Origin of the sequence: Caballeronia telluris (genome assembly GCF_001544495.1) — a bacterium.
Lineage (GTDB): Bacteria > Pseudomonadota > Gammaproteobacteria > Burkholderiales > Burkholderiaceae > Caballeronia > Caballeronia telluris.
This window is the reverse complement of sequence record NZ_FCNZ02000027.1, coordinates 1-57671: the sequence shown is the minus strand read 5'-3', so window position 1 is coordinate 57671 and position 57671 is coordinate 1. Positions and strand designations below refer to the sequence as shown.

At 65.4% G+C, this 57671-nt stretch carries 47 protein-coding genes and 3 pseudogenes (1 of these 50 running past the window's edge); 21 read left to right on the top strand and 29 right to left on the bottom strand.

What is annotated here, in order from left to right:
- Nucleotides 1-161: the end of a YceI family protein gene (locus tag AWB66_RS26535; RefSeq protein ID WP_087633056.1), read on the top strand. 418 nt of this gene lie to the left of the window's left edge; 161 of the gene's 579 nt are visible here — the last part of the coding sequence; the start codon falls outside the window, past its left edge; its stop codon occupies nt 159-161.
- A 72-nt stretch (nt 162-233) separates the two neighbouring features.
- Here AWB66_RS26535 and secF read toward each other — a convergent pair whose 3' ends face one another.
- The 6 genes and pseudogenes from secF to queA all read right to left on the bottom strand — a co-directional run bounded on the left by secF (nt 234) and on the right by queA (nt 6167).
- A complete protein-coding gene (gene secF / locus AWB66_RS26530; RefSeq protein WP_087633055.1) occupies nt 234-1184 on the bottom strand; it encodes a protein translocase subunit SecF in 951 nt (316 codons plus the stop codon).
- Between the two features lie 17 nt (nt 1185-1201).
- Nucleotides 1202-3274, bottom strand: coding sequence for a protein translocase subunit SecD (gene secD / locus AWB66_RS26525; RefSeq protein WP_087633054.1), 2073 nt, complete (start codon nt 3272-3274; stop codon nt 1202-1204).
- Between the two features lie 132 nt (nt 3275-3406).
- Nucleotides 3407-3736: a preprotein translocase subunit YajC gene (gene yajC, locus AWB66_RS26520; RefSeq protein WP_087633053.1), complete on the bottom strand. Its 330-nt coding sequence runs from the start codon at nt 3734-3736 to the stop codon at nt 3407-3409.
- Nucleotides 3737-3827: 91 nt separating this feature from the next.
- Complete coding sequence (locus AWB66_RS35130) at nt 3828-4079, bottom strand: hypothetical protein (protein ID WP_407642329.1); 252 nt, start codon at nt 4077-4079, stop codon at nt 3828-3830.
- Nucleotides 3980-5065: pseudogene (gene tgt, locus AWB66_RS26515) on the bottom strand (tRNA guanosine(34) transglycosylase Tgt); the annotation flags it as partial. The gene AWB66_RS35130 and the pseudogene tgt, both read right to left, overlap by 100 nt.
- A 52-nt stretch (nt 5066-5117) precedes the next feature.
- On the bottom strand, nt 5118-6167 hold the full coding sequence (queA, locus tag AWB66_RS26510) for a tRNA preQ1(34) S-adenosylmethionine ribosyltransferase-isomerase QueA (RefSeq protein ID WP_087633051.1): 1050 nt from the start codon (nt 6165-6167) through the stop codon (nt 5118-5120).
- Between the two features lie 133 nt (nt 6168-6300).
- Between queA and recG the strand changes: the two genes are divergently transcribed.
- The 6 genes from recG (at nt 6301) to AWB66_RS26485 (ending at nt 12087) form a co-directional block, all read left to right on the top strand.
- A complete protein-coding gene (gene recG / locus AWB66_RS26505; protein WP_087633050.1) occupies nt 6301-8508 on the top strand; it encodes an ATP-dependent DNA helicase RecG in 2208 nt (735 codons plus the stop codon).
- Between the two features lie 133 nt (nt 8509-8641).
- A complete protein-coding gene (locus AWB66_RS26500; RefSeq protein WP_087633049.1) occupies nt 8642-9601 on the top strand; it encodes a hydrogen peroxide-inducible genes activator in 960 nt (319 codons plus the stop codon).
- Nucleotides 9602-9765: 164 nt separating this feature from the next.
- Entirely contained in the window at nt 9766-9936 is a 171-nt protein-coding gene (locus AWB66_RS33780; protein WP_159462944.1) for a hypothetical protein, read from the top strand.
- Between the two features lie 194 nt (nt 9937-10130).
- Nucleotides 10131-10619, top strand: a complete 489-nt coding sequence (locus AWB66_RS26495) for a Dps family protein (protein WP_087633048.1) — start codon at nt 10131-10133, stop codon at nt 10617-10619.
- A gap of 122 nt (nt 10620-10741) precedes the next feature.
- The gene (gene ubiA / locus AWB66_RS26490; protein WP_087633072.1) at nt 10742-11602 is read left to right on the top strand and encodes a 4-hydroxybenzoate octaprenyltransferase; all 861 of its coding nucleotides are present in this window, start codon (nt 10742-10744) and stop codon (nt 11600-11602) included.
- A 149-nt stretch (nt 11603-11751) separates the two neighbouring features.
- A complete protein-coding gene (locus AWB66_RS26485; protein ID WP_087633047.1) occupies nt 11752-12087 on the top strand; it encodes a hypothetical protein in 336 nt (111 codons plus the stop codon).
- A gap of 107 nt (nt 12088-12194) precedes the next feature.
- Here AWB66_RS26485 and proC read toward each other — a convergent pair whose 3' ends face one another.
- The 6 genes from proC to AWB66_RS26455 all read right to left on the bottom strand — a co-directional run bounded on the left by proC (nt 12195) and on the right by AWB66_RS26455 (nt 19221).
- Entirely contained in the window at nt 12195-13007 is an 813-nt protein-coding gene (gene proC / locus AWB66_RS26480; protein ID WP_087633046.1) for a pyrroline-5-carboxylate reductase, read from the bottom strand.
- Between the two features lie 18 nt (nt 13008-13025).
- Nucleotides 13026-13724 (bottom strand): YggS family pyridoxal phosphate-dependent enzyme, encoded by a 699-nt coding sequence (locus AWB66_RS26475; RefSeq protein ID WP_087633071.1) that lies wholly within the window; start codon nt 13722-13724, stop codon nt 13026-13028.
- A gap of 61 nt (nt 13725-13785) precedes the next feature.
- Nucleotides 13786-15012 carry a glycolate oxidase subunit GlcF gene (gene glcF, locus AWB66_RS26470; protein WP_087633045.1) on the bottom strand — a complete coding sequence of 409 codons (1227 nt, stop codon included), beginning with the start codon at nt 15010-15012 and terminating at the stop codon, nt 13786-13788.
- 17 nt (nt 15013-15029) lie between these two features.
- Nucleotides 15030-16118, bottom strand: coding sequence for a glycolate oxidase subunit GlcE (gene glcE, locus AWB66_RS26465; RefSeq protein ID WP_087633044.1), 1089 nt, complete (start codon nt 16116-16118; stop codon nt 15030-15032).
- Nucleotides 16119-16209: 91 nt separating this feature from the next.
- Nucleotides 16210-17703, bottom strand: coding sequence for an FAD-linked oxidase C-terminal domain-containing protein (locus AWB66_RS26460; protein ID WP_087633043.1), 1494 nt, complete (start codon nt 17701-17703; stop codon nt 16210-16212).
- Between the two features lie 102 nt (nt 17704-17805).
- Nucleotides 17806-19221, bottom strand: coding sequence for an FAD-binding oxidoreductase (locus AWB66_RS26455; protein WP_087633042.1), 1416 nt, complete (start codon nt 19219-19221; stop codon nt 17806-17808).
- A 216-nt stretch (nt 19222-19437) separates the two neighbouring features.
- Between AWB66_RS26455 and AWB66_RS26450 the strand changes: the two genes are divergently transcribed.
- Nucleotides 19438-19989, top strand: a complete 552-nt coding sequence (locus AWB66_RS26450) for a cob(I)yrinic acid a,c-diamide adenosyltransferase (protein WP_087633041.1) — start codon at nt 19438-19440, stop codon at nt 19987-19989.
- 100 nt (nt 19990-20089) lie between these two features.
- Nucleotides 20090-21292 (top strand): NO-inducible flavohemoprotein, encoded by a 1203-nt coding sequence (gene hmpA, locus AWB66_RS26445; protein WP_087633040.1) that lies wholly within the window; start codon nt 20090-20092, stop codon nt 21290-21292.
- 65 nt (nt 21293-21357) lie between these two features.
- Here the strand turns inward: hmpA and aroG are convergent, their stop codons facing one another.
- The 4 genes from aroG to AWB66_RS26425 all read right to left on the bottom strand — a co-directional run bounded on the left by aroG (nt 21358) and on the right by AWB66_RS26425 (nt 29492).
- Nucleotides 21358-22431, bottom strand: a complete 1074-nt coding sequence (gene aroG, locus AWB66_RS26440) for a 3-deoxy-7-phosphoheptulonate synthase AroG (protein ID WP_087633039.1) — start codon at nt 22429-22431, stop codon at nt 21358-21360.
- Nucleotides 22432-22789: 358 nt separating this feature from the next.
- Complete coding sequence (gene tldD / locus AWB66_RS26435) at nt 22790-24256, bottom strand: metalloprotease TldD (protein WP_087633038.1); 1467 nt, start codon at nt 24254-24256, stop codon at nt 22790-22792.
- A 133-nt stretch (nt 24257-24389) separates the two neighbouring features.
- A complete protein-coding gene (locus tag AWB66_RS26430; protein WP_087633037.1) occupies nt 24390-25223 on the bottom strand; it encodes a carbon-nitrogen hydrolase family protein in 834 nt (277 codons plus the stop codon).
- 66 nt (nt 25224-25289) lie between these two features.
- Nucleotides 25290-29492: a YhdP family phospholipid transporter gene (locus AWB66_RS26425; RefSeq protein ID WP_087633036.1), complete on the bottom strand. Its 4203-nt coding sequence runs from the start codon at nt 29490-29492 to the stop codon at nt 25290-25292.
- A gap of 203 nt (nt 29493-29695) precedes the next feature.
- On the opposite strand from AWB66_RS26425, the pseudogene glnE reads away from it, so the two are divergent.
- Nucleotides 29696-32518, top strand: a pseudogene (glnE, locus tag AWB66_RS26420) (bifunctional [glutamate--ammonia ligase]-adenylyl-L-tyrosine phosphorylase/[glutamate--ammonia-ligase] adenylyltransferase); the annotation flags it as partial.
- 22 nt (nt 32519-32540) lie between these two features.
- On the opposite strand, the gene AWB66_RS26415 reads toward glnE, so the two are convergent.
- Nucleotides 32541-33455, bottom strand: a complete 915-nt coding sequence (locus AWB66_RS26415) for a LysR family transcriptional regulator (RefSeq protein ID WP_087633034.1) — start codon at nt 33453-33455, stop codon at nt 32541-32543.
- Nucleotides 33456-33539: 84 nt separating this feature from the next.
- On the opposite strand from AWB66_RS26415, the gene AWB66_RS26410 reads away from it, so the two are divergent.
- Entirely contained in the window at nt 33540-33935 is a 396-nt protein-coding gene (locus tag AWB66_RS26410; protein WP_087633033.1) for a carboxymuconolactone decarboxylase family protein, read from the top strand.
- A 97-nt stretch (nt 33936-34032) separates the two neighbouring features.
- On the opposite strand, the gene recN is transcribed toward AWB66_RS26410, so the two are convergent.
- Nucleotides 34033-35688: a DNA repair protein RecN gene (gene recN, locus AWB66_RS26405; RefSeq protein ID WP_087633032.1), complete on the bottom strand. Its 1656-nt coding sequence runs from the start codon at nt 35686-35688 to the stop codon at nt 34033-34035.
- Nucleotides 35689-35709: 21 nt separating this feature from the next.
- Nucleotides 35710-36603: an NAD kinase gene (locus AWB66_RS26400; RefSeq protein ID WP_087633031.1), complete on the bottom strand. Its 894-nt coding sequence runs from the start codon at nt 36601-36603 to the stop codon at nt 35710-35712.
- A 186-nt stretch (nt 36604-36789) separates the two neighbouring features.
- On the opposite strand from AWB66_RS26400, the gene hrcA reads away from it, so the two are divergent.
- The 3 genes from hrcA to AWB66_RS26385 all read left to right on the top strand — a co-directional run bounded on the left by hrcA (nt 36790) and on the right by AWB66_RS26385 (nt 39433).
- Nucleotides 36790-37806: a heat-inducible transcriptional repressor HrcA gene (gene hrcA, locus AWB66_RS26395; RefSeq protein WP_062632727.1), complete on the top strand. Its 1017-nt coding sequence runs from the start codon at nt 36790-36792 to the stop codon at nt 37804-37806.
- Nucleotides 37807-37941: 135 nt separating this feature from the next.
- Complete coding sequence (gene hemH, locus AWB66_RS26390) at nt 37942-39009, top strand: ferrochelatase (RefSeq protein ID WP_087633030.1); 1068 nt, start codon at nt 37942-37944, stop codon at nt 39007-39009.
- Between the two features lie 16 nt (nt 39010-39025).
- A complete protein-coding gene (locus AWB66_RS26385) occupies nt 39026-39433 on the top strand; it encodes an RNA-binding S4 domain-containing protein (RefSeq protein WP_087633029.1) in 408 nt (135 codons plus the stop codon).
- On the opposite strand, the gene AWB66_RS34090 is transcribed toward AWB66_RS26385, so the two are convergent.
- Nucleotides 39405-39566 (bottom strand): hypothetical protein, encoded by a 162-nt coding sequence (locus AWB66_RS34090; RefSeq protein ID WP_167306342.1) that lies wholly within the window; start codon nt 39564-39566, stop codon nt 39405-39407. The genes AWB66_RS26385 and AWB66_RS34090 overlap by 29 nt on opposite strands.
- A gap of 370 nt (nt 39567-39936) precedes the next feature.
- On the opposite strand from AWB66_RS34090, the gene grpE reads away from it, so the two are divergent.
- The 5 genes and pseudogenes from grpE (at nt 39937) to pabB (ending at nt 46214) form a co-directional block, all read left to right on the top strand.
- On the top strand, nt 39937-40533 hold the full coding sequence (gene grpE, locus AWB66_RS26380; protein WP_087633070.1) for a nucleotide exchange factor GrpE: 597 nt from the start codon (nt 39937-39939) through the stop codon (nt 40531-40533).
- Nucleotides 40534-40674: 141 nt separating this feature from the next.
- Nucleotides 40675-40776, top strand: a pseudogene (locus AWB66_RS34525) (thioredoxin family protein); the annotation flags it as partial.
- Between the two features lie 195 nt (nt 40777-40971).
- Nucleotides 40972-42930 (top strand): molecular chaperone DnaK, encoded by a 1959-nt coding sequence (gene dnaK / locus AWB66_RS26370; RefSeq protein WP_087633028.1) that lies wholly within the window; start codon nt 40972-40974, stop codon nt 42928-42930.
- 278 nt (nt 42931-43208) lie between these two features.
- Nucleotides 43209-44345: a molecular chaperone DnaJ gene (dnaJ, locus tag AWB66_RS26365; protein ID WP_087633027.1), complete on the top strand. Its 1137-nt coding sequence runs from the start codon at nt 43209-43211 to the stop codon at nt 44343-44345.
- 69 nt (nt 44346-44414) lie between these two features.
- Complete coding sequence (gene pabB, locus AWB66_RS26360; protein ID WP_235021244.1) at nt 44415-46214, top strand: aminodeoxychorismate synthase component I; 1800 nt, start codon at nt 44415-44417, stop codon at nt 46212-46214.
- A gap of 18 nt (nt 46215-46232) precedes the next feature.
- Here pabB and panB read toward each other — a convergent pair whose 3' ends face one another.
- From panB to hda, 6 genes are read right to left on the bottom strand one after another with little or no spacing between them, the layout of a single operon-like run.
- Nucleotides 46233-47048, bottom strand: a complete 816-nt coding sequence (gene panB / locus AWB66_RS26355) for a 3-methyl-2-oxobutanoate hydroxymethyltransferase (RefSeq protein ID WP_087633025.1) — start codon at nt 47046-47048, stop codon at nt 46233-46235.
- 43 nt (nt 47049-47091) lie between these two features.
- The gene (locus tag AWB66_RS26350; protein ID WP_087633024.1) at nt 47092-47775 is read right to left on the bottom strand and encodes a deoxynucleoside kinase; all 684 of its coding nucleotides are present in this window, start codon (nt 47773-47775) and stop codon (nt 47092-47094) included.
- Complete coding sequence (gene folK, locus AWB66_RS26345; protein ID WP_087633023.1) at nt 47772-48329, bottom strand: 2-amino-4-hydroxy-6-hydroxymethyldihydropteridine diphosphokinase; 558 nt, start codon at nt 48327-48329, stop codon at nt 47772-47774. Before folK ends, AWB66_RS26350 begins: the two co-directional genes overlap by 4 nt.
- A 59-nt stretch (nt 48330-48388) precedes the next feature.
- Nucleotides 48389-50041 carry a polynucleotide adenylyltransferase PcnB gene (gene pcnB, locus AWB66_RS26340; protein WP_235021243.1) on the bottom strand — a complete coding sequence of 551 codons (1653 nt, stop codon included), beginning with the start codon at nt 50039-50041 and terminating at the stop codon, nt 48389-48391.
- A complete protein-coding gene (locus AWB66_RS26335; protein WP_087633022.1) occupies nt 50038-50721 on the bottom strand; it encodes a histidinol-phosphatase in 684 nt (227 codons plus the stop codon). Before AWB66_RS26335 ends, pcnB begins: the two co-directional genes overlap by 4 nt.
- A gap of 11 nt (nt 50722-50732) precedes the next feature.
- Nucleotides 50733-51557 (bottom strand): DnaA regulatory inactivator Hda, encoded by an 825-nt coding sequence (gene hda, locus AWB66_RS26330; protein WP_200819069.1) that lies wholly within the window; start codon nt 51555-51557, stop codon nt 50733-50735.
- A gap of 210 nt (nt 51558-51767) precedes the next feature.
- Here hda and purM point away from each other — a divergent pair, with 210 nt between their 5' ends.
- Complete coding sequence (gene purM, locus AWB66_RS26325) at nt 51768-52823, top strand: phosphoribosylformylglycinamidine cyclo-ligase (protein ID WP_087633020.1); 1056 nt, start codon at nt 51768-51770, stop codon at nt 52821-52823.
- A gap of 47 nt (nt 52824-52870) precedes the next feature.
- On the opposite strand, the gene miaA is transcribed toward purM, so the two are convergent.
- Complete coding sequence (gene miaA, locus AWB66_RS26320; RefSeq protein ID WP_087633019.1) at nt 52871-53818, bottom strand: tRNA (adenosine(37)-N6)-dimethylallyltransferase MiaA; 948 nt, start codon at nt 53816-53818, stop codon at nt 52871-52873.
- Nucleotides 53815-55737: a DNA mismatch repair endonuclease MutL gene (gene mutL / locus AWB66_RS26315; RefSeq protein WP_087633069.1), complete on the bottom strand. Its 1923-nt coding sequence runs from the start codon at nt 55735-55737 to the stop codon at nt 53815-53817. Before mutL ends, miaA begins: the two co-directional genes overlap by 4 nt.
- A 202-nt stretch (nt 55738-55939) precedes the next feature.
- Here mutL and AWB66_RS26310 point away from each other — a divergent pair, with 202 nt between their 5' ends.
- Nucleotides 55940-56602, top strand: a complete 663-nt coding sequence (locus AWB66_RS26310; RefSeq protein WP_087633018.1) for a VTT domain-containing protein — start codon at nt 55940-55942, stop codon at nt 56600-56602.
- 75 nt (nt 56603-56677) lie between these two features.
- Here the strand turns inward: AWB66_RS26310 and AWB66_RS26305 are convergent, their stop codons facing one another.
- Nucleotides 56678-56929, bottom strand: coding sequence for a GlsB/YeaQ/YmgE family stress response membrane protein (locus tag AWB66_RS26305; protein WP_087633068.1), 252 nt, complete (start codon nt 56927-56929; stop codon nt 56678-56680).
- Nucleotides 56930-57671: the final 742 nt, after the last annotated feature.

The following is a 57671-nucleotide window of genomic DNA, read 5'->3' as shown; positions in this document are numbered from 1 at the left end:
CGTTCAAGTGCTTCCAGAACCCGATGCTGAAGAAGGAAGTGTGCGGCACGGAAGCGACGGCGACGTTCGATCGCGGCGACTTCGGCATGGACTACGGCAAGACCTACGGTTTCAGCCTGAAGACCGTGCTGCACATCCAGGCGGAAGGCATCAAGCAGTAAGCTTCAGCGCCTGAAAAAGCAAAAGGCCGGTTCATCGCGAACCGGCCTTTTGTTCATTTTGCGGCAGGAAAATCAGACTTCCGCGCCCGCGTTCGGATCGTTCGGATCGTACTTCGTCTTCTTTTCCTTCACGAGATCTTCACGCTTCACGCCGAGCCACATCGCGATGGCCGCCGCCACGAACACCGACGAATAGATACCGAACAGGATACCGACCGTCAGCGCGAGCGCGAAGTAGTGCAGCGTCGGGCCGCCGAAGAAGAACATCGAGAGCACCATCATTTCCGTACAGCCGTGGGTGATGATGGTTCGCGACATCGTGCTCGTGATCGCGTGGTTGATCACTTCGATCACGCTCATCTTGCGCTGCTTGCGGAAGGTTTCGCGAATCCGGTCGAAGATCACGACCGATTCGTTCACCGAGTAGCCGAGCACCGCGAGAATCGCCGCGAGCACCGAGAGCGAGAACTCCCACTGAAAGAACGCGAAGAAGCCGAGGATGATGATGACGTCGTGCAGGTTGGCGATCACGCCCGCCACGGCGTATTTCCACTCGAAGCGGAACGACAGGTACACGATGATGCCGATCACCACGCACGCGAGCGCGAGCAGGCCGTTCGTCACGAGTTCGCGGCCAACCTGCGGCCCGACGAACTCGACGCGCTGCAACTGCGCCTGCGCATCCTGGCCCTTCAGCGCCGTCATCACCTGCTCGCTCTGCTGCGCGGACGTGAGCCCTTGCTTCAGCGGCAGGCGGATCAGCACGTCGCGCGAGGTGCCGAAGTTCTGCACCTGCGCGTCGGCGTAACCGAGCTTCGCCATCGTGTCACGCACGGGTTCGAGCGGCACGGCCTGCGGATATTGCACTTCGACGACCGTCCCGCCGGTGAATTCCACCGACAGATGCAGCCCGCGATGCACGAGGAAAAACACGGCCGCGAGAAAAGTGATGAGCGAGATTGCGTTGAAGATCAACGCGCGCTGCATCAGCGGCAGGTCACGACGAATGCGGAAAAATTCCATGATTTATGCTCCGGGACTCAGCGGGACGAACCCGGTTTCTTTTGATCGACGCCCGGGCCCGAGCGGCGGCGCGCGACCGGCTTGCCGGTGCGCGCAGGCGCCGCGGCCTGGCTCGCCGCACGCGCGGGGACCGGCGCTTTCGCGCGGGCCTTCGCGGGCTGGACGATTTCGTCGACGGGGGAGTCGTCGCCGCGCTGCATTGCCAGATAGTGGGCAGTCGCGGCGGCGGTGTCGCCGCCTTCCGGACGCCACACCTGACCGATCGCGAGCGTCTGCAATTTTTTCTTGCCGCCGTACCAGAGGTTCACGAGACCGCGCGAGAAGAACACGGCCGAGAACATCGACGTGAGAATGCCGATGCAGTGCACGACCGCGAAGCCGCGCACCGGACCCGAGCCGAACGCGAGCAGCGCGAGACCGGCGATGAGCGTCGTCACGTTCGAGTCGAGAATCGTCGCCCAGGCGTGCGAGAAGCCGTTCTGGATAGCCAGTTGCGGCGGTGCGCCGTTGCGCAGTTCCTCGCGGATACGCTCGTTGATCAGCACGTTCGCGTCGATCGCCATGCCGAGCGCGAGCGCGATAGCGGCGATGCCCGGCAATGTGAGCGTGGCCTGCAGCATCGAGAGGATCGCGACGAGCAGCAGCAGATTCACCGACAACGACAACATGGAGATCAGGCCGAACAGCATGTAGTACGCGATCATGAAGACGGCGATCGCGGCAAAGCCGTACACGACCGAATCGAAGCCCTTCTTGATGTTGTCGGCGCCGAGGCTCGGGCCGATCGTGCGTTCCTCGATGATGTCCATGGGAGCCGCGAGCGAACCGGCGCGCAACAGCAGCGCGAGATCGGTGGCGGCTTGCGGCGTCGGCTGGCCGGTGATCTGGAAGCGGTCGCCGAGTTCGGACTGGATCGTCGCGACCGTCAGCACTTCGCCCTTGCCCTTTTCGAACAGCACCATCGCCATCGGCTTGCCGATGTTGTCGCGCGACACGCTGCTCACCGCGCGCCCGCCCGCTGCATCGAGGCGAATGCTCACGGAAGGACGCTGGTGCTCGTCGAAGCTCGCCGACGCGTCGATGATGCGGTCGCCGGTGAAGATCACCTGCTTGCGCAAAAGAACCGGCGTCGAGTTGCCTTGCGTGAAGAGTTCGTCGCCCGGCGGCACCGGGTCGTTCGGATTCGGATGCGTGTTGGTCGGGTCGGCGAGACGCGCTTCGAGCGTCGCCGTGCGGCCGATGATGTCCTTCGCCTTCGCCGTGTCCTGCACGCCCGGCAGTTCGACCACGATGCGGTCGGCGCCTTGCTGCTGGATCACCGGCTCCGCGACGCCGAGTTCGTTCACGCGGTTATGCAGCGTCGTGATGTTCTGCTTGAGCGCGCCGTCCTCGACGAGCTTCTGCGCCGCCGGCGCGAACGTCCCGACGAGCTGATAGCCGTCGCCGCTCTGACGCGTCGCCCATTGCAGTTCGCTCACGCCGTTCGTGAGCACCTGGCGCGCGTTGTCCGCGACGGCCTGATCGGAGAAATTGACGACGACGGACTGCGACACGCGATTCACGCCGCCATCGCGGATGTTCTTGTCGCGCAGGAGCGCGCGCGCGTCGGCGGCGTCGGAATCGAGCTTCTTGTTCAGCGCGCCGGCCATGTCGACTTGCAGCAGGAAGTGCACGCCGCCGCGCAGATCGAGGCCGAGATACATCGGCAGCGCGTGCAGCGCGGTCAGCCAGCGGGGCGACGCGGCCTGCAAATTGAGCGCGACGATGTAGGTCGGGTCGGACGGATCGGGGTTCAGCGACTTCTGCAGGACGTCCTTCACGCGCAACTGCGTGTCGGTGTCTTTCAGGCGCACGCGGATGTTCGCGTTGGCCGACGTGTTGTCGAACGTCACTTCGTCGGGCTTCACCTGATTGGCGGCGAGCGCGCTCTCGACCTTGTCGAGCGTGGACGAATCGAGCTTGACCGTTGCCTTGCCGCTCGACACCTGCACCGCCGGCGCTTCGCCGAAGAAATTGGGCAGCGTGTACACGAGGCCGATGACGAGCGCCACCAGCATCACGACATATTTCCAAAGGGGGTAACGATTCATGGGGATGGCCGAACGGGAAAGTTGGCTTGAGAAGAGCGGGGTGCGTCCGGCGTTGAGCGCGACGAGCCGGCAGACGTGGCTGACAGCGGCCCGTGAGGGGCGAGGCCGCGCCGGACGCGGGAGAAACTGGCCTTACAGCGACTTGATCGTGCCCTTCGGGAGAATCGTCGTGACGGATGCCTTCTGGACCGTGATCTCGGTGCCCTCGGAGATCTCCACGCCCACGTACGCTTCGCCGACCTTCGTGACCTTGCCGACGATGCCGCCGTTCGTCACCACTTCGTCGCCCTTCGCCATGGCGGCGAGCATGTTGCGATGTTCCTTCTGACGCTTCATTTGCGGGCGGATCATGATGAAGTACAGCACCGCGAACATGAGGATCAGCGGCAGGAACTGCATGACGCTCGATTCGATGCCACCCGTTGATGTGCCCTGTGCAAACGCATTGGAAATAAACGACACGTTGGTCTCTCCGTTATGACGACTGATTCAGAAAATTAGCCCGGTATTCTACACCGGGCAAGGGCGCGACAGCACCGGAAGTGCTTTGCGATCAAGCTGTTAACGCATTGCGCGCGGCCGCTTCAGGCCATTCGGCGCCCGCTGATTGTAAAGGTTTTGTAGGCTTTCCTACTCGATGCCGCGCGCGCGGTTTTCGTGAAACTGCTTCCTGAACGTGTCGAACGTGTGATTTTCGATCGATTCGCGCACTTCGGCCATCAATTGCAGGTAGTAGTGCAGGTTGTGGATGGTGTTCAACTGCGCGCCGAGAATCTCGCCGACGCGATGCAGGTGATGCAGATATCCGCGCGTGAAATTGGCGCAGGTGTAGCAGCCGCAGGTTTCGTCGAGCGGTTTCAGCGAGCTCTTATGCGTCGCGTTGCGAATCTTCACGTCGCCGAAGCGGGTGAAGAGCCAGCCGTTGCGCGCGTTGCGCGTCGGCATCACGCAGTCGAACATGTCGACGCCCGCGGCCACGCCCGCCACCAGATCTTCCGGCGTGCCGACGCCCATCAGGTAATGCGGCTTGTCGGCGGGAAGCTTGGGGCCGATGTGGTTCAGCACGCGCATCATGTCTTCCTTCGGCTCGCCGACCGACAGCCCGCCGATCGCGAGCCCGTGAAAACCGATGTCCGCGAGGCCCGCGAGCGATTCGTCGCGCAGATCCTCGAACATGCCGCCCTGCACGATGCCGAAGAGCGCGTTCGGATTGCCGAGGCGCCCGAATTCGTCGATGGAACGCTTCGCCCAGCGCATCGACATGCGCATCGAATCGGCGGCGTCCTGGTGCGAGGTCGGCACGCCGTTGGTCGCGTAGGGCGTGCATTCGTCGAACTGCATCACGACGTCGGAGTTCAGCACCTTTTGAATCTGCATCGAGATCTCGGGCGAGAGGAACAGCTTGTCGCCGTTGATCGGCGAGGCGAACGTGACGCCGTCCTCGGTGATCTTGCGCAAGTCGCCGAGTGAGAAGACCTGGAAACCGCCGGAATCGGTGAGGATCGGGCGCTTCCAGTTCATGAACTGATGCAGGCCGCCGTGCGCGCCGATGGTTTCCAGCCCGGGACGCAACCACAGGTGAAACGTGTTGCCGAGGATGATCTGCGCGCGGATTTCTTCGAGTTCGCGCGGCTGGATCGCCTTGACCGTGCCGTAAGTGCCGACCGGCATGAAGATCGGCGTCTCGACGACGCCGTGATTGAGCGTCAGGCGGCCGCGGCGCGCCTGGCCGTCGGTTGTGAGAAGGTCGAACTTGAGGCCGTTTTCGGGCGGATGATGACCGTCGGTCATGGAGAAAGCTCCTGTGCCACCGGAAAACAGTCCGGCGCAAGTGGGTTGGAAATCAGCGTGGCTGGCGGGTGAGCAGCATCGCGTCGCCGTAACTGAAGAAGCGGTAGCGTTGCTCGATTGCGTGCCGGTAAGCGTCGCGGATCGTCTCCATGCCCGCGAACGCGGACACGAGCATCAAAAGCGTCGACTTCGGCAGATGGAAATTCGTCACCAGCCGGTCGACGACGCGAAACTCATAGCCCGGCGTGATGAAGATGTCGGTTTCCGCGACGGCCGCCGCGAGCGGACGGTTTTCGTTCGCGGCATCGCGGGCGGCGGCTTCGAGCGCGCGCATCGAGGTCGTGCCGACCGCGATCACGCGGTTTCCTCGCGCTTTCGTCGCCGCGATCTTGTCGACGAGCGATTGCGGCAACTGATACCACTCGCTGTGCATCTTGTGCTCGTCGATCTTCTCGACGCGCACCGGCTGGAACGTGCCCGCGCCGACGTGCAGCGTAAGCGTCGCGCGCTCGACGCCGCGTGCGTCGAGGCGGTCGAACAGCGCGGCGTCGAAGTGCAGGCCGGCCGTGGGCGCCGCGACCGCGCCCGGATTGGCCGCATAGACGGTCTGGTAACGCGTTTCGTCGATGGCGTCGGGATCGTGCTCGATGTACGGCGGCAGCGGCAGCCGGCCGTACTGCTCAATCAGCGTCAGGCACTCGGCGGGAAAATGCAGCGTGTAGAACGGCTCGACGCGCTCGCCGACGGTCACGTCGAATGCGTCCGCGAGCGTCAGCACCGTGCCCGGCGCCGGACTCTTGCTCGCGCGGATTTGCGCGAGCGCGGTGGTCGGGCCGGTCAGGCGTTCGACCAGCACTTCGATGCGCCCGCCGCTGGCCTTTTTGCCGAGGAAACGCGCCTTCAGGACTTTGGTATCGTTGAAGACGAGCAGGTCGCCGGGCTCGATCAGAGTCGGCAATTCGGCGAACTGGCGATCGGTGAGCGCGGCGGGCGTCGTGTGGTTGTCGACGTCGAGCAGACGGCTCGCGCTGCGCTCGGTGAGCGCGGTCTGCGCGATCAGCTCGGGCGGCAGATTAAAATCGAAATCGGAAAGCGTGAACATGGGATGCGGGTTGGAGCGCGGTGCAAACGCGCGGTTGCAGCCGGCACGAGTCGCGCCGGACCGCTTTGAGAAGCGCCACGCAGCGAACCGAAGCCTGAGAATAAGCCCGATATTGTACTTGCGAAGAGATCAGATGCCCTTGTCCGACCGCCGCCTGGCCTCCGTACCCGACGCTCCCGACCCAGCCGACGATCCCGGCACGCCGGTCGCGAGGCCGCGCGGGCGGACGAAAACGGGCGGCGTCGAACCGGCTGAAGCGCTCAAAAAGCCGGCGTCGCCGTCGAAACCCGCCGACAAGCTCGCGAAACTCGGCCTCAAATCCGACATCGATCTCGTGCTGCACCTGCCGATGCGCTACGAGGACGAAACCACGCTCACGCCCATCGGCGAACTGATTCCCGGCGACAACACGCAAACCGAAGGCGTCGTCTTCGAGAACGAGATCGCGTACCGGCCGCGCCGCCAGTTGCTCGTGAAAATCCAGGACGACGCCGGCGATCAGCTCACGCTGCGTTTCCTCAATTTCTACGGCTCGCAGGTCAAGCAGATGGCGATCGGCGTGCGTCTGCGCGTGCGCGGCGACGTGCGCGGCGGATTCTTCGGGCTGGAGATGGTGCATCCGGCGCTGCGTCCCGTCGACGATGACACGCCGCTGCCGCAAGCGCTCACGCCGGTTTATCCGAGCACGGCGGGCGTCTCGCAGGCGTATCTGAGAAAGGCGATCGACAGCGCGCTCAAGCGCGTCGCGCTGCCGGAACTGCTGCCGGAGACGATCGCGCGCGCGTACTTGCAGCCGCTCGGCGTGCCGGAATTGCTCGATGCGGTGAAAACGCTGCATCACCCGCGCGCCGATTCCGACGAAACCGCGCTCGTCGACGGCACGCATCCGGCGTGGACGCGCATCAAGTTCGAGGAACTGCTCGCGCAGCAGTTGTCGCTCAAGCGCGCGCACGAGGAGCGCCGCACGCGCGCCGCGCCCGCGATGCCGCGTCGCTCGCTCGACGAGCCGGAGTCGCTGTCGGCGCGCTTTTTGAAAGCGCTGCCGTTCGCGCTGACCGGCGCGCAGCAGCGCGTGTGCGCGGAAATCGCCGGCGAACTGACGCTGCCGCATCCGATGCAGCGTCTTCTGCAAGGCGACGTCGGCAGCGGCAAGACCATCGTCGCGGCGCTCGCGGCGGCGCAGGCGATCGACGCCGGGTATCAGGCCGCGCTGATGGCGCCGACCGAAATTCTCGCCGAGCAGCACGCGCGCAAGCTGCGCGGCTGGCTCGAACCGCTCGGCGTGACGGTCGCGTGGCTCGCGGGCAGTCTCAAGGCGAAGGAAAAGCGCGAGGCGCTGGCCGCGGCGGCCTCGGGCGGCGCGCAACTCGTGATCGGCACGCACGCGATCATCCAGGACGCGGTGGAATTCGCGCGCCTCGGGCTCGTGATCGTCGACGAGCAGCATCGCTTCGGCGTCGCGCAGCGGCTCGCGCTGCGCGCGAAGGCGCAGAACGCCGCCGACGGCCAGCGCGATTTCCAGCCGCATCAACTGATGATGTCCGCGACGCCGATCCCGCGCACGCTCGCGATGACCTATTACGCCGATCTCGACGTCTCCACCATCGACGAACTGCCGCCCGGCCGCACGCCGATCCTGACGAAGCTCGTCTCCGACGCCCGCCGCGACGAAGTCATCGGCCGCGTGCGCGAGGCTGCGCTGACCGGGCGCCAGGTGTACTGGGTGTGTCCGCTGATCGAGGAGAGCGAGACGCTGCAATTGCAGACGGCCGTCGAAACCTACGAGACGCTTTCCGCCGCGCTGCCGGAGTTGCGCGTCGGGCTGGTTCACGGGCGGCTCGCGCCGGCCGAAAAAGCCGCCGTCATGGACGCCTTCACGCGCAACGAGGTGCAACTGCTCGTCGCGACGACGGTGATCGAAGTGGGCGTGGACGTGCCGAACGCGTCGCTGATGGTGATCGAGCACGCCGAGCGCTTCGGGCTCGCGCAGTTGCATCAGTTGCGCGGGCGGGTCGGGCGGGGGACCGCCGCGTCCGTGTGCGTGCTGATGTACGCGGGGCCGCTCTCGCAGACCGCCCGCGCCCGCCTGCAGACGATGCGCGAAACCACGGACGGCTTTGAAATCGCCCGGCGCGACCTCGAAATTCGCGGTCCCGGCGAATTTCTCGGCGCCCGGCAATCCGGCGAGGCGATGCTGCGTTTCGCAAGCCTGGAGAACGACGGCTGGCTGATCGACCCGGCGCGTGCGGCGGCGGATCACATGCTCAAAGAGTTCCCCGAGGCCGTCACGCGCCATCTGACCCGCTGGCTCGGCGCGCGCGAACAGTACCTGAAGGCATAGGCGTTGAACTCGGCGCGCGCGTGTCGGTCCCTATTTCACCCGGCGCCGCGCCCGCAAGGCCGATCAGTTGGCGAATCGTCTTCGCGGGTGTATAAGTCAAACCTATCGACTCAACGTCTTTCATTGGTCCGCAATGACGCTCACTGAATTGAAGTACATCGTCGCGGTGGCCCGCGAACGGCACTTCGGCCGCGCCGCCGAGGCATGCTTCGTCAGCCAGCCGACCTTGTCGGTGGCGATCAAGAAGCTCGAAGACGAGCTCAACGTGCAAATTTTCGAACGCGGTACGAGCGAAGTCAGCGTCACGCCGATCGGCGAGCAGATCGTCACCCAGGCGCAGCGCGTGCTCGAACAGACGCTCGCCATCAAGGAAATCGCCAAGCAGGGCAAGGACCCGCTCGTGGGTCCGTTGCGCCTCGGCGTGATCTACACGATCGGGCCGTATCTCTTGCCGACGCTCGTCAAGCAGATGATCCGCAACGTCCCGCAGATGCCGCTGATGCTGCAGGAAAACTACACGCTCAAGCTGATCGAGCTGCTGAAACAAGGCGAAATCGACGTCGCGATCATGGCGCTGCCGTTTCCCGAAACCGGCCTGATGGTGCGCGCGCTCTACGACGAGCCGTTCGTCGTCGCGATGCCGTCGGGGCACGCGTGGGAAAACCGCAGCAAGATCGATCCGGACGATTTGAAGCAGGAAACCATGCTGCTGCTCGGCAGCGGCCATTGTTTCCGCGATCACGTCCTCGGCGTGTGTCCCGAGCTGATGCGCTTTTCGCAGAACGCCGACGGCATTCAGAAGACGTTCGAGGGATCGTCGCTTGAGACGATCCGGCATATGGTCGCGAGCGGTGTCGGCATTACCGTGCTGCCGCGCATGTCGGTGCATGAAGTGAAACCGCACGCGGGCGGCATCGACGCCGGACTTCTCAGCTACGTGCCGTTCGACGAGCCGGTGCCGGATCGGCGGGTCGTGCTCGCTTGGCGCAAGAGTTTCACGCGGATGGCCGCCATCGACGCCATCTCCGACGCCATCGCCGCCTGCGATCTGCCCGGCGTCAAGAAGCTGGACATGCCGGTCGCCGTCAACTGACCGCACGCCGCGCCTCGTTCGAGGCGCGGTTTTTCGCGCGCTTCCCGTTTTCATCGCGTTATCGCTTCGCGTGAGTCCGCGTCTATCGGATAGATAAAATTTATCGAATTCGAAATGACAATAGAATTTGTTAAGATAGGGTGCGTAACCTAAGGAGAATGGCGATGAACCAAGCGCTGATGACGATTGAACAGGCCGTGGAGCGGATCGAGGCAAAAAGCCGCAAGGCATCGCGTGGCGTGCGCGTCGCGCTGGCTTTCGGGATGATCGCGGCAGGCTATGGCGCGATCGTCGTGGAGGCGTTGCGCGCGGGCGGCGCGGGTGCGTTCGCCTGAATCCGGCGACACGCCGCGATGCGTCGCAAAGGCGCGTCGCAGCAAGGTTTGCGGCCTCGCCGGGCAAGGCAGCGGCCCACCAGGCGGCCAACGTTTCTAAGATAAACTGTCGAACGCTCGAACGGCTGCGTCTGGAACAACCGGCGAGGCGCGGCGCGTTCGCACCGTTCGTATCACTCTCTCACGGAGTCATCATGGCGAAGAAAGAAACTGCACTGCCTGTGAACATCGGTATCAGCGACAAGGATCGGAAGAAGATCGCCGACGGTCTCTCGCGTCTGCTCGCGGATACCTACACGCTGTATCTGAAGACGCACAATTTCCACTGGAACGTCACGGGGCCGATGTTCAACACGCTCCACCTGATGTTCGAGACGCAATACAACGAACTGGCGCTGGCCGTCGATCAGATCGCGGAACGCATTCGCGCGCTCGGCGTGCATGCGCCGGGCAGCTATCGCGATTTCGCGAAGCTCTCGTCGATTCCGGAAGCCGATGGCGTGCCCGCGGCCGAAGAGATGATCCGCCAACTGGTGGAAGGACAGGAAGCGGTGGTGCGCACGGCGCGCGAGATCTTCCCGGCGACCGATGCCGCCAACGACGAGCCGACCGCCGATCTGCTGACGCAGCGCATGCAGACGCATGAGAAGACCGCGTGGATGCTGCGCGCGATGCTCGCTTGATGATGTGACTCGACGTTGCGGTTCACAGGCCCCCGTGCTCGCTGGAGTGCGGGGGTTTTTGCTTTTTGGGCGGCGGTTTCGCGCTGCTCTAAAATACGGCATCGTCCTCATTGCCCGCGCTCATGTTCGCCCGCCTTCCGCTCTACCTGCGCCTCGTGCGCCTCGACAAGCCCATCGGCAGCCTGCTGCTCCTGTGGCCGACGCTCAACGCGCTGTGGATTGCATCGAACGGCCATCCCTCGCCGATGCTGCTCGTGATCTTCATCGTCGGCACGATCCTGATGCGCTCGGCCGGTTGCGCGATCAACGATTACGCCGACCGCGACTTCGATCGCCATGTGCAGCGCACCGAGAACCGGCCGCTGACGTCGGGAAAGATTCAGGCGTGGGAAGCGGTCGCGCTGGCGGCGGCGCTTTCGCTCGTCGCGTTCCTCTTGATTCTGCCGCTCAACACGCTGACGAAGGAGCTCTCGGTGTTCGCGCTTTTCGTCGCGGGAACCTATCCGTTCACGAAGCGCTTCTTCGCGATTCCGCAGGCGTACCTCGGCATCGCATTCGGATTCGGCATTCCGATGGCGTTCGCCGCGGTCCAGGACCATGTGCCGATGCTCGCGTGGATCATGCTGATCGCAAACGTGTTCTGGTCGGTCGCGTATGACACCGAATACGCGATGGTCGATCGGGATGACGACATCAAGATCGGCATCCGGACGTCTGCGCTGACTTTCGGGCGATATGACGTGCTAGCCGTGATGGTCTGCTATGCGGTGACGCTCGCGATCTACGTGGGGATCGGGATCGCGCTTAAGTTCGGCTGGATGTACTGGCTCGGCTGGGCGGCGGCGGCGGGATGCGCGGTCTATCACTACGGGCTGATTCGCAACCGCGAACGCATGCCTTGTTTCGCTGCGTTCAAGCACAACAACTGGCTGGGCGGGATGCTGTTTGCGGGGATTGCGTTGCACTATGCGCTAGGAGCGTGACGGGCGCGTCAAGCGGTTGAGCGATCAGAAGCGACACAGCAGGCGGGTGGTTACTGAGGAGTGCGCGGCACGGCATTTGCTGCGCTCATAATCAAGCAGGCGTCGATCGTCTGTGTCTCTATTCCAGTCCGATTAAGGAGGTACGGATCATGAGCAAGGCAACCAGCACGTTAATCGCGGCCCTCGCCGCACTCACGCTGTCGGGCGGTGCTTATGCGCAGGCGGCCGGCGGATCGAGCGGCAGCGGTTCGACGGGCAGCACGGCGAGCCCGTCGAATCAGATGAACGCCACACCCGGTCAGATGAACGGTGCCACGGGCGGCTACGGCACGCCGGGCATGACGAACTCGGATAGCGGTGCGCGCGCCATGTCGCCGAATTCGGGCCTGCCGAGCAACAACAACTCGACGTCCGGCACCAGCGCTCCCCCCAGCAACAACACGCTCGCGACCCCGAGCGTCAAGTCACCGGCTGCCGGCCAGTAATCGCTGTTGAAACGCGAGGCGGATAACGCTTCGATCGGTTGGGGCGCATGAGCGATTGCGACTTGCGCCGCGGTAACGGCTTCGTCACGCAGCGCGCCAAGCTCGCTTCAAGCGTTCCCCAACTCGTCGCCCATCTCCTTCGCTCGGGCATCGGCCGCGAGGGCGCCGCGCACGATTGCATCCTTCACGCCCGACGCATCGAACGAAGCCAGCGCCGCCGCCGTCGTCCCGCCCTTCGACGTCACGCGCTCGCGCAGCACGCTCGCCGGCTCGCCCGACTGCGCCGCCAATTGCGCCGCGCCCGCGAATGTCGCGACCGCGAGCGCGCGTCCTTGCTCCTCGTCCATGCCGAGCTGGCGTGCCGCCTCCTGCATCGCTTCGATGAAATAGAACACGTAAGCCGGCCCGCTACCCGAGATGGCCGTGACCGCATCGATCTTCGCTTCGTCGTCGAACCAGACTGTCGAGCCGACCGCCTCCAGCACCTGCGACGCCAGCGCCTTCGCGGCGTCGTCGACGCCCGGCAGCGCGGCCAGTCCCGTCACGCCCATGCCAATCAGCGCGGGCGTATTCGGCATCGTGCGCACGATGCGCGCATAGCCGCCGAGCCAGCGCGACAAATCGCTCGCACGAATCCCGGCGGCGATGCTGATCACGAGTTGCCGCGACAAATGCGGTGCCAGCGACGAAGCAACCTCCTTGAGCACCTGCGGCTTGACGGCGAGCAGGATCGCGTCGAAACCGGCGAGCGTTCCGTCGATCGCACCGCCCGTCGCGATGCCGAACTGCTGCGCGGTGCGCGCGCGGGCTTCGTCGTTGATGTCGATCGCGTAGAGATCGGCCGGCGCCACGCCGCGCTTGATGAGTCCGCCGATGAGCGCGGCGGCCATGTTGCCGCCGCCGATGAAGGCAATTTTCATGGTGAGTTCAGTGAAACGTCAGTGTGAGTAATCGCGTGCGCCGAAGATCGCCGTGCCGATGCGGACCATCGTCGCGCCTTCCAGCACGGCCGCTTCCAGATCCGCCGACATGCCCATCGACAGCGTGTCGAGCTCGAGGCCGTCGGCGCGCAATGTCTCCATCAGCGCGCGCAGCCGGGCATGCGGAGCGCGTTGTGCGTCGAGCGTCGCGGCGGGCTCGGGAATCGCCATCAGGCCGCGCAGCCGCAAGCCGGGCAGGGCGGCGATCCGGTGCGCGAGGGCGGCCGCTTCGGCCGGTTCGACACCGCTCTTCGATTCCTCGCCGCTCACGTTCACCTGCAGGCAGACATTGAGCGCGCGCGCGCCTTGCGGACGCTGATCGGAGAGCCGCTCGGCGATCTTCAGCCGGTCGACGGAATGCACCCAGTCGAACTGTTCCGCGACGAGCTTCGTCTTGTTCGATTGCAGCGGCCCGATGAAATGCCATTCGATCTCGCCGCGCCATTCAGCGAGCGCCGCGATCTTCGCGACCGCTTCCTGCACGTAGTTTTCGCCGAACGCGCGCTGGCCAGCGTCGAACGCGGCGCGGACATCGTCGGCGGGGAAGGTCTTGGAAACAGCGAGGAGGGCGATCGAAGCCGGATCGCGCGACGCGGCAGCGGCCGCCTGCGCGATGCGCTGCCGGACTTCATCGAGATGTTGGGCAATATCGGACATGGCGAAGTGCGGCTTCAGGCGTTGCAAAGCGTCGATTATACGGAACGCCCAGCGCGCAAACTCACCCGTAAAGCAGGTGTTCGAGCAGTTGAATCCAGTGCGTGACGGGCGTCGACGTGCCGCTCTGCAAATGCGCGATGCACCCGACATTCGCCGATACGATCAGTTGCGTCTCGAGCTTGTCGAGCTTGTCGAGCTTCTGGTCGCGAAGCTGGTACGAGAGCTTCGGCTGCAGCACCGAATACGTGCCGGCGGAGCCGCAACACAGATGACTGTCGACGGGCAGGCGCACTTCGAGGCCGAGCGAGGTCAGCAACTGCTCGACGTGTCCGCGAATCTGCTGGCCGTGTTGTAGCGTACAGGGCGGATGGAACGCGACCGTATGAACCCCGCGGCGGCGCGCGAGCGTCACGAGTTGTTCCGCGTAGAGCGGCAGGATTTCGGCGAGATCACGCGTCAGGTCGACGATGCGCCGCGCTTTTTCCGCGTATGCCGGGTCGTTGCGCATCAGGTGCGCGTATTCCTTCACCGTGGCGCCGCAGCCCGACGCGTTCATCACGATCGCCTCGATGCCCTCTTCGACATACGGCCACCACGCGTCGATGTTGTTGCGCACATCGTCGAGCGCGTCGTCGTTATAGCCGAGATGCAGGCGGATCGCACCGCAGCACCCCGCATCGGGCGCCGTCACGATCTCGATGTCGAGCGCATCGAAGACGCGCATCGTCGCCGTGTTCACGTTCGGCATCATCGCCGGTTGCACGCAGCCCGACAGCATCAGCATCTTGCGTTCGTGCTTGCGCGTGGGGAGCGCGAGCGGCCGCTCGGCCTGCGGAATCTTCGCGCGCAGCTTCCTCGAAAGCAGCGGCCGGAACTGCTGTCCGAGCTTCATCGCGGGCGTGAAGAGCGTGCTGTTCGGCAGGAAGTTCGCAAGCAGCTTGCGTTGCACGCGCTGCCCGAGCGGCCGCTCGACCTTCTGCTCGACCACCTTGCGCCCGATCTCGACGAGCCGTCCGTACTGCACGCCCGACGGGCACGTGCTCTCGCAATTGCGGCAGGTGAGGCAGCGATCCAGATGCAGTTGCGTGCTGCGCGTGACGGGCGCCCCTTCCAACATCTGCTTCATCAGATAGATGCGTCCGCGCGGGCCGTCGAGTTCGTCGCCGAGCAGTTGATAGGTCGGGCAGGTCGCCGTGCAGAAGCCGCAGTGCACGCATTTTCGCAGGATGGCATCGGCTTCGTCGCCATCGGGCGTATCGCGGATGAAATCGGCGAGATTGGTTTGCATCGCGTGGGTTCGTCGGCTCAGAAGTCGGGATAGAGGCGGCCGCGATTGAAGATGCGCGCGGGATCGAAAGCGGCTTTCAGGCCGCGATGTATCTTCATCAACGGCGCGGGCAGCGGCGTGAAGACGCCCGCGTTGCGATCGTAGGCGCTGCCCGCGCGGAAGATCGTCGCGTGGCCGCTGGCCTGCTTTGCGCTGATGCGCACGGTCTGCGGATCGGTGTCGGTGATCCACCAGCGTTGCGCGCCGCCCCATTCCATCAGTTGCGCGCCCGGCAGATGCAGCGGCTCGGCAATCGACGGCAGCGCGAGACGCCAGAGCGCCGACTTCGGTTCGATCACGGAGAAGAACGGATCGGTCTGTTCGCGCAGGCCGATCCAGAAGCGATCGGCCTCCACCGCATCGACGACTTCGCCGCCGAGCGACGTGCGCGCCGACTTCACCGCCGCCTCCGCGCCCGCGAGCCGCAACGCGAGGGTGCCGTCGCGCCACGCGCTGCCGGTGATCGGCAACGGATGGCCGCCCCATTCATTGAGCTTGCGCACGCCGTCGGTCGCGTGCATGTCGAACTTGAGCGTCGCTTCGGCGACCGGCCTCGGCAGCACCTTGATCGACAGTTCGAGAATGAGCCCAAGTGTGCCGAGCGAACCGGCGAGGAGGCGCGAGACGTCGTAGCCCGCGACGTTCTTCACGACCTGGCCGCCGAAATGCAGCACCTGTCCGCGCCCGTTCATCACGACCGCGCCGAGCACGAAGTCGCGCGGGGCGCCGGTCCACGCGCGGCGCGGGCCCGCGATGCCCGCCGCGATGCAGCCGCCGATGGTCGCGTCGCGCCCGAAGTGCGGCGGCTCGAACGGCAGCATCTGGTCGCATTCGCGCAGCGCCGCTTCGACTGCTTCGAGTGGCGTGCCGGCCTTCACGGTCATGACGAGTTCGGCCGGGTCGTAGGCGATGATCCCGCGATGCGCACGGGTTTCGAGACGCTCGCCTTGCACCGTCTGACCGTACCAGTCCTTCGTGCCGCCGCCGCGGATGCACAGCGGCGTCCCGGTTTCGGTGGCATGGCGAATCCGTTCCGACCAGCCGGCGACGATGTCGTCGTGTTCCATGGTGTCCTGCTTCTCGTGGCTCGTCGATCGATTGTACCGGCCGGTTAAGGCCGCCAGACTCGGGTGAAACGTGGATAGCGCCGCGGCGTCGTCAGAAGCGTGGAATCTCCGGATGCGGCAGCAGCCCGCCGCGAATGTGCATCTTGCCGTACTCCGCGCAGCGCGCGCGGGTCGGAATGCCCTTGTCGGGATTGAGCAGACCGGGCGGGTCGAACGCGCGCTTGACCGCGTGGAACGCGTCGCGTTCTTCCGGCGAAAACTGCACGCACATCGAATTGATCTTCTCGATCCCGACGCCATGCTCGCCCGTCACCGTGCCGCCCAGTTCGACGCACGTCTCCAGGATGTCGGAACCGAACGCCTCGGCGCGGTGCCATTCGTCGAGGTCGTTGCCGTTGAAGAGAATGAGCGGGTGCATGTTGCCGTCGCCCGCATGGAACACGTTGATACAGCGGAGCGCGTACTTCTTCTCCATCTCCTCGATGCGCGCGAGCAGCGGCCCGATCGCGCGGCGCGGCACGGTGCCGTCCATGCAGTAGTAGTCCGGCGAGATGCGGCCCGCCGCCGGAAACGCGTTCTTGCGTCCCGACCAGAACTTGAGCCGCTCGGCTTCCGAGCGCGAAATCTGGATGCGCGACGCGCCATGTTCGCGCAGCACGGCCGTCATCCGGACGATCTCCTCGGCGACTTCGTCGTAGGTGCCGTCGGATTCGCAGAGCAGGATCGCGGCGGCGTCGAGGTCGTAGCCCGCGTTCACGAATTCCTCGACCGCGCGCGTCGCGGGCTTGTCCATCATTTCGAGCCCGGCGGGGATGATGCCCGCCGCGATGATCGCCGCGACCGCGTTGCCGCCTTTCACGACATCGTCGAAGCTCGCCATGATGACTTGCGCCGTCTGCGGCTTCGGGATCAGCTTGACGGTGATTTCGGTGACGATCGCGAACATGCCTTCGCTGCCGATCAGCACCGCGAGCAAATCGAGCCCCGGCGCATCGGGCGCGAGCGAGCCGAACTCGACGACATCGCCTTCCATCGTCACCGCGCGCACGCGCAGGACGTTGTGCACGGTCAGGCCGTACTTCAGGCAATGCACGCCGCCCGAATTCTCGGAGACGTTGCCGCCGATCGTGCACGCGATCTGCGACGACGGATCGGGCGCGTAGTAGAGGCCATAAGGCGCGGCGGCTTCCGAGATCGAAATGTTGCGCACGCCCGGCTGAACGGTTGCGGTGCGTGCATAAGGATCGACTTCGACGATCTTCCGGAAGCGCGCGAGCGACAGCACGATGCCGTGCCGGATCGGCATCGCGCCGCCGGAGAGGCCCGTGCCCGCGCCGCGCGGCACGATGGGCACGTCGAGCCGATGACAGATCTGCACGACGCGCTGGACCTGCGCTTCGGTCTCCGGCAACGCGACTGCGAGCGGCAGGCGGCGATATGCGGCGAGGCCGTCGCACTCGTAGGCGGCGGTGTCTTCGTCGCGAAACAGCAGGCAATGCGTCGGCAGCACGGCCATCAGCGCCTGCACGACTTCGCGCTGGCGTTGTTCCAGCACATCCGGCGTGAGCTCGGTGGGTGCGTTCATGTCTCCTCCAGGCGCTTGATTTCGAATCGGGCCGGTGCCGGTGATGCCGCTCGCCGGCCCGTCATGCGCGTCGCGGCGCTTGCGCGACTCCAGGCCACGCCCCTATGCCGCGAAGGAAAAGATCTTGCCGGGATTCATCAGGTTTTTCGGATCGAGCGACTGCTTGATTGAGCGCATCACGCCGATGGCGTCCTCGCCGTGCTCCTCGACGAGAAAGCCGATCTTGTGCAGCCCGACGCCGTGCTCGCCCGTGCAGGTTCCGCCCATGCGCAGCGCGCGCTGCACGATGCGGTGATTGATCGCCTCGGCTTCCTCGATCTCTTCCGGCTTCGCGGGATCGAGCAGCATCGCGACGTGGAAATTGCCGTCGCCCACGTGCCCGACGATCGGGCAGGGCAGCGACGACGCCTTCAGGTCCTGCTCCGTCTCGACCACGCATTCGGCGAGCCGCGAAATCGGCACGCAGACGTCGGTCGTCACCGCGCGGCAGCCGGGCTTCAGTTGCAGCATCGCGAAGTAGGCGTTGTGGCGCGCGTTCCAGAGACGGCTGCGGTCTTCGGGACGCGTCGCCCAGTCGAAGTCCGCGCCCGAATTCTGCGCGACGATTTCCTGCACGATGCCCGCCTGCTCCGCGACGCCCGCTTCCGAGCCGTGGAATTCGAAGAACAGCATCGGCGATTCGCGGAAGGTGAGGTTCGAATGACGGTTGATCGCGCGCACGGCGAGCGAATCGAGGAACTCGACGCGCGCGACGGGCACGCCCATCTGAATGGTTTCGATGACGGCGCGCACCGCATCGCCCATCGACGGAAACGCGCACACGGCCGCCGACACCGCTTCCGGCTGCGGATAGAGGCGCACGGTGATTTCGGTGATCACGCCGAGCGTGCCTTCCGAGCCGACGAAAAGACGCGTGAGGTCGTATCCCGCCGACGACTTGCGCGCCCGCGTGCCGGTCTTGATGACGCGGCCGTCCGCGAGCACGACGGTCAGCGCGAGCACGTTCTCGCGCATCGTGCCGTAGCGCACGGCGTTGGTGCCCGAGGCGCGCGTCGCGGCCATGCCGCCGATGCTCGCGTCCGCGCCCGGGTCGATCGGAAAGAAGAGGCCGGTGTCGCGCAGCGCTTCGTTCAGCTGCTTGCGCGAGATGCCCGGCTGCACGGTGACGGTCAGGTCCTCGGCGTTGATCGCAAGAACCTGGTTCATCTCGGACAGGTCGATCGACACGCCGCCCTGTACCGCGAGCAGATGCCCTTCGAGCGACGAGCCGTTGCCGTACGGAATGATCGGCACGTCGTATTGGCCGCAGAGCGTCACGATCGACTGCACTTCTTCGGTGCTGCGCGCGTAGACGACGGCATCGGGCAATTGCGGGTCGAACGGCGATTCGTCGCGGCCATGATGTTCGAGCACGGCGTGGGCGCTGGTTGCGCGCTCGCCGAAGCGGGACTTGAGCGCATCGAAGAGCGCGGCGGGAAACGGGCGACGGACGGCCAGCGGCGGTACGGGGTGATTCACGTTGTTGTCTCCGGACGGCGGCCGCGCGTGGCGTGGCGGCCCTGTTATTAGGCGATGGCTTTTTATTCGAGTACGGCGCCGGCGCACGTTCAACAAACGCCTGGCGGGCGCCTAAAAGATATTTTCCCTACATTTTACGCCGATAGACCCTCGCCCGCCGGCCCTCTCGCGGCACCTATAATGGACCGCGCATTCACGGACGATCGGAGATGAGTCATGGGCCACCGCCTGAGCAAGATAGCGACGCGCACCGGCGACGACGGCACGACCGGTCTCGGCGACGGCCGCCGCGTGCAGAAGGACGACGCGCGGATCGCGGCGATCGGCGACGTCGACGAACTGAATTCGCAGGTCGGCGTATTGCTGTGCGAGCCGTTGCCGGGCAACGTGCGCGCGGCGCTCGTCGATATCCAGCACGATCTCTTCGATCTCGGCGGCGAGTTGTGCATTCCGGGGCATTCGATGATCGAGGAAACGCATCTCGCGCGGCTCGACGAATGGCTCGCTGACTACAACGGGACGCTGCCGCCGCTCAAGGAATTCATCCTGCCGGGCGGGTCGCGCGCGGCGGCGCTCCTGCATGTCGCGCGCACGGTATGCCGGCGGGCGGAGCGCTCGATCGTGGCGCTCGGGCGCGTCGAGACGGTGAACGACGCGCCGCGGCAGTACGTGAACCGGCTGTCGGACCTGCTGTTCGTCTTCGCGCGCGTGATGAATCGCGTGGATGGCGGCACCGATGTGCTGTGGGAGCACGCGCGGCGCAAGTAGGGAACGAGCCAGCCGGCGGCGTGCAGCTGCGACAAGATCGCGCAATCGGAGTCCGATTAAAAGATGTAGCATCGGCGCACCTTTTAAGGAGATCGCACGAATGACCACGCTGACCGCCGACCAGATCGCCCGCGTCAAGGCCACGGCTCCGGTTCTCGCCGAATACGGCACGACCATCACGAAGCACTTCTACAAGCGGATGTTCGCCAATCATCCCGAGCTGAAGAACGTCTTCAATCAGGCGCACCAGCAAAGCGGCAGCCAGCCTGAAGCGCTCGCGCGCGCGGTCTACGCTTACGCGGCCAACATCGACAATCTCGGCGCGCTCGGCGGCGCCGTCGCGCATATCGCGCACAAGCACGCGAGCCTGAACATCCGCGCGGAGCATTACCCGATCGTCGGCGAAAATTTGCTCGCGGCTATTTCCGAAGTGCTCGGCGACGCCGCCGACCAGCCGACGCTCGACGCCTGGGCCGCCGCCTACGGCCAGCTTGCCGGCATCCTGATCGGCGCGGAGCAAAAGCTTTATGACGGCGCGCCGTGGAGCGGCTTCCGGCCGTTCGTCGTCGTGCGCAAGGAGATGGAGAGCGACGAAATCACGTCGTTCTACCTGAAGCCGTCCGACGGCGGCAAGGTCTGCGATTTCGCGCCCGGCCAGTACGTGAGCGTGAAGCGCTTCGTGCAGGCGGTCGGTGTCGATCAGCCGCGCCAGTATTCGCTCTCCGACGCCCCGAACGGCCAGTGGCTGCGCATTTCGGTGAAGCGCGAGCGGCCAGTCGAACGGCCCGCTGGATACGTCTCGAACGGCCTGCACGACGATGTCGTCGCCGGCTCGGTCGTCGAGGTGAGCGCGCCGATGGGCGAATTCTCGCTGGATCGCTCGAAGACGACGCCCGTCGTGCTGATGAGCGCCGGTGTCGGCATCACGCCGATGGTGTCGATGCTGGCGTCGCTCACCGGCGAGGGCAGCGCGCGGCAGGTGGCGTTCGTGCATGCGTGCAGGAACGGCGGCGTCCACGCCTTCAGACACTGGCTGAACGAGATCGTCGCGCGGCATCCGAACGTCTCGCGGACGGTGTTCTACGAGTCGCCGCGCGCGGCCGACCGTCAAGGCGTCGATTTCGATTTCGACGGGCGCATGGCGTGGGCGAAGTTCGTGAGCCTCGCGCTCCTGCCCGACGCCGACTATTACGTCTGCGGCCCGCTCGCATTCATGCGCGAGCAAGTCGCGGCGCTGCACGCGGCGGGCATTCGCGCCGAGCGCATTCATACCGAGATCTTCGGCTCGGGCATGCTCGACTGACGCGCCTCAAATGACAAAAGGGCTGCGAAATCCGCAGCCCTTTTGCATTGCGAGCGCCGACGCGCTCAGTTCCCTCCGCCGCGCACGACGCGCCGCTCTTTCACGCTCTGCGCCAGACCTTCGAGCACTTTCACGCTTTCCTCCCAGCCGATGCATGCATCGGTGATGCTCTGGCCGTAGGTCAGCTCGCAGCCTTCCTTCAGATCCTGCCGCCCCGCGACGAGGTGCGATTCCACCATCACGCCGACGATCCGCTCGTCGCCCGCCGCCATCTGCCGTCCGATGTCCGCGCACACCGGAATCTGGTTCTCGTGCTTCTTCGAGCTGTTTGCGTGGCTTGCGTCGATCATCAGGCGTGCCGCCAGTCCGGCCTTCCCGATGTCGCTGCAGGCGGCATCGACGCTCGCCGCGTCGTAGTTCGGCGTCTTGCCGCCGCGCAGGATGATGTGGCAGTCCTCGTTGCCGGCCGTCGAGACGATCGCCGAATGGCCGCCCTTCGTCACCGAGAGGAAATGGTGCGGCTGCGACGCGGCCTTGATGGCGTCGACCGCGATCTTCACGTTGCCGTCCGTGCCGTTCTTGAAGCCGACCGGGCACGACAGCCCCGAAGCCAGCTCGCGATGCACTTGCGATTCCGTCGTGCGCGCGCCGATCGCGCCCCACGAGATCAGGTCGGCGATGTACTGCGGGCTGATCATGTCGAGATATTCGGTGCCCGCGGGCAGACCCATCTCGTTGATGTTCAAAAGCAGTTCGCGCGCGGCGCGCAGGCCGTCGTTGATCTTGAAGCTGTTGTCGAGATGCGGGTCGTTGATCAAACCTTTCCAACCGACCGTCGTCCGCGGCTTTTCGAAGTACACGCGCATCACGATTTCGAGTTCGCCGGCGAAGCGCTTGCGCTCTCCGATCAATCGGCCCGCATATTCGAGCGCCGCCTTCGGATCGTGGATCGAGCACGGCCCGATAATGACGATCAGGCGGTCGTCCATGCCGTGCAGGATGCGGTGCATCGACTGACGGGCGGTGTAGATCAGCTCCGATACGGGCTCGGCGAGAGCGAATTCGCGGATCAGGTGCGCGGGCGGGGTCAGTTCTTTCAATTCGCGGATACGGACGTCGTCGGTGTTATGCGGGGGCATTACGGTTCTCCAGGAACGCTCGGTAGCGTCGATTTCTTGGGTGTTTTTGCCGGACCGGGGCGAAAAAAAACCGCCAGACTCGGCTGGCGGTTTTTCGGGAATTTCGGGTTTTGCGTACCTACGACTCACCCCTCTCGATCCGCCAGCGGCTTGAGATGCCAAAAGAAATAAAAATAAAACTTGGCGGACATGGCGGTTCGGATGAGTGTCGTGAAAAACAGGTGAGTGCCTTTATAACCTCTGGAATGCTCGACTGGCAAGCCATCGAGCTTCAAAACGCGGAGAATCCGCACGCGCGCGGGCAAAACCGCACGAAGCGAGAGTGGATCATGCGGCAAAACCGCATGATCCACGCGCGTCAGACCGTGCCACCCACCGTCATCTTTTCAATGCGCAGCGTCGGCTGGCCGACGCCCACCGGCACGCTCTGGCCTTCCTTGCCGCACACGCCGACGCCCGAATCGAGCGACATGTCGTTGCCGATCATCGTCACGTATTTGAGTGCTTCCGGGCCGCTGCCGATCAGCGTCGCGCCCTTGACCGGGTAGCTGATCTTGCCGTTTTCGATCATGTACGCCTCGGAGGCCGAGAACACGAACTTGCCGTTGGTGATGTCAACCTGACCGCCGCCGAAGTTCACCGCGTAGAGGCCGTTCTTCACCGACGCGAGGATTTCGCCCGGGTCCTTGTCGCCGTTGAGCATGTAAGTGTTGGTCATGCGCGGCATCGGCAGCGCGGCGTACGATTCGCGCCGCGCGTTGCCCGTCACCGGCATCTTCATCAGGCGCGCGTTCAGCGAATCCTGGAGGTAGCCCTTGAGGATGCCGTCCTCGATCAGCGTCGTGCACTGCGTCGGGTTGCCTTCGTCGTCGATATTGAGCGAGCCGCGCCGATTCGGCAGCGTGCCGTCGTCGACGACCGTCACGCCCTTCGCCGCCACCTGCTCGCCGATGCGTCCCGCGAACGCCGACGATCCCTTGCGGTTGAAGTCGCCTTCCAGCCCGTGGCCGATCGCCTCGTGCAGGAGCACGCCCGGCCAGCCCGGCCCGAGCACGACGGTCATCGCGCCGGCCGGAGCGGGGCGCGCTTCGAGGTTGACGAGCGCGGCATGCACGGCGTCGTCGACATATTTCGACAGGACCGCGTCGGTGAAATAGCCGTAGTCGAAGCGTCCGCCGCCGCCGCCGCTGCCGATTTCGCGGCGCCCGTCCTGCTCGGCGATCACCGTGACGGACACGCGCACGAGCGGACGGACGTCGGCGGCGAGCGCGCCGTCGCTGCGCGCGACCAGCACGACGTCGTATTCGCCGGCAAGGCCCGCCATCACTTGCGTGATGCGCGGATCGCGGCCGCGCGCCATCTGTTCGACGCGCTCGAGCAACTTCACTTTCGCGGCGGCGTCGAGCGAATGGAGCGGGTCGGCGGGCAGGTAGAGGTCGCGGCCGGAGACGCCCGTCAGCGAACTCGCCGACCTGATCTTGTGCTTGCCGCCGCCTGCCTTCGCGATCGCGCGGGTGGCGTGGGCCGCCTGGCGGATCGCGTCGGGCGAGAGGTCGTCGGAATAGGCGAAGGCCGTGCGGTCGCCCGACACGGCGCGCACGCCGACGCCCTGGTCGATGCTGAAGCTGCCCGATTTGACGATGCCTTCTTCGAGACTCCATGCCTCGCTGCGGGTCGCCTGGAAATAGAGGTCCGCGTAGTCGACCTTGTGCGTGAAGATCTCGGCGAGCGTGCGCGTGATGAGCGCCTCGTCGAGCCCATAGGGCGTGAGCAGAACGTCCTTCGCGGTGACGAGATTGCGGATGCCGGGTTCGATGATGTTCATGCGGTGCCTGTGGCTGTATCGGTGACGGGTATGAATATTCTAGCGTCGGTGTCTGGGGAGCTATCTGCGGGGGAAAAAGTGCGCTTTCAAGCCCGGAGCGTGGGTCTTCTGGTCTGAGGGTTCGTCGACAGCGTCAGCCTAGCACGCGATGGCGCCACGCCGGCAGGCTCTGCCGCACGGCCGCGATGCGAGCCGGATCGATGTCGCCCGCGACGACGCCCGCGCCTTCCTCGCGCACGGCGACCGTTTCCCCCCACGGGTCGATCAGGATGCTGTGGCCGAACGTGCGGCGGCCGTTCTCGTGCTTGCCGCCCTGGGCCGCGGCGAGCACGTAGCACTGGTTTTCGATGGCGCGCGCCTTGAGCAGCGTTTCCCAGTGCGCGCGGCCGGTGGTGTAAGTAAACGCGGAAGGAACGACGATCATCGCGCAGTCGCCCATCTTGCGATACAGCTCGGGAAAGCGCAGGTCGTAGCACACGGACAACCCGACGCGTCCGAACGGCGCGTCGAAGGTGCGGACTTCGCCGCCGGGACAGATCGTGCGGGCTTCGTCGAAGGACTCTTCGCCCTTTTCGAAATTGAACAGATGAATCTTGTCGTAGCGCGCGGCCTGATTGCCCGCAGGGTCGAAGACGAGCGTCGTGTTCAGCACGCGCGAGGGCTCCGGCGATTCGAGCGGCAGCGTCCCGCCGATCACCCAGACGCGATGTTCGCGCGCGGTGTCGGCGAGAAATTGCTGGATCGGGCCGGCGCCGGGCGTCTCGCGGAGGGCGAGTTTGTCCGTGTCCTTGAAGCCCATGAAGCAGAAATATTCGGGCAGGAGCACCATCCGCGCGCCGTCGCGCGCCGCTTCGGCAATCAGCTGGCCCGCTTCGGCGAGATTGCGCTCGCGATCCGGCGTGCTGACCATCTGCAGCGCCGCGACCCGGAACGGCCCGGCGGGGTTTTCGCTTGATCTTTCGCTCATGTCTGCTTGCGGTGTCCGGTTGCGTCGGCAGGGCTCTCTCGGGGACAAAACGCGACGCTGTCGGCCTCAGTCGGTGACGGCGGCGGCAGGAGTTTCGATCTTACCCTGATCGCCCTTCACCCGTTGGATGACCGGTTTCGACCACGTTCCGGTGATCGCGTAGTCGCGGGCGAACGCCTTTCCGATCGACTTCGACAGCACGAGGTCCGCCGCCAGCGTGCCGAGGCCGAGGAGCGGATTGATGACGGCCGCCCCGAGCGCGACCGCGCCCGCGCTCACCGTCGGGATCACGCGCGCGTGCAGGTCCTGCGACTGCGTCGGCAGATTGACGAGCCCTTTCAGCTCGACGCGCGCGGGGGACGTCACCATCGTGAAGTCGTCGGTGCGTCCGATGCCGTCCTCGATCTTCGCCGTGCCGGTGATCTTCTCGAATGGCAGCCCACGGCCCACGACATCCTGGAAATTGAGCGTCAACAGATGCGCGAGGCTCTGCAAGCTGAGGACGCCGAGCAGTTTCGCCGCGCCCGCGTTCACCTTGAGGATCTGGCCGTGGCGCAGGTCGACGGCGAGTTCGCCGTTGAGCGACGGCAGATCGGGCACTGTCGGGCTGCCGATCCAGGCGGCTTTGCCCGACATCGAGCCCTTGCCCGCGTTGACCGTGCGCGGCAGGCCGAAGCGATCGAGCAGCGCGCCCGCGTCCTTCACGTCCAGCTTGAAATCGAGCGCGGTGCGGCGCGGGGCATTGTCGTCGGCGTCGTCGTCCGTGGCGGACAAGGCGCGCCAGTTCGCCGTCGCGCTGAGCGTCGCGTCGGGATTGGCGAACTCGAACTTGTCGAGCCGCCACACCGGCAGGCCGTTCTCGACGCCATTGCTCGCGTCGACTTCGAGCCGCCCGAGCGTGCGGCCGCGCATGACCACTTCGTTCACGATCAGGTCGATCGTCGGCATGTTGCGCGGCGGGCGGCGGATCATCGGTCCGACGAGCTCGTTCTCCGCCTTCTCCGGAATCACGACCTGCGCGAAGCGCGCCTGCAACGCGCCGGGACTGTCGCGGGTCGCGCCGGGCGTCCACGAAACATAGCCCGACACCTGATTCGACGCGATATTTGCCTGCCATTTGCGCTCGGACTCGCTCGCGCCGATTACCACGTTTTCCCAGCGGCGGTTGAGCAGCTTGAGCGTCGTGAGATGCAGCGCGACGCGCGTCGGGATGAACTGCCTGACGTTCTCACTCATCGGCGGCTTGGGCGCCGGCGCCCGCGCCGTGCCTGGCGCCGGCGGCGGGCTCAGTTCCGCGAAGAGCCGGCGCCAGGCGTCGGCGTCGAGTTCGTCGAGTTCGATGTTGGCCGCGACGCCCTGCGACGGCAGATCGGCCGGCTTGTTCACGCCGATCGCGCCGCGCACGACGTTGAACTGCGTCTTCCCGGCCTGCTGCACGAGGTAGTGCGCCTTCACCGGCCCGAGCGTGAGACTCGCGTCGTGACGGCCGGCTTCGCCCGCGGCGGGCGCGAAGCTCAGGGCGAACGGCATCGGCGTGCCCTGCGGCTTCGCGAACGGCGCGGGGAAGTCGAGCCCGAGCCCGGTCAGGTCGGAACTCGCCTCGATGCGCGGCAGCGCGCTCTTCATGCCGCGCACCTGCATCCGGTAGGGCGCCGTGCCGCTCACGTGCCTGAGCACCTGCGCGACTTGCGGACTGATGCGCATGTTGAGTCCCTGCGCGGCATCCGTGCCGATGCGCCCGTTCACATCGAGTGCATAGCTGCCGTCCGGCTTGACGCCGCCGGTGCCGCGCACTTCGCCGCCGAGAAAGCGCCCGCTGAGGTTGTCGAGCACGACGGTTTTTTCGGCGAAGCGCGCACGGCCGCGCACGTGCGAGAGCGGCGGCAGGGTGTCATACGCGACTTCGTTGTCGGCGAAGGTGAGCGAGCCTTCGTAGTCGACGTGCGGTTTAGGCAGCCGGATGCGCGGAATGCCGAGCTTGAGCGCGAGCGTCGCGTCGCCGCTCGCGCGGATCTTGCGCGTCGCGTGCTTCGCCATCAGGCCGAGCGAGCTGTCGTCGACGTACTGGAGCATGTCGGCGAGCGGGCCGCGCGCGTTGCCGTCGATCAGCAACAGCGACTCGCGATTGCCCGTGTCCTCGATGCGCCCGCTCGTCTTCGTGATCGCGACGCGGCGATAGTGCGCGCGGTCGATGTCGAAACGCAGCTTGTTCTGCGCGAGCTGGAACTTGCCGTCGATGCCCTCGAAGCCCGGCCAGATGTTCGGCAGGCCGTTTCTCATCTTGCGCGGCGGGAAGGGCGTCGGGTCGAACTTGCCGCCCGTGAACGGCGCCTCGATGCGGAAGATGCCGTCGTTCGGAAATTTCGCGTAGGGGAAGCGGGTGAGGTCGCCGTGCACTTCGATCGTGCCACCGCGCGAGATGCCCGCCTGCAACGCGTGCCCGAGATAGATGCGCACGCGTTCGGAGAGGCTCGTCGGCAGATAGCGCACGAGGCTCGTCACCTTCAGGCGCGCGACCTTCGCCTTGAGATCGAGCGAGCCGCGCCCGTGGCCCTGGTTCCAGTAATAAGCGGTGGCCTCGCCCTCGGCGTCGGCGTTCTTCACGTGCAGCGTCTCGACGCGCATCGTGAAAGCCTTGCGCGGTTCGCCGGGCGCGGGCGCGTCGGCGATGGTCCAGGACGCGCGGCCGTTAAGCGAATCGAAGGTGAGGCGCGGGTCGTCGAAGGCGCCGGGGATGGTGAGCGCCGCGATCTTCGTGTCGATCGTGATCGAGCCTTGCGACTGGTCCGCGTCGATCTTGCCCCACAGGTTCTCGATGCCGGGAATTCCCGCGCGCGGGTGATTGTTCACGGTGAGGCCGGGCGGCGGCTCCTGCGCCTGCACGCTGATGCCTTGCAGGTCGGCCTTGACCGTGTAGCTCTTGAGCGGCGTGGCCTCGCCCTTCGCGCGCTGCTCCTCGGCTTCTTCGTCGCTTTTCGGCGCCGCGCGTTCCGTGCGCAGCGTGTAATTCGCGACGAGCCCGCGCGGATTGAACAGCAGGAGCTCGGTCAGCACCTTGCGCGGCAGCGGCAGGGCGCGCGCGAACTCGGCGAGGATGCCCACGTCGACGCGGTCGCCCGACACGCCGAAGACCTGCCCGCGATTCGCCGACGCCGCGCGATACGTGCCCGTCAGCGTGCGGAACGCGAGGAGGCGCGTGAGCTGCGTGCCGTCGTCGAGCGGCGGCTGGCCGAACTCCGCGCGCAGGTCGGACAGACGCAGCGTGTACTCGTTGTCGTTCTGCTCGATCGTCCAGCCGAACTTTGCGACGGGCAGGTCGAGGCGCGGCTGCGTCGGCCGCACGCGCAGCGCGATCTGGCCGCCCGACGCGTCGCCGCTCGCCGTCTGCAGCTTGCCGCCTGCGAAGTTGAGCCAGATGCGGTTGTCGAACTGGCCGCTGTATATCTCGAACGGCATCTTCACGTAGCGCGCGAGCGTCGGCAGATCGACGGGGCCGGTCGAGACATACGCGCGGCCCGTCCAGTGCGCGGGCGCGCCGATCGCCGCGAACGGCTGGTGGCGGAAGTCGGCGCGAAAATCGAGCGGGCCGTGCAGCACGTCGCCGTCAGCGGGCGCGTCGAGCGCGAGCCGGTGACGGATGCCCTCGTTGAGCACGACGAGCTTGATGCGCTTGAGCGCGATCTCGGGCGCCGTGCGCTGCGCATCGCGCCAGCGCAGCGTGCCGTCGCGCAGGACGATGTGCTCTTGCTTGAGCAGCCACGTCGTGAACGCGCTTTCGTTCGTGCGCCGTGCCGGAATCGGCACGCCCGCGACGCGGATCGTGCCGTCCGTCGCGCGCGAGACGATCACGTCGGGACCGTCGACGGTGAGGTTCGAGAGCGCCGGCGCGAGCTTGAACACCGACGCCCACGAGAGGCTCGCGCTCGCGTGCGGCACGGCGAGGCCGGGCGAACCGTCGGGGGCGTCGATGCGCAGGTTGTCGAGTTCGATGACCGGCTGCAGTCCGGACCAGTGCGACGTGAGCCGGCCGATGCGCAGTTGCGCGTGAATCTTGGAGGAGACGAGCTGTTCGATCCGCGGCCGGAACGCGTCGATCTGCGGCAGGACGGCGTAACGCAGGCCGAGATAGAGTCCCGCGATCACGAAATAGATCGCGACGCCGAGCACCAGGATGATCTTCAGGACGCGTGAACGCCCGCGCTCGGCAGTGCCGCTGGGCTTCGCTTGTCCAACTTCGAGAGGGTCTACGGATTCCTTGCTGTCGGACATGCTGCGGCGTTTCTGCGATATGGTAGTTTTGCGTGTTTGACGATGGAATGTAACACAGGGTGCCGCACTTCCGGCCGTGTGCGCGCGTTCGGATGCCTGCCGCAAAGCCATGCCCGGTCTGCTTTCGGGCGATTTGCGAGTGAGCGCGCCGGAGGTGCCCGGCGCCGTTTCGGCCCTCCTCGACCCAATCGAGCAACGAACACCCAAGCAACGAGCGAGCCCGACTTCAGATGACTCCCGCAGCACTTCGCAGTTCCGCTTATTCCAGCTATGCGTCGCGTGCGTACGCGGCGCGCCCCGAACTCTTCGCGCAGGTGGCCGAGTGGGCGTCGTCACGCGTCACGCGCGCCTGGATCGAAGCGCGCCTGAACGCGCTGTGCGCGAGCTGCGCCGCTGACGGCACGCTCGACGAAGCCGCGCTCAAGACCGCGCTGCGGCGCCTGCGCACCGAAGTCTTCTGCACGGTGATGGAGCGCGATCTCGCGGGCCACGCCGACGTCGCCGAAGTGACCGGCGCCATGACCGACCTCGCGGAACTCACGATCCAGCGCGCGCTCGCGGTGCTCTCGGCGGACCTGGAAGCGCTCTTCGGCGAGCCGCGCGGACCGGACGGCGAACGGCTGACGCTCGGCGTCGTCGGGATGGGCAAGCTCGGCGGGCGAGAGCTGAACGCGTCGTCGGATATCGACCTGATCTTCGTGTACGAGGAAGACGGCGAGACGGCCGGCGGCCAGCGCGCGCCGCTCACCACGCAGGAATTCTTCACACGGCTCGGCCGCCGGCTGATCGGCGCGCTGGCCGAACTCACGCAGGACGGCTACGTGTTTCGCGTCGACATGCGGCTGCGGCCGAACGGCGATTCCGGCCCGCTCGTGTGCAGCCTCGGCATGCTCGAAGAGTATTTCTACGTGCAGGGCCGCGAGTGGGAGCGCTATGCGTGGATCAAGGGACGGCTCGTGTCGGAAGACGAGAGCGATTCGGCGAAGCGGCTCGCGAAGCAGCTGGAGGCGATCGTCACGCCGTTTGTCTATCGTCGCTATCTCGACTACGGCGTGATCGCCGCGATCCGCTCGCTGCATGCGCAGATTCGCCAGGAAGCGCAGCGCCGCGCATCGATGCGCCCTGACAAGGCCGACGACATCAAGCTCGGGCGCGGCGGTATCCGCGAGATCGAGTTCAGCGCGCAAGTATTCCAGTTGATCCGCGGCGGTCAGGCGGCGGAATTCCGCATTCGTCCGACGCTTGCCGTGCTCGCGCGGGCCGCTGCGCACGGGCTGATTGCGACCCAGGTCTGCAAGGCGCTGAGCGACGCGTATCTGTTTCTGCGCACGGTCGAGCACCGGCTGCAGTATCGCAACGACGCGCAGACGCACGCGATGCCCGTCGCGCCCGAAGAACGCGCGCGCCTCGCCGAATCGCTCGGTTTTGCCGACTATGCCGCGCTGATGGCGACGCTCGATGCGCACCGGGAGGTCGTCGAAGAGCAGTTCGACGAGATTTTCGCCGACAAGGTGAGCGGTCAGGGCGGCTGCGGCGTGCCGGAGGATTCGGCGGCGTCGTGGGTCTGGAGCAGCGCGCTCGGCGACGAAAGCGCGAGCGAAGAACTGGTCGCGAGTCTCGCGGAACTCGGCTTCACCAGTCCGGCCGGGCTGCTCGAGCGGCTCACCAACGTCTGGAAGTCGGGGCGTTATGCGGGCTTGCCCGCGAAGAGCCGCGAGCGTTTCGACATCGTCGCGCAGCGCACGCTCGCCGCGGCGCAGTCGATCGAGCCGCCCGAGCGGCGCGGCGACACCGTCATGCGTCTCTTCGATCTGCTCGAAGCGACAGCCAAACGCGGCGCCTATCTCGCGCTTCTGACCGAATATCCGGCGGCACTCGACCGCGTGCTGTCGGTGCTCGGCGGATCGCGCTGGGCGTCGGGCTATCTGATCCGCCATCCGCAACTGCTCGACGAACTGCTCGACGACGAAGCCATCGCGAGCCCGTTCGACTGGCCCGAGTTCAAGCGGTCGCTGCGCGCGAGCCTCGCCGCCGCCGACGGCGCCGAGCAGCAGATGGATCTGCTGCGCCACGCGCATCAGGCCGAGGTGTTCCGCATCCTGCTGATCGATCTGGCGGGCAAGCTCACCGTCGAGCACGTGAGCGACCGGCTCTCCGAACTCGCCGACGCGGTGCTCGACGTGACGGTCGAAACGGTCTGGAAGCAGTTTCCGAAGCGGCATCGCGAGGTGCCGAAGTTCGCGGTGATCGCGTACGGGAAGCTGGGCGGCAAGGAACTGGGCTATGCGTCCGACCTCGACCTGATCTTTCTCTACGACGACCCGGACGACGCCGCCTCCGACGTCTACGCGATGTTCGCGCGCCGCCTCATCACGTGGCTCACGACGGCGACCGGCGCCGGCACGCTCTTCGACGTCGACTTGCGGCTGCGGCCGAACGGCGAATCGGGGTTGCTCGTCACGAGCCTGCAGTCGTTTCGCGCCTATCAGATCCGCGAAGGCGACGCGGCCAACACGGCGTGGGTCTGGGAGCATCAGGCGCTGTCGCGGGCGCGCTATTGCGCGGGCGATGCCGCGATCGGCGAGCAGTTCGAGGCGATCCGCGCCGAAGTGCTGGTGATGCCGCGGGAGGCACAGGCGCTGGCGCGCGAGATCGTCGCGATGCGCGAGCGGGTTTTTGCCGGGCATCCGAACCGGACGGCCTTGTTCGATTTGAAGCACGATCGCGGCGGAATGGTCGATATCGAATTCATCGTGCAGTACTGGGTGCTGCTGCATTCGCGCGAGCATCGCGAGTTCGTGCGCAACGCCGGCAATATTTCGCTCCTGCGGATCGCGGCGCAGTGCGGATTGATGACGGACGAGGAGGCAGAGACGCTTGGCGCGGCATACCGGACGTATCGAAAGCTGCAGCACAAGCTGAGGCTCGACGGAATGGAGAAGGCGCGGATCGACCCGGAGACGGTCGCGGGGAAGAGGGCCGCCGTGGTGTCGTGGTGGGAGCGGGTGTTTGCGGGGCTGGCCTAGATCGCCTGGCGGCGCAGCGTGCTCAGGCGGCTGCGACGGGCCGGACGCCACGCCGGGCAAGTTCCAGAAACGTGCGCAAGACGGGCGAACGGTTCTGCTCCGAATACGCGACGGCGATGCCTGAACAAAGTCCGCGCGATTTCTCGGTGAAGGCGCGGAAAGTCACGCCCTTGCGCCTCACGTTTTTCAGCGACGCGGCGACCAGCGCGATGCCCTGTCCTTCCGCGATCAGCCCGAGCAGGATGTGATGATCTGCTGGCTCGGCGATCGTCGTCGGTTCGAAACCGACGCGCTTGAAGAACGCCTGACAGTAATCATAGAAACCCGGGTTCAGGCGGCGCTCGAACCAGAACAGCGGCTCGTCGCGCAGATCGTCGAAGTCGAGCCGGCGCTTCTTGGCGAGTCGATGTGCTGCGGGCAAGGCAATGACCAGCGGTTCCTCGAAGATCGTCTCCACGTTCAAGCCTTGAGCCTCGGTATGCAACCCAATGAAGGCCGCATCCATGACGCCTTTTCTGAGGTCCTGCACCAGACGGATCGAATGCTTTCCTTTGACGACGATCTTCCAGTCGGGAAAGTCCAGTTGCAGGGCGCCCGAGACATCGGGAATCGTACTTCGGTCGAATACGGTGGTGTAGCCGATGGAAAACTGTCCGCCCTGGGAACGGCGCGCGGCCTGCGCCGCCGCGACCGCCTTTTCCGCCTGAGCAAGCGTTCGTCTCGCTTCGGGCAGGAATGCGAGTCCCGCTTCCGTCAGCGAGACGCCGCGCTTGCTTCGCCGAAAGAGCGCCACGCCGAGCGAATCTTCCAACTGCTGAATCTGTCGGGTCAGCGGCGGTTGAGACATGTGCAGACGCTGCGCGGCGCGGCCGACATTCAGTTCTTCGCTGACCGCCAGAAAGTAACGGAACTGCCGCAGGTCGATGGACGTATTCATACCTAAAAAGTATCACGAAAATGGTATTGGCCGAGCTAGTCGGGCCGCCGTAAATTGTCCTTCAATTCAACAGGAGGAATTGAAATGGACAACGAGCGTTATGTACGGGGCTGGGCGAAACTCAAGGAAGTCGACGGACATGCCGGCGAGCAGGTCATTGCCAGCCTGAGCGATATCGCACCGGACTTTGCCCGGTTATTGATCGAGTTTCCCTTCGGCGATATCTACTCGAGACCGGGTCTCGATCTGAAGGCGAGGGAGCTTGCCGTCGTGGCGGCGCTCACCGCGCTCGGCAACGCGGCGCCGCAACTGAAGGTTCATATTACGGGCGCGCTGAACGTAGGCGTGTCGCGTGAGGAAATCGTCGAGGTCATCATGCAGATGGCGGTGTACGCGGGCTTTCCGGCGGCTCTCAACGGGCTCTTCGCCGCGAAGGAAGTGTTTGCGAAGCACGACACGCTTTCGTGCGAACCGACGTAGCGGGTTCGACCTCGTTGCGCCGGTTTTTCGATGGGGTGCCGAGCATCGGGGTGGGAGGGGCTGCGAATCCACTGGGTTCATCGCTCGCCCGCTCGCATCAGGCCGCCAGCATCTCCTTCGCATGCTTTCTCGTCGTCGCGGTGATCTCGATCCCGCCGAGCATCCGCGCGACTTCCTCGACGCGCTTCGCCTTGTCCAGCGCCGTCACCGTGCTGACGGTCCCGCCGTTCGAATCGCCTGCCTTCGCGACCTGAAAGTGCTGATCGCCGCGCGCCGCGACCTGCGGCAAATGCGTGACGCAAAGCACCTGACGATCGCGCCCGAGTTGATGCAGCAGCCGTCCCACGACCTCCGCGACACCGCCGCCGATTCCGGTATCGACCTCGTCGAAGATCAGCGTCGGCGTGGGACTGGCGGTGCTGGCGATCACGGCGAGCGCGAGGCTGATGCGCGCCAGTTCGCCGCCGGACGCCACCTTCGCGAGCGGCCGCAGCGCCACGCCCGCATGGCCCGCGACACGGAATTCGATCTGTTCGAGACCGTTCGCGCCGCCTTCGGCGAGCGGCACGAGCGCGACGTCGAAGCGGCCGCCCGCCATCGACAATTCCTGCATGCCGACCGTGACCGCCGCGCCGAGCGCCTTCGCGGCCTTCGCGCGCGCCTTCGACAGCACCTTGGCCTCGGCGAGATACGCGTCCTTCGCTTTCGACTCCGTGGCGCGCAACGCATCGAGGTCGGCGGCGGCATCGAGCTGCGCCAGTTGCTGGCGGCGCGCTTCGTGTTCCTCGGGCAGCGTTTCCGGCTGCAGGCGGAACTTGCGCGCGGTCGAGTGCAACTGGTCCATGCGCTTTTCGACCTGCGCGAGCCGGTCCGGGTCGAGTTCGAGCCGCTGCGCATAGTGCGAGAGCGAATACGACGCTTCCTGCAACTGGATCTCGGCCGGTTCCAGCGAAGCGAGCACGTCCGACAGCGCCGGATCGATGTCGGCGAGACCGCGCAGCTTCGAGACGATCGCGGCGAGTTGCGTGATCATCGCCGCGTCGGATTCGGATAGCGCGTCGAGCGCGCCCTGCACGCCGTCGATGAGACTCGCCGAATGCGACAGCCGGTGATGCTCCGCGCTCACGTCCTCCCATTCGCCGGGCTGCGGCGCGAGCTTGTCGAATTCGCTTAAGTGCCACGCGAGCCGTTCGCGCTCCAGTTGCAACTCGCGGTCGCGGCTCAGCGCGGCGTCGACTGCCTGCGCGGCCTCGCGCCACGCGCGATACGCGCGTGTCACGGAAGCGGTGGTCTCCGTGAGGCCCGCGTGGGTATCGAAGAGTTCGCGTTGCGCGTCGGGGCGCATCAGCAACTGGTGCGCGTGCTGCCCATGAATGTCGACGAGCATCTCGCCGACTTCGCGCAACTGCGTGAGCGTTGCCGGCGTACCGTTGATGAATGCACGCGAGCGGCCGTTCGAATCGACCACCCGGCGCAGCATCACGGTGTCCGACTCGTCCGCCACGAGCGCGTGCTCCTCGAGCCAGTGCGACACGCCCTCGTGCGTCGAGAATTCGGCGGTGATGTCGGCGCGCGCTTCGCCGGTGCGCACGACGCTCGCGTCGCCGCGCGCGCCGAGCGTGAGCGCGAGCGCGTCGATCAGAATGGATTTGCCGGCGCCGGTTTCACCCGAAAAAACCGTGAAACCGCTGTCGAATTCGAGGTCGAGCGCGGCGACGATCACGAAGTCGCGAATCGAGAGATGACGGAGCATGGATGAAGGCTTGGATGCTGTTTAAGAAGCGTCTTCCTGCGACGGATGCTCGTTCCAGTGCAGCTTCTTGCGCAGCGTCGCGAAATAGCTGTAGCCGACCGGATGCAGCACCGGCACCGTATGACGCGAGCGGCGCACTTCGATCGTGTCGTTCAGTTCGACGGCGGTGAACGACTGCATGTCGAAGTTCACGTTGACGTCGCGCCCGCCGATGATCTGGATATCGACCTTCGAGTCGTCGGGCAGCACGATCGGCCGGTTGGAGAGCGAATGCGGCGCGATCGGCACAAGCAGGAAGCCTTGCAACGAGGGATGCAGGATCGGTCCGGCGGCAGAAAGCGAGTAGGCGGTCGAGCCGGTCGGCGTTGCGACGATCAGGCCGTCGGAACGCTGGTCATACATGAAATGGCCGTCCACGGAGACGCGCAGCTCCGCCATGCCCGAAAAGCCGCTCCGGTTGACGACGACGTCGTTGAACGCGAGCGCGTGGTAGATCGGCTTGCCGTCGCGGACGATGCGCGCTTCGAGCAAGGTGCGCTCCTCGCGCTCGAAACAGCCGGCGAGCATCTGCGGAACGAGGTCGCGCATCTGCGCGAGGGAAATGTCGGTGATGAAACCGAGCCGCCCGTGATTCACGCCGATGAGCGGCGTCTTGTACGGCGCGAGTTGCCGGCCGAGACCGAGCATCGTGCCGTCGCCGCCGAGCACCACGGCGACATTCGCGCGCGCGCCGATTTCCGCCGTCGAAAGCGCGGGATAGCCGCTCACGCCGACTTCCTTGGCCGTCTGCGCCTCGAACACGACTTCGAAGCCCTGACTCGCGATCAACGAGGCGAGCGAAGCCAGCGGCTCTTCGATGCCGGGTGTATTGGTGCGCCCCACGAGCGCGACGGTCTTGAATTGGCCAATTTCCATGCCGGCATTACACCATAGGTGAAGGTCGAAAAGAACCGTGGGCGAACCCGGCTCTCAGCACGCGCGTGCTTGTCCGTCGTCCGGATTGTTTGTGGCTAGAATGGAGCACATCCTGAATTCGGGTGCGTCACGGCGAAGGGGCCAGCGCGCTCGCCGTACGATGACGCGTTGAGCTAAAATTTCCCCATGCTAGACCCACGTGCACAAACCCTCCTCAAGACGTTGATCGAGCGCTACATCGCCGAAGGTCAGCCGGTGGGGTCGCGCACGTTGTCGCGCTACTCCGGCCTTGAACTCAGCCCGGCCACGATCCGCAACGTCATGTCGGACCTCGAGGAGCTCGGGCTCGTCGCAAGCCCGCATACCTCGGCGGGGCGCATTCCGACGCCGCGCGGCTATCGCGTCTTCGTCGACACCATGCTCACGGTCGAGGCGCCGGAAGACGAGGCGATGACCACCGCCGTCAAGACGCGCCTGCAGGGCGAGGAGCCGCAGAAGATCGTCGCGGCGGCGGCGAGCGTGCTCTCGAATCTTTCGTCGTTCGCGGGCGTGATTCTCACCCCGCGGCGCAGCCACATGTTCAAGCAGATCGAGTTCATGCGGCTGTCGGACAAGCGCATCCTGCTCATCATCGTGACGCCGGAAGGCGACGTCCAGAATCGCATCATGGCGACACAGCGCGATTATTCGCCGTCGCAACTGACCGAGGCGTCGAATTACATCAACGCGCACTTCGCCGGTCTCTCCTTCGACGAAGTACGCCGCCGACTTCGCGAGGAAATCGACCAGTTGCGCGGCGACATGACCACGCTGATGCACGCAGCGGTGGCCGCCAGCACGGATGAAACCGATCCCGGCGACACGCTCCTGATTTCCGGCGAACGCAACCTGCTGGAAGTGGCGGACCTTTCGTCCGACATGGCGCGGCTGCGCAAACTTTTCGATGTATTCGACCAAAAGACAAGTCTCCTGCAATTGCTCGACGTATCGAGCCACGCGCAAGGCGTGCAGATTTTTATCGGCGGCGAGTCGAATCTCGTGCCGATCGAGGAAATGAGCGTGGTGACCGCGCCGTACGAAGTGAACGGCAAGATCGTCGGCACGCTCGGGGTGATCGGGCCGACGCGCATGGCCTACAACCGCGTGATCCCGATCGTCGACATCACCGCGCGGTTGCTCTCCATGTCGCTCAGCCAGCAGTGACGGCGCGTTGCCCACGTTGATCTTGCCCCGCCGCCGCGCCGGCCGCCACTAGGCCGTTCGGCCGATGCTGCGTCGCGAGCCGCGCCGCTATAATGGCCTTCACTTCACGACGTCGCTCATCCGGCCGCTTCCTTCATGCGTTTCGATCTTGAGTTGCCTTCGCAGCACGCCGCCTCGCATCGGGTCGCGGTGCTGCTGATCAATCTCGGCACGCCTGATGCGCCCACGCCGCGCGCCGTGCGCAAGTACCTCGCGCAGTTCCTGTCCGATCCGCGCGTCGTCGAGATTCCGCAAATCGTGTGGCAACTGATTTTGCGGCTCGCGATCCTGCCGTTCCGTTCGCGCGCGTCGGCGAAGAAGTATGCGCAGGTGTGGCTGCCGGAGGGCTCCCCGCTGCGGGTGTACACGGAGCGGCAGGTCGAGCAGTTGCGGCGCCTGTTCGCGGCGAACGACTACCAGGTGATCGTCGATTACGCGATGCGCTATGGCACGCCGGGCATTCCCGCGATGCTCAATCAGCTCAAGCTGGAAGGCGCCGAGCGCGTGTTGCTCGTGCCGATGTACCCGCAATATTCGTCTTCGACGACCGCGACCGCCTTCGACGACGCCTTCAACGCGCTCAAACGCGTTCGCAACCAGCCTGAAATCCGCACGATCCGCCAGTACGCCGACCATCCGGCCTATATCGGCGCGCTCGCCGAGCAAGTGCGCGATTACTGGCGTCATCACGGACATCCCGACTTCGCCGCCGGCGACAAGCTCGTGCTGAGTTTTCACGGCGTCCCGAAGCGCACAATGGATCTCGGCGATCCCTATCACGACCAGTGCCAGCGGACGGGCTCGCTGCTCGCGGCGGCGCTCGGGCTTACGCCGGTCGAATGCCGCGTGACGTTCCAGTCGCGCTTCGGCCGGGCGGAATGGCTGCAGCCGTACACGGCGCCGACACTCGCCGAACTGGGCGCGGGCGGCGTGAAGCGCGTGGACGTGTTTTGCCCGGGTTTCACGGCCGATTGCCTGGAGACGATCGAGGAAATCGGCATCGAGGTGCGCGATGAATTCCTGCGAGCGGGCGGCAAGGCGTTTCACCGCATTCCGTGCCTGAACGCGTCGCCGGCGTGGATCAAGGCGCTCGGCGAGATCGTCGCGCAACATCTGCAGGGCTGGCCGGTGCAGACGGTGCAGCCGTTGAGCGCGGTCGCCTGACCGAACCCGAACTCTCATGAACCACACGATTTCGACTGAACCCGGTGCGCGTCTTCGTATCGACAAATGGCTTTGGGCGGCACGCTTCTTCAAGACGCGCTCGCTTGCAAGCGACGCCGTCGAGAAAGGCCGCGTGAGGATAGGCGGGGCGAACGTGAAGCCGTCGAAGGACGTGCGCGTCGGCGACCTCGTGGAGATCGACATCGAACGGATCGTCTGGCAAGTGGAAGTGCTGGGAATCTGCGACGTGCGCGGACCGGCCACGGTCGCGCAGACGCTCTACGCCGAAACGCAGGAAGGCCGCGAGAAGCGGTTGGCGGAAACCGAGCGGCGCAAGACGTATCGCGAGCCGGCGGCCGAGCTTCAGGGCCGGCCGACCAAGCGCGATCGCCGGATCATCGACAAATTTTCAGGTCCGGATTGAAATATTGCTCGACAGTGGCATGAATGCCGCCGTATTCCGTATTGCGCGCCGTGACGGCGCCGGACATGCAGATGGTCGTGGTTCCCGCAACCAGTACCAGGGCGACCACCGCAATAGCAAAGGTCAGTTTCATGGTACCCCCGGTGAGCGGGCGAAACGGGCAAGGGCTTGAGCGGTTTGAAATGCTTCCGTAGGATTAGGGTTAACCTGTGCCGACGAGAGCCTAATCGAAGTGTAGGCGACCGGCGCCACGGGCTCAATCTGAATCTGCAGGAGGCCCTCAATTGCTTGTTACCGGGTGTTTCGGCCGCACCCGAAACGTCGAAAAATCACGCGGCGGCTCTTGAAAATGCCCGCACGAGCCCTAGATGAGTCGCTGGTGCGGGAACGCATTGGTGTCCGCGTTTCCCTAGTTGTATTTTTGCAACGCGGGTTGGCCGCTTCTGTTGGCGTTCATCCCGCGGTTCGCATCCGAATCAACCCTCAGCAAGACATTCAGCGACATGGAAAACACGCAAGAGAATCCAGCGAGCCAGAACCCCACGCCCGCCGACGACACAGCGCGCCAGTCCGCCGACGCAACCGGCGCCAACAACGCCCAGCCGTCACCGGCCGCGGAAGCGGCGCCGGAAGCCGCTCAGGCGAACGAAACCGAGGCGCAACTCGCCGAAGCGCAGGTGAAGGTCGCCGCGCTCCAGGAAGAGTTCCTGCGCGCCAAGGCCGAAACGGAGAATGTTCGCCGCCGGGCTCAGGAAGACGTGTCGAAGGCGCACAAGTTCGCCATCGAAAATTTCGCGGAAAACCTGCTGCCGGTGCTCGATAGTCTCGAAGCCGCCCTCGCGGATTCGTCGACCGATATCGCCAAGGTGCGCGAAGGCGTCGAACTGACGCTGCGCCAGTTGACCGGCGCGCTCGAAAAGGGCCGTGTGATCGCGTTGAACCCGGTCGGCGAGAAATTCGACCCGCATCGCCACCAGGCCATTTCGATGGTTCCGGCGGAACAGGAAGCCAACACGATCGTGAACGTGCTGCAAAAGGGCTATGTGATCGCCGATCGCGTGCTGCGCCCGGCGCTCGTCACCGTCGCTGCGCCGAAATAGCGCAGCGGCGAACGTCGGGGCCAACGCTACCGCGTTTCCGGTGTTCGGCATGCGCAAGTCGCCTCCGGATATTTCGATGCGGCGAGTCCGGTCTATGGACGGCGAGCTGACGATCGTTTTGTTCGGGGCGTGGACTGAAGCTACCGGGGCAAGCGCCTCGGCTGGACGACCGGCTGGCACGGTCTCGGGCAGTTCGAAGCGGCTGTGGCAGCCGCGCGCGAGAACATGCGCGCGCTCGACTAAAAAGTCGTGAGCCGGCGCGGCGAAAAGGTTCAAAAAAAGAAAGACTGCATCGAATTCAGGGTCTTGAAAACGGTGCGAGCGCACTTATCTTGCGAACAGGTATGAATTTTAGGGCGTCGGCCCAATGAATCTGCGGTAAAAACCGCGGTTCGAACGACCGGCCCCGCTGCGATCAAAGTTCTGGAGATTACAAAAATGGGCAAAATCATCGGTATCGACCTCGGCACGACCAACTCGTGCGTGGCGATCATGGAAGGCAATCAGGTTCGCGTCATCGAGAACTCGGAAGGCGCGCGCACTACACCGTCGATCATCGCGTATGTCGACGAGAACGAGATTCTGGTCGGCGCGCCGGCGAAGCGTCAGTCGGTCACCAACCCGCGCAACACGCTGTACGCGGTAAAGCGCCTGATCGGCCGCCGTTTCGAAGAAAAGGAAGTGCAGAAGGACATCGCGCTGATGCCTTACCAGATCGTCAAGGCCGACAACGGCGACGCCTGGGTGGAAGCGCACGGCCAGAAGCTCGCGCCGCCGCAGATTTCGGCAGAAGTGCTGCGCAAGATGAAGAAGACCGCTGAAGACTATCTCGGCGAGCCGGTCACGGAAGCCGTGATCACGGTTCCCGCGTACTTCAACGACAGCCAGCGTCAGGCCACCAAGGACGCCGGCCGCATCGCGGGCCTGGAAGTCAAGCGCATCATCAACGAGCCGACGGCGGCTGCGCTCGCGTTCGGTCTCGACAAGGCCGAAAAGGGCGACCGCAAGATCGCGGTGTATGACCTGGGCGGCGGCACGTTCGACGTCTCGATCATCGAAATCGCGGACGTGGACGGCGAAAAGCAGTTCGAAGTGCTCTCGACCAACGGCGACACGTTCCTCGGCGGCGAAGACTTCGACCAGCGCATCATCGATTACATCATCGGCGAGTTCAAGAAGGAGCAGGGCGTCGATCTGTCGAAGGACGTCCTCGCGCTGCAACGCCTGAAGGAAGCGGCGGAAAAGGCGAAGATCGAACTCTCGTCGACCGCGCAGACCGACATCAACCTGCCGTACATTACGGCGGACGCGTCGGGTCCGAAGCACTTGAACCTGAAATTTACGCGTGCGAAGCTCGAAGCGCTCGTCGAAGAACTGATCGAGCGCACGATCGAACCGTGCCGCATCGCGATCAAGGATGCGGGCGTGAAGGTCGGCGACATCGACGACGTGATTCTCGTCGGCGGCATGACGCGCATGCCGAAGGTGCAGGAAAAGGTGAAGGAGTTCTTCGGCAAGGACCCGCGCCGTGACGTGAACCCGGACGAAGCCGTCGCCGTTGGCGCCGCGATTCAGGGTCAGGTTCTGTCGGGCGACCGCAAGGACGTGTTGCTGCTTGACGTGACGCCTCTGTCGCTCGGCATCGAAACGCTCGGCGGCGTGATGACGAAGATGATCAACAAGAACACGACGATCCCGACGAAGCACGCGCAAGTGTATTCGACGGCCGACGACAACCAGGGCGCCGTGACGATCAAGGTGTTCCAGGGCGAGCGCGAAATGGCGGCGGGCAACAAGCTGCTGGGCGAGTTCAACCTGGAAGGCATCCCGCCGGCACCGCGCGGCACGCCGCAGATCGAAGTGACCTTCGACATCGACGCGAACGGCATCCTGCATGTCGGCGCGAAGGACAAGGCGACGGGCAAGGAAAACAAGATCACCATCAAGGCGAACTCGGGCCTGTCGGATGCCGAGATCGACAAGATGGTGAAGGACGCCGAAGCCAACGCCGAGGAAGATCACAAGCTTCGCGAACTGGCCGACTCGCGCAATCAGGGCGACGCGCTCGTTCACAGCACGAAGAAGGCGGTTGCCGAGTACGGCGAGAAGCTGGATGCGTCCGAGAAGGAAAAGATCGAAGCCGCGTTGAAGGATCTCGAAGACGCGCTGAAGAGCGGATCGAGCGACAAGGCTGCGATCGACGCGAAGATCGAGGCGCTGTCCACCGCATCGCAAAAGCTCGGCGAGAAGATGTACGCCGACATGCAGGCGGCGCAGGGCGCGGCAGGTGCTGCGGCCGGCGCGGCGGGCGCGGAAGCGGGCGCATCGTCGGCGGGCGCGAGCCAGCAGCACGACGACGTGGTCGACGCGGATTTCAAGGAAGTGAAGAAGGACTAATCCGATTGACCGCGACGAGCGATTCATCGCCACGGACGGAGCCGGTTTCGCGCGCATCGCATGATGCACGAAGCCGGCCGATCGAGACGAAGCAGGTTTGAAGACGCGCCTGGCGAGCCAAATGGCTTTCCGGGCACGTTGTTTTTTTAGAGGGCGCCGCCTTCATCGACGAAATGCGTCGACGAGGAACGCGCGGCGTCGAAGTTACACACGAGTCGCAAGACTCGAGCATCCGAGAGGGAGCCGGCGCGCGTCGCGTGCGGCGGCATCGAACCGATATGGCGAAACGGGATTACTACGAGGTTCTGGGCGTCGCGAAGAATGCGAGCGACGACGAGATCAAGAAGGCGTATCGCAAGCTTGCGATGAAGTACCACCCCGACCGCAATCCGGACAACAAGAATGCGGAGGACCATTTCAAGGAGGGCAAGGAAGCCTATGAAATGCTGTCGGATTCGCAAAAGCGTGCGGCTTACGATCAGTACGGTCATGCGGGCGTCGATCCGAACATGGCGGGCGCGGGCGCGCAAGGTTTCGGCGGCTTCGCCGATGCGTTCGGCGACATCTTCGGCGACATCTTCGGCCAGCAGGCCGGCGGCGGTGGCGCGCGCGGGCGCGCAGGTCCGCAGGTTTATCGCGGCGCCGATCTGCGCTACAGCATGGAAATCACGCTCGAACAGGCCGCGCACGGCTACGACACGCAGATTCGCGTGCCGAGCTGGGTGAACTGTACGGTCTGCAAGGGCTCGGGCGCGAAGCCCGGCACCAAGCCGGAAACCTGCCCGACCTGTCACGGCAACGGTACCGTGCGCATGTCGCAGGGCTTTTTCAGCATCCAGCAGACGTGTCCGAAGTGCCACGGCACCGGCAGCTATATTCCAGATCCGTGCGCGCACTGCCACGGCGCGGGCAAGGTGAAGGAAACCAAGACGCTGGAAGTGAAAATCCCGGCAGGCATCGACGACGGCATGCGCATCCGCTCCGCCGGCAACGGTGAGCCGGGCATCAACGGCGGACCAAGCGGTGACTTGTACGTCGAGATTCACATCAAGCAGCATTCGGTGTTCGAGCGCGACGGCGACGACCTCCATTGCCAGATGCCGATCCAGTTCACGACGGCGGCGATCGGCGGCGAGATCGAAGTGCCGACGCTCGCGGGCCGCGCCAGCTTTACGGTGCCGGAAGGCACGCAGTCGGGCAAGACGTTCCGTCTGCGTGGCAAGGGCATCAAGGGTTTGCGCTCCAGCATCGCGGGCGATTTGTACGTGCATGTGCAGGTCGAAACGCCGGTCAAGCTCACCGATCAGCAGCGCGATCTGCTCAAGCAGTTCGAGAAGTCGCTGGTCGAGGGCGGCTCGCGGCATAGTCCGCAGAGCAAGAGTTGGTTCGATCGTGTGAAGAGCTTTTTCGATTGATGCTTCATTGATCCGGGCGATGCAATGACGTCCGATTCGTTGGCGTCCGACTCATTGACGTCAAGCTCATTGACGTCAAACCCAAGCAGCGTGGTCTTCGCGCTGCTCGACGATTGCGAGTCGACCGCCGACAGACGGTCGACTCGTCTCTACACCGGCTTCGCGCACGAGCGGTCCGCAACGGACGGCGCCGCGCTCGATGCCCTGTGCGCGGAGGTCGAAGCCGACGTGCGCGACGGTCTGCATGCGGTTCTCGTCGCGGACTACGAATTCGGCCGCAATCTGCAGTTGTCTGAAAAAGCGCAGTCCGGCAATGCCGCGCTGCGCTTTTTGTTGTTCCGCGATTGTGTATTTCTCTCGCGCGACGAAGCCGATGCGTGGCTCGCCTCGCAGGACAACGGCGCGCCGGTGCCGTCGGCGGCGGGTGTCGCGGGCATCGAGGCGAGCGTCACGCGCGATGCGTTCGATCGGGCGATCGCCGCCGTGCACGACGCCTTGCGCGCCGGCGATTCGTATCAGGTCAATTACACGTACCGCCTCGCGTTCGATGTGTTCGGCACGCCGCTCGCGCTCTATCGGCGGCTGCGGGCGAGGCAGCCGGTGCGCTATGGCGCGCTGATCGCTTTGCCGAACGGCGATGCCGTGATCTCGTGTTCGCCCGAACTCTTCGTCGAGAGCCAGGGCAACGTGCTGCGTGCGCGACCAATGAAAGGCACCGCGCCGCGCGAAACCGATCCCCAACTTCTCCACGACGATCCGAAAAATCGCGCCGAAAACGTAATGATCGTCGATCTGCTGCGCAACGACATGTCGCGCGTCGCGGCCACCGGTTCGGTGCATGTGCCGGCGCTGTTCTCGGTCGAACCGTATGCGTCGGTCTGGCAGATGACATCGACCATCGAGGCGCGCGTGCGCGCGGGCGTCGCCTTCGCCGACATTTTCCGCGCGCTCTTTCCGTGCGGCTCCATCACCGGCGCGCCAAAGTACCGGACGATGCAACTGATCGACGAAATCGAGAACACGCCGCGCGGCTTGTACACGGGCGCGATCGGCTGGCTCGATCATGGCGGCGACTTCTGTCTTTCGGTCGCGATCCGAACGCTGCTCACAGGCGACGGGCGCGGGACGATGGGCATCGGCGCGGGCATTGTCCTCGACAGCGTCGCCGACGACGAATACGCCGAGTGCCGCTTGAAAGCGTCGTTTCTGACGGGCGCAGATCCGGGCTTCGAACTCTTCGAGACGACGTACGCGACGCGCGGCGAGGGCGTGCGGTATCTCGAACGTCATCTCGCGCGGCTTGCGCATAGCGCGCGGTATCTGGATTTTGCGCTGGAGCCGCAGAGGCTGCGCAGGCTCATCAACGCGCGTTGCGAATCGTTCGACGAGGGCGCGCCGTATCGTCTGCGAATCGCGCTCGGCAAGGACGGCACGATCACGCTGACGAGCGCGTTGCTCGCGCCGCTGGGCGCCGATACGGTCGATGTGCTGCTTGCACCGGAGCACGGCTTCGGGCCGCAAGCGTCAACCGATCCGCTGTTGCGCCACAAGACCACGCGTCGCGCGGACTACGATCGCGCCTGGAAGGAGGCGGAAGCGCAGGGCGCCTTCGACATGGTCTTCTTCAACGAGCGCGATGAAGTGACCGAAGGCGGACGCTCGACGGTGTTCGTCAAGCTGGAAGGCCGCTGGTACACGCCACCGATCGACGCCGGTGTCTTGCCGGGCGTGATGCGCGCCGTGCTGCTGGAGGAGTTGGACGCGGCCGAACGCACGATCACGCGCGACGAGCTGGAAGGCGCCGAAGCGCTGATGTTGAGCAATGCGCTGCGCGGCGCGGTAAAGGCGCGACTCCGGATCGCGAAGTAGATCAGACGGCGTCTGCGCCTAGAACGTATGCTCCGGTCCGGGGAAGCTGCCGTCCTTCACGGCGCGCACGTAGGCTTCGACGGCCGTGAAGATCGACGGCTGTCCGTTCATGAAATCCTTCACGAAGCGCGGCCGCTTGCCGGGGAAAATCCCGAGCATGTCGTGCAGCACCAGCACCTGTCCCGAACAGTCGATGCCCGCCCCGATGCCGATCGTCGGGATCGTGACCTGCTCCGTCACTTCGCGTGCGAGCAGCGTTGGCACCGCTTCGATCACGAGCAGTTGCGCGCCCGCTTCCTGAAGCGCGAGCGCGTCGCGGCGCATCTGGGCCGCGGCCGCGTCGGTCTTGCCCTGCACCTTGAAGCCGCCGAACGCATGCACCGACTGCGGCGTGAGCCCGACATGCCCGCACACCGGAATCGCGCGTTCGACGAGAAAGCGCACCGTATCGGCGAGCCATTCGCCGCCTTCGATTTTCACCATCTGCGCGCCGGCGCGCATCAGTTGCACCGCGTTCGCGTAGGCCTCCTCGCGCGAGCCGATGGTGCCGAACGGCATGTCCGCGACGATCAGCGCGCTCTTGTTGCCGCGCGCGACCGACGCCGTGTGATACGCGATGTCCGCGAGCGTGACGGGGAGCGTCGTGCTGTGACCTTGCAGAACGTTGCCGAGCGAATCGCCGATCAGCATCACTTCGACGCCCGCACGGTCGAGCAGCGCGGAAAAGCTCGCGTCGTAGCACGTCAGCATCACGATTCTTTCACCCGCGTCGCGCATCGCCTGAAGCTTGGGGACGGTGATCGCGTTGCGCGCGGTTTCCTGCAAGTACGCCATGATCTTTCCAGAGAAGGGTGAATCGTCTTGAAGCCTCGGGCCGTCAGACCGACATGCCCTTGACGAAGAATTCCTTGCGGCCACGCATCGACTCGATGCGTTCGGCGAAGAGGGCAAGGTCCGCGTGCGAATCGAGCGGATTCAGGTGCTCGGCATTTACGGTGAGCAGCGGCGTCGCGTCGTAGTGATAGAAGAAGTCGTTGTACGCGTCACAGAGCGCGCGCAGATACGCGTCCGAGATCTGCAACTCCGAGGGCACCGCGCGCTTCTGAATGCGCGCGAACAGCACTTCGGGGCTCGCCTGCAAATACACGACGAGATCCGGCGCGGGCGCGCTCGCATCGATGCGCGAGGCGATGTCGCGATACAGCTGGAGCTCGTCGTCGGGCAGCGTGAGGCGCGCGAAGAGTTCGCTCTTCTGCGTGATGAAGTCGGCGATGAGCGGCGCGTGGCCGGACAGCGCGTCGGCGACTTCGCGCGTCTGCTGAAGCCGCTGCAACGCGAAGCTCAGTTGCGTTTGCAGCGCATAGCGCGTCGTGTCGCGATGGAAGCGTTCGAGAAACGGATTGTCCTGCGGGCGCTCGAAGAGCGTGCGCATGGACCAGCGCTCGGCGAGCAGCGTCGCGAGCGTCGTCTTGCCGACGCCGATCGGACCTTCGATCGCGATGTAACGATGCGGCGGGCGCGTTTGCGGCGCGGTGACGGTCAGGGGCGGAGCGGCGCTCATCGGCAGTCGGGCTTGTTGGATGCGGTGGAGGATGCGGTCTTGTCGACATCTGGCGTGCCGAGCAAGGGACACTGGCACGTCGCGACCTTCTCGATGCGCTGATCGGCGACGACGGCGAGGAACGCGTCGGCGCGGCCGCGCAGCGGGATGATGCATTCGCCGTCGAGTTCGAGGAGCGGCACGAGCACGAACGCGCGCTCGGCGAGACGCGGATGCGGCACGATCAGGTCGGCTTCGTCGATGCTGGAGTCGCCGTAGAGCAGGATGTCGAGGTCGAGCGTGCGCGGCGCATTGCGATACGGCCGCTCGCGCCCGAACTGCTCTTCGACGGTATGGCAGAGCCTGAGCAACTGCCGCGCGGGCAACGACGTTTCGAGCTTCACGACGCAATTGAAATAGTCGTCGCCACCGGCGTCGATGGGCGCGGTGCGATAGAGGCTCGATTTCGCGAGCACGGTGATCGTGCGTTGCTGAGCAAGACACACGACTGCGTCTTTCAGGGTCTGGCGCGCGTCGCCGAGATTCGCGCCGAGACCCAGATAAGCTACCGTCATGGCATAAGTCCTACGACTGTCGTTGCGCGGCCAGCGTGACGGCCGACGCTCCGGTTGCGTCAATCGTCGTGGCCGTCGTTGCGTGCTTGGTTGCGTACTTCGTTGCGTACTTCGTTGTGTCCTTCGCGCGTGTCGCCATCGTCACGATGCTCGCCGCCTTCACGTTCCGCGGCGCTCGCGCCACTGTCCGCCGTCTCGCCCGTCCTGCGGCTCTTCGCGTTGCTGCTGCGGCGGCGCCGTTTCTTCGGCGCGCGGTCCTTGCCGCCTTGCGAGAGCAGTGCTTCGCGCGCGGCGGCATCGCCGTCGATGAAATCCGTCCACCACTGTCCGATTTCCAGATCGAGCTCGCCGGATTCGCATCGCAGCAAGAGGAAATCATAACCCGCTCTAAACCTTTGGTGTTCCAGCAGCTTCAGCGCGCTTCTGCCCGAGCGTTTTTCGAGCCGATGCTGCAGGCCCCAGATCTCGCGCATGTCCGACGAGAAACGTTTGTGGATCGCGAGTTTCTCCGTCTGCATGTCGAGCACGTCGTCCATCGCGCGATGCAGCGCGGGCACCGGGTACTCGCCCGCGTTCGAGTATTGCTGCCAGCGCGTCTGCATGTCGTGCCACAGGAGCGTGGCGAACAGAAAGCCCGGCGACACCGGCTTGCCGGCGCGCACGCGCTCGTCGGTATTGGTGAGCGCGAGCGTCACGAACTTCTCGCCGTGCGGCTGTTCCAGCACGACGTCGAGAAGCGGCAGCACGCCGTGATGCAGGCCTTCCGCGCGCAGACGCGTGAGGCATGCGAGCGCGTGGCCGGACAGCAGCAGCTTGAGCATCTCGTCGAAGAGACGCGCGGCCGGCACGTTGTTCATCAGGTCCGCGAGTTCCTTGATCGGGGCGCGCGTTGCGTCTTCGATCTCGAAGCCGAGCTTGGCCGCGAAACGCACGACGCGCAGCATGCGCACCGGGTCTTCGCGATAACGCGTGGCCGGATCGCCGATCATGCGCAACAGGCGCGCGCGAATGTCGGCCATGCCGTCGTGATAATCCAGCACGGTTTGCGTCGCCGGATCGTAGTACATCGCGTTGATCGTGAAATCGCGGCGCGTGGCGTCTTCGTGCTGCTCGCCCCAGACGTTGTCGCGCAGCACGCGGCCGCTCGCATCGACCGCGTGCGTGCGCGCATCCAGCTCGCCGCGCTTCAGACGACGCGGCGGCTCGGCGGGCGGCGCGTCGGCGGGAACATCGACGAGCGCGCGAAAGGTCGATGTCTCGATGATGTCCTGCCCGAACTGCACATGGACGATCTGAAACCGCCGCCCGATGATGCGCGCGCGTCGAAAGAGCTTTTGCACCTGATCGGGCGTGGCGTCGGTGGCGACGTCGAAATCCTTCGGCGCGACGCCGAGCAGCAGATCGCGCACCGCGCCGCCGACGATGAACGCGCGGTGGCCGGCTTCCTGCAAAGCGTCGGTCACACGGATGGCGTTCTTCGAGATGAGCGTTGGATCGATGCCGTGGATGTCCGACGAGAGGATGACCGGCACGTTCGGATCGCGCTTCGGGACCGGTGCGTCGGCGGGTTTCTTGCGCGTGCTCTTGCGGGCCGGCGCCCGGGCGGATGAATCGGCCGGCGAGACCGCCGACGATGCTGCGTCGGCCGATGCGCCATCGTTGGATGCGGCGCTATCCTGGCCGAACAGCTTGCGGATGAGTTTTTTGATCACTGTGAATTGAAGAGGTCCAGGATGCGCCAGCCGCGGGTTTCGGCGTGGGCGCGGAGCAGGTCGTCGGGGTTGGTCGCGATCGGGTCGGTGACTTGCTCGAGCAGCGGAATGTCGTTGTGCGAGTCGCTGTAGAAGTAGCTGTGCTTGAAGTCCGTGAGTTTCTTGCCCATTGATTCGAGCCACGCCTCGACGCGCACGATCTTGCCTTCGCGGTAGCTCGGCGTGCCCTTCGGACGGCCGGTGAACGCGCCGTGCGGATGGTCGTCGACGGTTTCGGCTTCGCACGCGATCAGCGCCTCGATGCCGAATGCCTCGGCGATCGGCGCGGTGATGAACGCGTTGGTCGCGGTGACGAGGCAGCAGAGGTCGCCGTTGTCCTGGTGCTCGCGCACGAGCGTGACGGCGGCCGGGACGATGCGCGGATTGATGACTTCGCGCATGAACTGCGCGTGCCAGTCGGCGAGTTGCTCGCGGGAATGCTTCGAGAGCGGCGCGAGCGCCGAGTGCAGGTACGCGTCGATGTCGAGCACGCCCGCCTTGTAGTCCGCGTAGAACGCGTCGTTCTGGCGCGCGAACTTTTCCGCATCGACGATGCCGAGCTTCACCATGAAGCGACCCCATTCGTGGTCGCTGTCGGTCGGGATGAGCGTGTGATCGAGATCAAAGAGGGCGAGGTTCATGGGAGCGCATTTTACTTGAAGCGGGTTGAAGCCGTTTCCGGCGGCGCCGAGACGGAATCGAGGCTCAGCGGATCGCCGAGCAGGTCGGTCGTCGCGGGGTCCGGCGCGGGCGGCGGATCTGCGGGCGCTTCGTCGTTGTCGCTCGCGCGGGCGCTCTTCGTCATGTTGCGCAGGAGCGTCAGCGTGACCGCGCGCTTCTGTTCGAGCGAAAAGCGGTCGAGTTCGTCGAGGAGCGCCATCAGGCTCGGCATGTCGCGGCGAAAATGCGTCAGCAGATAGGCGGGCAGGTCGTCCGCGAGTGCGATGCCGCGCTCGCGCGCCGCGTGCTTCAGCACCGACGCCTTGCCTTCGTCCGTGAGCGCGGCGAGATGGAACACGAGTCCCCAGCCGAGCCGCGTGCGCAGGTCTTCGCGCACTTCGAGGCCCATCGGCGGCGCGCTGCCGGTGGCGACGAGCGCGCTCGTCGGATGCGCGCGCACTTCGTTGAAGAGGTTGAAGAGCGCGATCTGCTGCGCGCCGGACAGGCCGTCGGAGTCGTCGATGGCATAAAGCGTCACGCGCGGATCGAAGACGTACGCGGTCAGCGCGCTTTGCGGGCTCAGAAAACGCGCGCGGCCGGTTGCTTCATGGACGAGCGCCTTCAGCAGATGGCTGCGGCCGCTGCCCGGCTCGCCCCAGATGTAGAAAGTGCGGTCCGCGACCGGGCCGGCCGCGAGCGCGCCTTCCAGCTCGCGCAGGCGCGTCACGAGTTCGTGGTTGCTCGCGGCGAAGAAATTGTCGAAGGTGGCAGGCGGCGGCGTGCCGAGATCGAGCGTCAGTTGGCGTTGCACGGGCAGTCGGTTCCGTCGGGGCGTATCTTGAAATGCAGGGTGCGGGTCGTGCCGCGGTACGGTTCGCGCCGGGCGCCCAAGCGTTTCGCGCGTTTTCCCCATCCTGGAAACGATTCGGACGTGATTCGGGACGAGGCGCGGCGAAACGCGTGAATTCCAGCCGCAGGGCTGTCATCGGGTAAAATCGCATTTTACCGACCTTCTCGCTCATCCCCCATGAATCAGCCGAAAACCGCCCCCGACGCCCAAGGTTTGTCCTATCGCGACGCGGGCGTGGACATCGATGCCGGCGACGCGCTCGTCGACCGGATCAAGCCGTTTGCCAAGAAAACGATGCGCGACGGCGTGTTGGGCGGCATCGGCGGATTCGGCGCGCTGTTCGAAGTGCCGAAGCGCTACAAGGAGCCGGTGCTGGTGTCGGGCACGGACGGCGTCGGCACCAAGCTGCGCCTTGCGTTCCAGCTGAACAAGCATGACACGGTCGGGCAGGATCTCGTCGCGATGAGCGTGAACGACATTCTCGTGCAGGGCGCGGAGCCGCTCTTCTTCCTCGACTACTTCGCGTGCGGCAAGCTCGACGTCGACACGGCGACGACCGTCGTCAAGGGCATCGCGCAAGGGTGCGAATACGCGGGCTGCGCGCTGATCGGCGGCGAAACGGCGGAAATGCCGGGCATGTACCCCGACGGCGAGTACGATCTCGCGGGCTTCGCGGTCGGCGCGGTGGAAAAGAGCAAGATCATCGACGGCAGCACGATCAAGCCGGGCGACGTCGTGCTCGGGCTGGCATCGAGCGGCATCCATTCGAACGGCTATTCGCTCGTGCGCAAGGTCATCGAGCGCGCGCAGCCGGACCTCGCCGCCGACTTCGACGGCCGGTCGCTCGCCGATGCGCTGATGGCGCCGACGCGCATCTACGTGAAGCCGCTCCTCTCGCTGATGCAGAGCGTGACGGTGAAGGGCATGGCGCATATCACGGGCGGCGGGCTGGTCGAAAACATTCCGCGCGTGCTGCGCGAAGGGCTGACCGCCGAACTCGATCATCGCGCGTGGCCGCTGCCGCCGCTTTTCGCGTGGCTGCAGAAGCACGGCGGCGTCGCGGACGCGGAAATGCATCGCGTGTTCAATTGCGGGATCGGGATGGCGGTGGTCGTCGCCGCCGAGGACGCGGAAGCGGCGACCGGTTTGCTGTCGGCTGCCGGCGAGCAAGTCTGGACGATCGGCACCGTGCGTGAAAGCCGCGAAGGCGAGGCGCAGACCGTCGTGGTCTAAGTTTCACGCACCGCCGTTCATGAAACCGCTCCCCAGGGAGCGGTTTTTTATTGGCTCACGCGTTCGATCGCCTGGACGGCTTGCGCGGTGGCATCGTCCGCGCAGCAGTCGATCACGATCCGCTCCGGCATCGCGCGCAGCCACGTCAGCTGGCGCTTGCAGAGCTGGCGCGTCGCGAAGATACCCTTGTCGCGCATCGTGTCGCGGTCGGTCGCGCCGTCGAGATATTCCCACGCCTGCCGATAGCCGACGCAGCGCATCGAAGGCATCGCGAGATTCAGGTCGCCGCGCGCGCGCAGGCGCTTCACTTCGTCGATGAAACCGTGCGCCAGCATCGCGTCGAAACGTGCGGCGATGCGCGCGTGCAGCACGCTGCGCTCCGACGGTTCCAGCGCGATCGGCACGAAGCGCCAGCGCGCCGGCTCCTGCTCGCGGCGCGGCGCGGCGAGCAGCGCCGACATCGGCTGCCCGGTCAGCATGAACACTTCGAGCGCGCGCTGGACGCGCTGCGAATCGTTCGGCGCGAGCCGCGCAGCCGTCTCGGGATCGACCGCGGCAAGCCGCGCATGGAGCGCGGGCCAGCCGTCGCGCGCGGCGTCGGCATCGAGCGCGGCGCGAACTTTCGGGTCCGCCGCGGGCAGGTCGTTCAGGCCCTGCGTCAGCGCCTTGTAGTACAGCATCGTCCCGCCGACCAGAAGCGGCACGTTTCCGCGCGCCTCGATCTCGCCGACGAGGCGCAGTGCGTCGGCGCGAAACTCGGCGGCGGAATAAGTCTCGGCGGGATCGATGATGTCGATCAGATGATGCGGCGCCGCCGCGCGTTCGTCGGCGCTCGGTTTCGCGGTGCCGATGTCCATCTCGCGGTAGACGAGCGCCGAATCGACGCTCACGATTTCCACCGGCCGCCGCGCCGCGAACGCGAGGGCGGCGGCGGTCTTGCCCGACGCCGTCGGGCCGAGCAGACACGCGATCTGCTTCGTCGGCGAATCGCTCATTGTCCGCGCATGAAGAGGCGGTCGAGGTCGCCGAGCGTCAGTTGGAACCACGTGGGCCGGCCGTGATTGCACTGGTCGGCGCGTTCGGTGGCTTCCATCTGACGCAGGAGCGCGTTCATTTCGTCGAGCGTGAGGCGCCGGTTCGCGCGGACCGCGTGATGGCAGGCGAGCGTGCCGAGCAGTTCGTGCTGGCGCTCGGTCAACACGCGCGAGCCGCCGTAGGCCTGCAGATCCGCGAGCACGGCGCGCGCGAGCGATTGCAGATCGGCGTCCTTGAGCAGCGCGGGCACGGCGCGGATCGCGATCGACGTCGGCGAGAGCACGGCCAGGTCGAAGCCGAGCGCATCGAGTGTCGCGCGCTCCTCCTCGACGACGCCAATGTCCACCGGTTCCGCCGTGATGGCAACGGGGATCAGAAGCGGCTGCACGGCGATCGTCCGATTCGCGAGGGCGTTCTTGAACTGCTCGTAGAGGATGCGCTCGTGGGCCGCGTGCATATCGACGATCACGAGCCCTTGCGCGTTCTGCGCGAGCACGTAGATGCCGTGAATCTGGCCGAGGGCGAAGCCGAGCGGCTGCTCGGCTTCGTCGTGACCGTAGCGTGCCGCGGGCGCGCTGTCGGACGCCCACTGCGCCGGGGCGGGCGACGCGTCCTTGCGGCCGAAGAGGGCGTCGTAGAGCGCGAGCGGCTGCGCGACGGGCAGCGTGCCCTGCGTCATCCGCGACTGGCGCAGCCAGGTCGTGCCGTTTTCGCTTTTCGCGCTTTCTTGCGCCGCATTCGCGCCCAGCACGCCCGCGCCCGCGAGCGGCCGCGCGCTGAACGAAGCCGGACCGCTCGGCTGCAATTGCGCGGCGTGCGCGCCCGAAGTCGTTTCCAGCGACGCTCCCGCGTGCCGCGCCAGCGCGCGTTGAACGGCGTGAAACACGAACTGGTGGATCGAGCGCGAATCGCGGAAACGCAGTTCGATCTTCGACGGATGCACGTTCACGTCGACGGATTCCGGCGGCAGGTCGAGGAACAGCACGTACGACGGATAGCGATTGCCATGCAGCACGTCTTCGTAGGCGGCGCGCACGGCGTGCGTCAGCAGCTTGTCGCGGACAAAGCGGCCATTGACGAAGAAATACTGCTGGTCGGCGCGGCCACGGCTCGCGGTCGGCAGACCGGCGCAGCCGTAGACCGCGAGCGGCCCGGCGCGCTCGTCGAGTGGCAGGTGGGCCGTATCGAACACTTCGCCGAGGATCTTCGCGACGCGCGCCTGCGGATCGCTCGCGTTCCAGTGCTCGACGGCCTTACCGTTGTGCATCACCGAAATCGCGACGTCGGGCCGCGCGAGCGCGACCCGACGGATCATTTCGAGGCAATGGCCGAGCTCGGTCTGCTCGCTTTTCAGGAACTTTCTGCGCGCGGGCGTGTTGAAGTAGAGTTCGCGCACTTCCATCGTCGTGCCGACGGTGCCCGCCGCCGGCGAGAGCGCGCCCGTCTGCGCGTCGATGCGCGTCGCGTGCGCGCAGTCGCTCGTGCGGCTCGTGATGAACAGCTCGGCCACCGACGCGATCGACGCCAGCGCTTCGCCGCGAAAGCCGAGCGTCGCGACGGCTTCGAGTTCCGCGAGCGAGCGGATCTTGCTCGTCGCGTGGCGCAGGAGCGCGAGCGGCAACTGATCGGACGGCATGCCGCAGCCGTCGTCGGCGATCACGATGCGTTTCACGCCGCCTTCGTCGAGCGTGATGCGCAAGGTCGTGGCGCCGGCGTCGAGCGCGTTCTCCAGCAGTTCCTTGACGACGGACGCGGGGCGTTCGACCACTTCGCCCGCCGCGATCTGGCTGATCAGCTGGTCGGGAAGCGGCTGGATCGCGCGCAGGCGGCGCGCGCCGTCGACGGGCGCGGCGGCGGGGGTATCGGTGAGATCGGGCATGGCGAAATTATAGCGATCGCGTGCGAAGCGCACTCGCCAGTCGGCTTCGACCGCCACGGTATCGGCTCCGTGCCGCCAAATGCAGGCGCGCTAAGTCTCCGGCTGTCGACTTTCGGTATCATGACGCGACCGCTTTTCGAGCGCCTTCGATGCCCGTCCCGCACGGCCGAGCGCGCTGTCTCAATCATTTCAAGGAACGCTTTTGGACACACTGCTGCAATTTCTGGGGCTCATTCTCCACATCGACAAGTCGCTCGGCTTCTTCATCCAGCACTACGGCGGCTGGGTGTATGCGGTGCTCTTTTTGATCGTGTTCTGTGAAACCGGGCTGGTCGTGTTTCCGTTCCTGCCGGGCGATTCGCTGCTTTTCATCGGCGGCGCGTTTGCCGCGACCGGCTCGATGCATCTCGGCGTGCTGATCGTGCTGCTGCTGGTGGCGGCCATCGGCGGCAACACGGTGAATTACTGGATCGGGCGCGCGGTCGGACCGAAAGTGTTCCATTCGAACATTCCGGTTCTCGAACGTTTTCTCGACCGCGCCGCGCTGCAGAAGACCCATAATTTCTACGATAAGCACGGCGGCAAGACCATCGTCATCGCGCGTTTCGTGCCGGTGGTGCGCACGTTCGCGCCGTTCGTCGCGGGCGCGTCGGCAATGGATGCCACGCGTTTTCAGGTGTTCAACGTGCTGGGCGCGCTGATCTGGGTGCTGTTGCTGGTGCTGCTTGGCTACTTCTTCGGCAATATTCCGTTCATCCGGCAATATCTGAACGTGATCGTGCTCGTGGGGATCGGCGCGGCGGTCATTCCCGTCGCGCTCGGCGCGCTGTGGAAGATGACACGGCGCAAGTCGTCGAAGGTCTGAGCGGCGTTCGCCGGCGTCGAAACGGACGAGGCCGCCTTGCGGGCGGCCTCGTCGTTTTTGCGGATCGCGCGGTGTTTAGCCGCGCTTGAAAAGCCGCAAGACGAACAGCAGCACGACTGCGCCGATCACTGCCGTGATGAGCGAGCCAAGAAGGCCGCCGCCGAACGAAATGCCGATCACGCCCGAAAGCCAGCCGCCGATCACCGCGCCGACGATGCCGACGAGAATGTCGACCAAAAGGCCGAAGCCGCCGCCCTTGACGAGCAGGCCCGCGAGCCAGCCCGCCACCGCGCCGATGATCAGCGCCCAAACGAGTCCGTGTTGCATGAATTCCATGCGTCAATCTCCATAAAGTGAAAATGCAGAATGCACCCGCATCGAGCGCGGTGAATGTAGCCGATGCGCGTGTCCCGTGGAGGCCCGGAAATGTCAAGCATTGTCAGAACATCGATCGCGCCGCCATTCGGCCAGGTAGCCGATAAAATGCCGCGTGCGCCAGCCGGTTATTCGGACATACGCAGATGCGAGCACGCGATTCCGTGTGATAACGTCAAACGTTAGAACGCCAAAGTTTCGGGGCCTTTTCGACGCAGTGACGGCGCCCGATGTGGTGAATTTGGCGTCTGGAATCGTGAACCATCGTTAAATGTTTTATGCTCGCGGGGATGTGTCAGGCGTGAAGTGGAAAGTCGAATCGAAGGTGGCAGGCAGCAGTGAAACGAATGGGTGGCGTCGGGCTCGCATGGCGGTCGTGGCGCTCGGGCTGGCGGCGATGTTGTCCGGATGCGGCATCTTCGGTTGCGGCGGCGCGGCGTCGAATGGCGGCTTTTTCGGCGGCTGCGGCGCCGGAATGCGGTTCTGAGCGGCGCGATGGTCGTCGGGACGTCGATAAAACAAACAGGCAGGGTTCGGAAGTATGGCGGTGATGCGTTCAGGATTATTCAGATTGACGGCGTGGGCCGTCGTTTGCGGGGCGGGGCTCGCGGGGTGTTCGTCGGCGCTCGTGCCGGCGCCGGTCGTCGAACGGTCGACGGGCGGTGATGCGTCCACGGCGGTTCAGTCTCCCGCC

Coding starts and splice junctions, on each gene's coding strand:
- secF (WP_087633055.1), bottom strand. CDS start 1,184: ATGGAATTTTTCCGCATTCGTCGTGACCTGCCGCTGATGCAGCGCGCG.
- secD (WP_087633054.1), bottom strand. CDS start 3,274: ATGAATCGTTACCCCCTTTGGAAATATGTCGTGATGCTGGTGGCGCTC.
- queA (WP_087633051.1), bottom strand. CDS start 6,167: ATGTTCACGCTTTCCGATTTCGATTTTAATCTGCCGCCCGAGCTGATC.
- recG (WP_087633050.1), top strand. CDS start 6,301: ATGCCCTTGTCCGACCGCCGCCTGGCCTCCGTACCCGACGCTCCCGAC.
- AWB66_RS26500 (WP_087633049.1), top strand. CDS start 8,642: ATGACGCTCACTGAATTGAAGTACATCGTCGCGGTGGCCCGCGAACGG.
- AWB66_RS33780 (WP_159462944.1), top strand. CDS start 9,766: ATGAACCAAGCGCTGATGACGATTGAACAGGCCGTGGAGCGGATCGAG.
- AWB66_RS26495 (WP_087633048.1), top strand. CDS start 10,131: ATGGCGAAGAAAGAAACTGCACTGCCTGTGAACATCGGTATCAGCGAC.
- ubiA (WP_087633072.1), top strand. CDS start 10,742: ATGTTCGCCCGCCTTCCGCTCTACCTGCGCCTCGTGCGCCTCGACAAG.
- AWB66_RS26485 (WP_087633047.1), top strand. CDS start 11,752: ATGAGCAAGGCAACCAGCACGTTAATCGCGGCCCTCGCCGCACTCACG.
- proC (WP_087633046.1), bottom strand. CDS start 13,007: ATGAAAATTGCCTTCATCGGCGGCGGCAACATGGCCGCCGCGCTCATC.
- AWB66_RS26475 (WP_087633071.1), bottom strand. CDS start 13,724: ATGTCCGATATTGCCCAACATCTCGATGAAGTCCGGCAGCGCATCGCG.
- glcF (WP_087633045.1), bottom strand. CDS start 15,012: ATGCAAACCAATCTCGCCGATTTCATCCGCGATACGCCCGATGGCGAC.
- glcE (WP_087633044.1), bottom strand. CDS start 16,118: ATGGAACACGACGACATCGTCGCCGGCTGGTCGGAACGGATTCGCCAT.
- AWB66_RS26460 (WP_087633043.1), bottom strand. CDS start 17,703: ATGAACGCACCCACCGAGCTCACGCCGGATGTGCTGGAACAACGCCAG.
- AWB66_RS26450 (WP_087633041.1), top strand. CDS start 19,438: ATGGGCCACCGCCTGAGCAAGATAGCGACGCGCACCGGCGACGACGGC.
- hmpA (WP_087633040.1), top strand. CDS start 20,090: ATGACCACGCTGACCGCCGACCAGATCGCCCGCGTCAAGGCCACGGCT.
- aroG (WP_087633039.1), bottom strand. CDS start 22,431: ATGCCCCCGCATAACACCGACGACGTCCGTATCCGCGAATTGAAAGAA.
- tldD (WP_087633038.1), bottom strand. CDS start 24,256: ATGAACATCATCGAACCCGGCATCCGCAATCTCGTCACCGCGAAGGAC.
- AWB66_RS26430 (WP_087633037.1), bottom strand. CDS start 25,223: ATGAGCGAAAGATCAAGCGAAAACCCCGCCGGGCCGTTCCGGGTCGCG.
- AWB66_RS26425 (WP_087633036.1), bottom strand. CDS start 29,492: ATGTCCGACAGCAAGGAATCCGTAGACCCTCTCGAAGTTGGACAAGCG.
- AWB66_RS26415 (WP_087633034.1), bottom strand. CDS start 33,455: ATGAATACGTCCATCGACCTGCGGCAGTTCCGTTACTTTCTGGCGGTC.
- AWB66_RS26410 (WP_087633033.1), top strand. CDS start 33,540: ATGGACAACGAGCGTTATGTACGGGGCTGGGCGAAACTCAAGGAAGTC.
- recN (WP_087633032.1), bottom strand. CDS start 35,688: ATGCTCCGTCATCTCTCGATTCGCGACTTCGTGATCGTCGCCGCGCTC.
- AWB66_RS26400 (WP_087633031.1), bottom strand. CDS start 36,603: ATGGAAATTGGCCAATTCAAGACCGTCGCGCTCGTGGGGCGCACCAAT.
- hrcA (WP_062632727.1), top strand. CDS start 36,790: ATGCTAGACCCACGTGCACAAACCCTCCTCAAGACGTTGATCGAGCGC.
- hemH (WP_087633030.1), top strand. CDS start 37,942: ATGCGTTTCGATCTTGAGTTGCCTTCGCAGCACGCCGCCTCGCATCGG.
- AWB66_RS26385 (WP_087633029.1), top strand. CDS start 39,026: ATGAACCACACGATTTCGACTGAACCCGGTGCGCGTCTTCGTATCGAC.
- AWB66_RS34090 (WP_167306342.1), bottom strand. CDS start 39,566: ATGAAACTGACCTTTGCTATTGCGGTGGTCGCCCTGGTACTGGTTGCG.
- grpE (WP_087633070.1), top strand. CDS start 39,937: ATGGAAAACACGCAAGAGAATCCAGCGAGCCAGAACCCCACGCCCGCC.
- dnaK (WP_087633028.1), top strand. CDS start 40,972: ATGGGCAAAATCATCGGTATCGACCTCGGCACGACCAACTCGTGCGTG.
- dnaJ (WP_087633027.1), top strand. CDS start 43,209: ATGGCGAAACGGGATTACTACGAGGTTCTGGGCGTCGCGAAGAATGCG.
- panB (WP_087633025.1), bottom strand. CDS start 47,048: ATGGCGTACTTGCAGGAAACCGCGCGCAACGCGATCACCGTCCCCAAG.
- AWB66_RS26350 (WP_087633024.1), bottom strand. CDS start 47,775: ATGAGCGCCGCTCCGCCCCTGACCGTCACCGCGCCGCAAACGCGCCCG.
- folK (WP_087633023.1), bottom strand. CDS start 48,329: ATGACGGTAGCTTATCTGGGTCTCGGCGCGAATCTCGGCGACGCGCGC.
- AWB66_RS26335 (WP_087633022.1), bottom strand. CDS start 50,721: ATGAACCTCGCCCTCTTTGATCTCGATCACACGCTCATCCCGACCGAC.
- purM (WP_087633020.1), top strand. CDS start 51,768: ATGAATCAGCCGAAAACCGCCCCCGACGCCCAAGGTTTGTCCTATCGC.
- miaA (WP_087633019.1), bottom strand. CDS start 53,818: ATGAGCGATTCGCCGACGAAGCAGATCGCGTGTCTGCTCGGCCCGACG.
- mutL (WP_087633069.1), bottom strand. CDS start 55,737: ATGCCCGATCTCACCGATACCCCCGCCGCCGCGCCCGTCGACGGCGCG.
- AWB66_RS26305 (WP_087633068.1), bottom strand. CDS start 56,929: ATGCAACACGGACTCGTTTGGGCGCTGATCATCGGCGCGGTGGCGGGC.